Source organism: Pectobacterium araliae (genome assembly GCF_037076465.1).
Lineage (GTDB): Bacteria > Pseudomonadota > Gammaproteobacteria > Enterobacterales > Enterobacteriaceae > Pectobacterium > Pectobacterium araliae.
The window spans coordinates 749,730-807,400 of record NZ_AP028908.1; the positions used below are offsets into that span (position 1 = coordinate 749,730).

The 57,671-nt window shown below is 50.0% G+C and carries 51 protein-coding genes, 1 tRNA gene and 6 pseudogenes (2 of these 58 cut by a window edge); 49 read left to right on the forward strand and 9 right to left on the reverse strand.

Annotation, left to right across the window (positions count from 1 at the left end; all coding sequences use genetic code 11):
* Positions 1 to 197 carry the 5' end (the start) of an HD domain-containing protein gene (locus tag AACH44_RS03380; RefSeq protein ID WP_261847153.1) on the reverse strand. The gene continues 412 nt to the left of window position 1, outside the view, so the window shows 197 of its 609 coding nt (coding positions 1–197); its start codon is at positions 195 to 197; its stop codon lies beyond the left edge, outside the window.
* Positions 198 to 601: 404 nt separating this feature from the next.
* Here AACH44_RS03380 and trhA point away from each other — a divergent pair, with 404 nt between their 5' ends.
* Positions 602 to 1,249: a PAQR family membrane homeostasis protein TrhA gene (gene trhA / locus AACH44_RS03385; RefSeq protein WP_261847154.1), complete on the forward strand. Its 648-nt coding sequence runs from the start codon at positions 602 to 604 to the stop codon at positions 1,247 to 1,249.
* A gap of 54 nt (positions 1,250 to 1,303) precedes the next feature.
* Here trhA and ygfZ read toward each other — a convergent pair whose 3' ends face one another.
* A complete protein-coding gene (gene ygfZ, locus AACH44_RS03390; protein ID WP_261847155.1) occupies positions 1,304 to 2,305 on the reverse strand; it encodes a tRNA-modifying protein YgfZ in 1,002 nt (333 codons plus the stop codon).
* Positions 2,306 to 2,540: 235 nt separating this feature from the next.
* Between ygfZ and sdhE the strand changes: the two genes are divergently transcribed.
* The 3 genes from sdhE (at position 2,541) to rlmF (ending at position 4,361) form a co-directional block, all read left to right on the forward strand.
* Complete coding sequence (sdhE, locus tag AACH44_RS03395; protein ID WP_261847156.1) at positions 2,541 to 2,807, forward strand: FAD assembly factor SdhE; 267 nt, start codon at positions 2,541 to 2,543, stop codon at positions 2,805 to 2,807.
* Complete coding sequence (locus tag AACH44_RS03400) at positions 2,788 to 3,201, forward strand: protein YgfX (protein ID WP_137740960.1); 414 nt, start codon at positions 2,788 to 2,790, stop codon at positions 3,199 to 3,201. Before sdhE ends, AACH44_RS03400 begins: the two co-directional genes overlap by 20 nt.
* A 224-nt stretch (positions 3,202 to 3,425) precedes the next feature.
* Positions 3,426 to 4,361, forward strand: coding sequence for a 23S rRNA (adenine(1618)-N(6))-methyltransferase RlmF (gene rlmF / locus AACH44_RS03405; RefSeq protein ID WP_261847157.1), 936 nt, complete (start codon positions 3,426 to 3,428; stop codon positions 4,359 to 4,361).
* Positions 4,362 to 4,410: 49 nt separating this feature from the next.
* On the opposite strand, the gene AACH44_RS03410 is transcribed toward rlmF, so the two are convergent.
* Together AACH44_RS03410 and fldB are read right to left on the reverse strand one after the other, a co-directional pair.
* On the reverse strand, positions 4,411 to 4,734 hold the full coding sequence (locus AACH44_RS03410) for a hypothetical protein (RefSeq protein WP_261847158.1): 324 nt from the start codon (positions 4,732 to 4,734) through the stop codon (positions 4,411 to 4,413).
* 28 nt (positions 4,735 to 4,762) lie between these two features.
* Positions 4,763 to 5,281: a flavodoxin FldB gene (fldB, locus tag AACH44_RS03415; protein ID WP_261847159.1), complete on the reverse strand. Its 519-nt coding sequence runs from the start codon at positions 5,279 to 5,281 to the stop codon at positions 4,763 to 4,765.
* 328 nt (positions 5,282 to 5,609) lie between these two features.
* Between fldB and AACH44_RS03420 the strand changes: the two genes are divergently transcribed.
* The 3 genes from AACH44_RS03420 to AACH44_RS03430 are packed head-to-tail and all read left to right on the forward strand — an operon-like array spanning position 5,610 to position 8,132.
* On the forward strand, positions 5,610 to 6,635 hold the full coding sequence (locus tag AACH44_RS03420; protein ID WP_261847160.1) for a methionine ABC transporter ATP-binding protein: 1,026 nt from the start codon (positions 5,610 to 5,612) through the stop codon (positions 6,633 to 6,635).
* The gene (locus tag AACH44_RS03425) at positions 6,628 to 7,296 is read left to right on the forward strand and encodes a methionine ABC transporter permease (protein ID WP_261847161.1); all 669 of its coding nucleotides are present in this window, start codon (positions 6,628 to 6,630) and stop codon (positions 7,294 to 7,296) included. The genes AACH44_RS03420 and AACH44_RS03425 overlap by 8 nt, the downstream gene beginning before the upstream one ends.
* 17 nt (positions 7,297 to 7,313) lie before the next feature.
* Complete coding sequence (locus tag AACH44_RS03430) at positions 7,314 to 8,132, forward strand: MetQ/NlpA family ABC transporter substrate-binding protein (RefSeq protein ID WP_261847162.1); 819 nt, start codon at positions 7,314 to 7,316, stop codon at positions 8,130 to 8,132.
* Positions 8,133 to 8,200: 68 nt separating this feature from the next.
* Here AACH44_RS03430 and AACH44_RS03435 read toward each other — a convergent pair whose 3' ends face one another.
* A complete protein-coding gene (locus AACH44_RS03435; RefSeq protein ID WP_261847163.1) occupies positions 8,201 to 9,526 on the reverse strand; it encodes an MFS transporter in 1,326 nt (441 codons plus the stop codon).
* A gap of 311 nt (positions 9,527 to 9,837) precedes the next feature.
* On the opposite strand from AACH44_RS03435, the gene xerD reads away from it, so the two are divergent.
* The 13 genes and pseudogenes from xerD to AACH44_RS03500 all read left to right on the forward strand — a co-directional run bounded on the left by xerD (position 9,838) and on the right by AACH44_RS03500 (position 23,242).
* Positions 9,838 to 10,737 carry a site-specific tyrosine recombinase XerD gene (gene xerD, locus AACH44_RS03440; RefSeq protein WP_261847164.1) on the forward strand — a complete coding sequence of 300 codons (900 nt, stop codon included), beginning with the start codon at positions 9,838 to 9,840 and terminating at the stop codon, positions 10,735 to 10,737.
* A 139-nt stretch (positions 10,738 to 10,876) separates the two neighbouring features.
* Positions 10,877 to 11,593, forward strand: a complete 717-nt coding sequence (gene dsbC / locus AACH44_RS03445) for a bifunctional protein-disulfide isomerase/oxidoreductase DsbC (protein WP_261847165.1) — start codon at positions 10,877 to 10,879, stop codon at positions 11,591 to 11,593.
* A 6-nt stretch (positions 11,594 to 11,599) separates the two neighbouring features.
* Complete coding sequence (gene recJ, locus AACH44_RS03450) at positions 11,600 to 13,360, forward strand: single-stranded-DNA-specific exonuclease RecJ (protein WP_261847166.1); 1,761 nt, start codon at positions 11,600 to 11,602, stop codon at positions 13,358 to 13,360.
* A gap of 116 nt (positions 13,361 to 13,476) precedes the next feature.
* Positions 13,477 to 14,575, forward strand: a protein-coding gene (gene prfB, locus AACH44_RS03455; RefSeq protein ID WP_261847167.1) for a peptide chain release factor 2 whose coding sequence is annotated in 2 segments (ribosomal slippage) — positions 13,477 to 13,551 and positions 13,553 to 14,575 — 1,098 coding nt in all. Because the reading frame shifts where the segments join, the coding sequence is not laid out codon by codon here.
* Positions 14,576 to 14,584: 9 nt separating this feature from the next.
* Positions 14,585 to 16,102: a lysine--tRNA ligase gene (lysS, locus tag AACH44_RS03460; protein WP_261847168.1), complete on the forward strand. Its 1,518-nt coding sequence runs from the start codon at positions 14,585 to 14,587 to the stop codon at positions 16,100 to 16,102.
* 281 nt (positions 16,103 to 16,383) lie between these two features.
* A complete protein-coding gene (locus AACH44_RS03465; RefSeq protein ID WP_261847169.1) occupies positions 16,384 to 17,139 on the forward strand; it encodes an AraC family transcriptional regulator in 756 nt (251 codons plus the stop codon).
* Positions 17,140 to 17,201: 62 nt separating this feature from the next.
* On the forward strand, positions 17,202 to 17,885 hold the full coding sequence (locus tag AACH44_RS03470) for a LysE family translocator (RefSeq protein ID WP_261847170.1): 684 nt from the start codon (positions 17,202 to 17,204) through the stop codon (positions 17,883 to 17,885).
* A gap of 81 nt (positions 17,886 to 17,966) precedes the next feature.
* Positions 17,967 to 18,040, forward strand: a tRNA-Gly gene (locus tag AACH44_RS03475).
* 196 nt (positions 18,041 to 18,236) lie between these two features.
* The gene (locus AACH44_RS03480; protein WP_261847171.1) at positions 18,237 to 19,457 is read left to right on the forward strand and encodes a tyrosine-type recombinase/integrase; all 1,221 of its coding nucleotides are present in this window, start codon (positions 18,237 to 18,239) and stop codon (positions 19,455 to 19,457) included.
* Between the two features lie 448 nt (positions 19,458 to 19,905).
* A pseudogene (locus AACH44_RS03485) lies at positions 19,906 to 21,112 on the forward strand (tyrosine-type recombinase/integrase).
* A gap of 1 nt (position 21,113) precedes the next feature.
* Positions 21,114 to 22,425: pseudogene (locus AACH44_RS03490) on the forward strand (tyrosine-type recombinase/integrase).
* 41 nt (positions 22,426 to 22,466) lie between these two features.
* Positions 22,467 to 22,841 (forward strand): annotated as a pseudogene (locus AACH44_RS03495) (DNA-binding protein); the annotation flags it as partial.
* Between the two features lie 3 nt (positions 22,842 to 22,844).
* Positions 22,845 to 23,242 (forward strand): annotated as a pseudogene (locus AACH44_RS03500) (hypothetical protein).
* 93 nt (positions 23,243 to 23,335) lie between these two features.
* Here the strand turns inward: AACH44_RS03500 and AACH44_RS03505 are convergent.
* The 3 genes and pseudogenes from AACH44_RS03505 to AACH44_RS03515 all read right to left on the reverse strand — a co-directional run.
* Positions 23,336 to 23,545, reverse strand: a complete 210-nt coding sequence (locus AACH44_RS03505; protein WP_261847172.1) for a DUF4926 domain-containing protein — start codon at positions 23,543 to 23,545, stop codon at positions 23,336 to 23,338.
* Complete coding sequence (locus AACH44_RS03510) at positions 23,545 to 23,934, reverse strand: DUF6883 domain-containing protein (RefSeq protein ID WP_338659598.1); 390 nt, start codon at positions 23,932 to 23,934, stop codon at positions 23,545 to 23,547. Before AACH44_RS03510 ends, AACH44_RS03505 begins: the two co-directional genes overlap by 1 nt.
* Positions 23,914 to 25,323: pseudogene (locus AACH44_RS03515) on the reverse strand (S-type pyocin domain-containing protein); the annotation flags it as partial. The gene AACH44_RS03510 and the pseudogene AACH44_RS03515, both read right to left, overlap by 21 nt.
* 461 nt (positions 25,324 to 25,784) lie before the next feature.
* Between AACH44_RS03515 and AACH44_RS03520 the strand changes: the two are divergent.
* The 4 genes and pseudogenes from AACH44_RS03520 (at position 25,785) to AACH44_RS03535 (ending at position 28,411) form a co-directional block, all read left to right on the forward strand.
* A complete protein-coding gene (locus tag AACH44_RS03520; RefSeq protein WP_261847174.1) occupies positions 25,785 to 26,180 on the forward strand; it encodes a hypothetical protein in 396 nt (131 codons plus the stop codon).
* Positions 26,181 to 26,242: 62 nt separating this feature from the next.
* Positions 26,243 to 27,233, forward strand: a pseudogene (locus tag AACH44_RS03525) (IS3 family transposase).
* A 203-nt stretch (positions 27,234 to 27,436) separates the two neighbouring features.
* Positions 27,437 to 27,631, forward strand: coding sequence for a hypothetical protein (locus AACH44_RS03530; RefSeq protein ID WP_039550811.1), 195 nt, complete (start codon positions 27,437 to 27,439; stop codon positions 27,629 to 27,631).
* Positions 27,632 to 28,018: 387 nt separating this feature from the next.
* The gene (locus tag AACH44_RS03535) at positions 28,019 to 28,411 is read left to right on the forward strand and encodes a YybH family protein (protein WP_261847175.1); all 393 of its coding nucleotides are present in this window, start codon (positions 28,019 to 28,021) and stop codon (positions 28,409 to 28,411) included.
* A gap of 90 nt (positions 28,412 to 28,501) precedes the next feature.
* Here AACH44_RS03535 and AACH44_RS03540 read toward each other — a convergent pair whose 3' ends face one another.
* Positions 28,502 to 29,572 (reverse strand): DUF1176 domain-containing protein, encoded by a 1,071-nt coding sequence (locus AACH44_RS03540; RefSeq protein WP_261847321.1) that lies wholly within the window; start codon positions 29,570 to 29,572, stop codon positions 28,502 to 28,504.
* Between the two features lie 376 nt (positions 29,573 to 29,948).
* Between AACH44_RS03540 and lpxP the strand changes: the two genes are divergently transcribed.
* From lpxP to AACH44_RS03665, 25 genes are all read left to right on the forward strand, one after another.
* Positions 29,949 to 30,872 (forward strand): kdo(2)-lipid IV(A) palmitoleoyltransferase, encoded by a 924-nt coding sequence (gene lpxP / locus AACH44_RS03545; protein WP_261847176.1) that lies wholly within the window; start codon positions 29,949 to 29,951, stop codon positions 30,870 to 30,872.
* 903 nt (positions 30,873 to 31,775) lie between these two features.
* Positions 31,776 to 33,143 (forward strand): NCS2 family permease, encoded by a 1,368-nt coding sequence (locus AACH44_RS03550; RefSeq protein ID WP_261847177.1) that lies wholly within the window; start codon positions 31,776 to 31,778, stop codon positions 33,141 to 33,143.
* Positions 33,144 to 33,496: 353 nt separating this feature from the next.
* On the forward strand, positions 33,497 to 34,489 hold the full coding sequence (locus tag AACH44_RS03555; protein ID WP_261847178.1) for a uroporphyrinogen decarboxylase family protein: 993 nt from the start codon (positions 33,497 to 33,499) through the stop codon (positions 34,487 to 34,489).
* A 146-nt stretch (positions 34,490 to 34,635) separates the two neighbouring features.
* Positions 34,636 to 34,863 (forward strand): hypothetical protein, encoded by a 228-nt coding sequence (locus tag AACH44_RS03560; protein WP_261847179.1) that lies wholly within the window; start codon positions 34,636 to 34,638, stop codon positions 34,861 to 34,863.
* 23 nt (positions 34,864 to 34,886) lie between these two features.
* Positions 34,887 to 35,588, forward strand: coding sequence for an ABC transporter ATP-binding protein (locus AACH44_RS03565; RefSeq protein ID WP_261847180.1), 702 nt, complete (start codon positions 34,887 to 34,889; stop codon positions 35,586 to 35,588).
* Complete coding sequence (locus tag AACH44_RS03570; protein ID WP_261847181.1) at positions 35,589 to 35,735, forward strand: hypothetical protein; 147 nt, start codon at positions 35,589 to 35,591, stop codon at positions 35,733 to 35,735.
* 156 nt (positions 35,736 to 35,891) lie between these two features.
* Positions 35,892 to 36,419, forward strand: a complete 528-nt coding sequence (locus AACH44_RS03575) for an ABC transporter permease (RefSeq protein ID WP_261847182.1) — start codon at positions 35,892 to 35,894, stop codon at positions 36,417 to 36,419.
* 38 nt (positions 36,420 to 36,457) lie between these two features.
* On the forward strand, positions 36,458 to 36,796 hold the full coding sequence (locus AACH44_RS03580; RefSeq protein ID WP_261847183.1) for a carboxylesterase family protein: 339 nt from the start codon (positions 36,458 to 36,460) through the stop codon (positions 36,794 to 36,796).
* A gap of 235 nt (positions 36,797 to 37,031) precedes the next feature.
* The gene (locus tag AACH44_RS03585) at positions 37,032 to 38,678 is read left to right on the forward strand and encodes a Na+/H+ antiporter (protein WP_261847184.1); all 1,647 of its coding nucleotides are present in this window, start codon (positions 37,032 to 37,034) and stop codon (positions 38,676 to 38,678) included.
* Between the two features lie 373 nt (positions 38,679 to 39,051).
* Positions 39,052 to 39,762: a response regulator transcription factor gene (locus tag AACH44_RS03590; protein WP_261847185.1), complete on the forward strand. Its 711-nt coding sequence runs from the start codon at positions 39,052 to 39,054 to the stop codon at positions 39,760 to 39,762.
* Positions 39,740 to 41,254: a sensor histidine kinase gene (locus tag AACH44_RS03595; RefSeq protein WP_261847186.1), complete on the forward strand. Its 1,515-nt coding sequence runs from the start codon at positions 39,740 to 39,742 to the stop codon at positions 41,252 to 41,254. The genes AACH44_RS03590 and AACH44_RS03595 overlap by 23 nt, the downstream gene beginning before the upstream one ends.
* Positions 41,255 to 41,561: 307 nt before the next feature.
* The gene (locus AACH44_RS03600) at positions 41,562 to 41,786 is read left to right on the forward strand and encodes a Flp family type IVb pilin (protein WP_338659506.1); all 225 of its coding nucleotides are present in this window, start codon (positions 41,562 to 41,564) and stop codon (positions 41,784 to 41,786) included.
* A gap of 10 nt (positions 41,787 to 41,796) precedes the next feature.
* Positions 41,797 to 42,348 carry an A24 family peptidase gene (locus AACH44_RS03605; protein WP_338659599.1) on the forward strand — a complete coding sequence of 184 codons (552 nt, stop codon included), beginning with the start codon at positions 41,797 to 41,799 and terminating at the stop codon, positions 42,346 to 42,348.
* 46 nt (positions 42,349 to 42,394) lie between these two features.
* Entirely contained in the window at positions 42,395 to 43,330 is a 936-nt protein-coding gene (gene cpaB, locus AACH44_RS03610; protein ID WP_261847189.1) for a Flp pilus assembly protein CpaB, read from the forward strand.
* An 80-nt stretch (positions 43,331 to 43,410) separates the two neighbouring features.
* A complete protein-coding gene (locus tag AACH44_RS03615) occupies positions 43,411 to 44,832 on the forward strand; it encodes a type II and III secretion system protein family protein (RefSeq protein WP_261847190.1) in 1,422 nt (473 codons plus the stop codon).
* Between the two features lie 20 nt (positions 44,833 to 44,852).
* Entirely contained in the window at positions 44,853 to 45,539 is a 687-nt protein-coding gene (locus tag AACH44_RS03620) for a CpaD family pilus assembly protein (protein ID WP_261847191.1), read from the forward strand.
* A gap of 14 nt (positions 45,540 to 45,553) precedes the next feature.
* Positions 45,554 to 46,753: a hypothetical protein gene (locus AACH44_RS03625; protein WP_261847192.1), complete on the forward strand. Its 1,200-nt coding sequence runs from the start codon at positions 45,554 to 45,556 to the stop codon at positions 46,751 to 46,753.
* Positions 46,754 to 46,830: 77 nt separating this feature from the next.
* The gene (locus AACH44_RS03630; RefSeq protein ID WP_261847193.1) at positions 46,831 to 48,237 is read left to right on the forward strand and encodes a CpaF family protein; all 1,407 of its coding nucleotides are present in this window, start codon (positions 46,831 to 46,833) and stop codon (positions 48,235 to 48,237) included.
* An 18-nt stretch (positions 48,238 to 48,255) separates the two neighbouring features.
* Entirely contained in the window at positions 48,256 to 49,236 is a 981-nt protein-coding gene (locus AACH44_RS03635) for a type II secretion system F family protein (protein WP_261847194.1), read from the forward strand.
* Positions 49,237 to 49,250: 14 nt separating this feature from the next.
* A complete protein-coding gene (locus AACH44_RS03640; protein ID WP_261847195.1) occupies positions 49,251 to 50,210 on the forward strand; it encodes a type II secretion system F family protein in 960 nt (319 codons plus the stop codon).
* A gap of 89 nt (positions 50,211 to 50,299) precedes the next feature.
* Positions 50,300 to 51,151, forward strand: coding sequence for a tetratricopeptide repeat protein (locus AACH44_RS03645; RefSeq protein ID WP_261847322.1), 852 nt, complete (start codon positions 50,300 to 50,302; stop codon positions 51,149 to 51,151).
* Positions 51,151 to 51,699, forward strand: coding sequence for a hypothetical protein (locus AACH44_RS03650; protein ID WP_261847196.1), 549 nt, complete (start codon positions 51,151 to 51,153; stop codon positions 51,697 to 51,699). The genes AACH44_RS03645 and AACH44_RS03650 overlap by 1 nt, the downstream gene beginning before the upstream one ends.
* On the forward strand, positions 51,692 to 52,330 hold the full coding sequence (locus tag AACH44_RS03655; protein ID WP_261847197.1) for a TadE/TadG family type IV pilus assembly protein: 639 nt from the start codon (positions 51,692 to 51,694) through the stop codon (positions 52,328 to 52,330). The genes AACH44_RS03650 and AACH44_RS03655 overlap by 8 nt, the downstream gene beginning before the upstream one ends.
* 109 nt (positions 52,331 to 52,439) lie before the next feature.
* On the forward strand, positions 52,440 to 54,059 hold the full coding sequence (locus AACH44_RS03660; RefSeq protein ID WP_261847198.1) for a Tad domain-containing protein: 1,620 nt from the start codon (positions 52,440 to 52,442) through the stop codon (positions 54,057 to 54,059).
* Positions 54,060 to 54,117: 58 nt separating this feature from the next.
* On the forward strand, positions 54,118 to 57,671 hold the 5' portion of the coding sequence (locus AACH44_RS03665) for a beta-propeller fold lactonase family protein (protein WP_338659507.1). 1,753 nt of this gene lie beyond the right edge of the window; only the first 3,554 of its 5,307 coding nucleotides appear in the window; it begins with the start codon at positions 54,118 to 54,120; the stop codon falls past the right edge of the window.

The window sequence follows — 57,671 nt, forward strand, 5'->3', positions numbered from 1 at the left end:
ACGCCTTCACCCGCGTAAGGCGCCAACGCCATCGCAGCGACGGCAAAATGCCAGCTGTGTTCGGCAGAATCTTCGTGGCGCTCGCTGGCGATAATCTTGGTGCGGCGCTGTACGCTTTTTAATTTATCGATTTCTATCAGAAAGCCGAACACATCGGTCATGGAACCGAAATTCAGAGTAGATGGGGAAGATGACATGAAAAGCGTACCTCTTGCAGTGAAAATGATGCGTGACAACATCGTGCATGACAATGTTATGCAATAAGACCAGAGGAAGGCACTGCGGGCGTTAGAACCGGATGACCGTTAACGCGAATAACCGATAAGAACGGCAGAGCCCTTCAAAATACAGGGAGATATCGAAGTCGGTCATTGTAGGGGATGTTGCCTGAGATTGACATGTATGATTGCACGTTAAGTCAGAGAAAACGGGAAGAAGGCGTGAGGATAATTATTTTAGCTTACACGTGTACACTGAAACTATTCTCAGTTAATCTGCTCAAAGGTTAAACACCTACGCCCGTGCCATCCGCTCAAAAGCGCGAAAGGCGGGGCAGATAACGTCAGAACACTCTTTTTGCGAAATACTGCGGAATTTATTGATGTCAAACAGTGTACATAAGCCGGAGTACTCTCTGGCAGAGGAAATTGCGAATAGCATCAGCCATGGAATCGGCGTGATTTTCGGGATTGTTGGCCTGGTTTTGCTGCTGGTACAGGCGGTCAATAACGATGCCGGGAGCGTAGCGATTGCTAGCTACAGCCTCTATGGCGGCAGCATTATCCTGCTATTTTTGGCCTCGACGCTGTATCACGCCATCCCTTCTCAGCGAATTAAACCGTGGTTGAAAAAATTCGACCACTGCGCCATCTATCTGTTAATTGCCGGAACCTACACGCCATTTTTACTGGTAGGGCTGGATTCACCGCTCGCGCACGGCTTGATGGTCGTCATCTGGAGCATGGCGCTGTTGGGCGTGCTTTTCAAACTGGCGTTTGCCCATCGTTTTGAAGTGCTGTCGTTGATTACCTATCTGGTGATGGGCTGGCTGTCGTTAGTGGTGATTTATCAGATGGTGATGAAACTGTCTGCGGGGAGTGTGACGCTGTTAGCGGTGGGCGGCGTGGTGTATACGCTGGGGGTGATTTTCTACGCTAGCAAGCGTATTCCCTACAATCATGCGATTTGGCACGGGTTTGTTTTAGGCGGCAGCGTTTGCCACTTTCTGGCGATTTATCTTTATATTTAATCCAGCATAACGCGCATGAGCTTAACTGGCTCATGCGCGATGTTACTCGTCAGATTAATCCGTTATTTCATACGGCAGAGGCTGAACTGTGAGTTGGCTTTCGGCATCTTCACGTACGCGCAGAAGGTTCTCTGCGTTCAGATCGTTATTCAATACCGCCTGAACCCAAACATCGCCGTTCTGCAATTGGCTAGCGGCCAACACTGTACCGGTACGACGCCAGTTCTCGCCGAGTTGCAGTTCGAGATCGTCCCCCGCTTGAGGCACCTGATTTGCTTTACCCGCCAGCCAGTAGAGTGCTCGCTTGTTCGCACCGCGATATTTTGCCCGGGCAACCATTTCCTGACCGGTATAGCACCCTTTGCTGAAGCTAATTCCATTTAATGCCTGTAAATTAGTCGCTTGCGGGATGAACTGCGCACTGTTTGCGCTGTCAATGATGGGCTGACCGGCCTCAATATCTAACGTTAGCCATTGGCGGCTGTCATTCAGGCTGACTTTATCGCCGAGCTGTTCAAGCAGCGCAGCGCTTTGCTCTGGAGACAGCACCAGCAAGAAACGCTCTGCGGGATGCGTGAAATGCAGTAAGGTGACCCCTTCGAGTTGCACGACAGGGTGTTCGGCATCGGGGAGTTGGTTAAATACTGAAGCCAGCAGCTCGCGGATACCCGCTCCTGCCGCGCCCAGCAGTACAGCGTTGTCGTCTGGTGCGATGGTGGTTTTCGAAAAAACGGCGTATTTTTTCAGTTCGCTAAGCTGGGCATCGCGTAGATTACGGCGCTCAATGAAAGCAAACCCCTCGCCGTGATGGAACAGACGCAGGTTGCTCCACATTTTTCCTTTCGCGTCGCAGTGGGCGCAAAGGATGTGCCGATCGTCAGCCAGGGCGCTGACATCCGCGGTGACCTGTCCCTGAAGATATTTGACGGTATCCGGCCCGATCAGCGTGGCTAGCGCCCAGTCATCCAGTGAGATGAGTGTGGCGGCGAGCTGGGCAGAAGCAAAGGGGGGCTGTGAGGCAAAAGGGCGTTGATGAGCCGTATGTTGATTAACCATATAGTACAATCCTGCGCTAAGGGCGATACCCGAATGGCCTAATGGTAAAAGAGCGCTCAGGGTTTGCAAGTGGTTATTCGCGCGGCGTTATGACATAGCACATCCTGACGCTGATGAGCGCACTGGGCGCGGTGCATGTCAGTAAGTTATGTCAAAATGTTACTATTAGTTGATGTCCGCTACCGGAATCGGAGTACACTAGCGGCAAGCAGCGATAACAAGGTGGACATGAAATATGGAAATCGATAATAAATCACGTATTCATTGGGCATGCCGCCGTGGTATGCGCGAACTGGATATCGCCATCATGCCGTTTTTTGAGCATGACTATGACACACTTAATGACGGTGATAAGCACACGTTTGTACGTTTGTTACAAAGCGACGACCCTGATTTATTCAACTGGCTGATGAACCACGGTGAGCCGGAAGACGGAGAGCTGAAACGCATGATTTCCCTTATTCAGACGCGAAATAAAGATCGTGGCCCAGTGGCAATGTGACCTTCGCGTCTCCTGGCGCATGCAACTGCTGTCGTTAGTGGTGCATGGCCTGCTCGTATTGCTCATTCTGCTGGCACCGTGGCCGGACGGCTATGCGTGGCTGTGGCTCTGTCTTGTTACCATGGTGATGTTTGGTTTTATTCGCAGCCAAAGGAATATCAAATCGCGGCAAGGGTGTATTACTCTGCTCAGCGAAACGACCCTGAACTGGCGGCAGCAGGAGTGGCAAATCGTTAAGCGACCGTGGCTGCTGAAGAATGGCGTGTTGCTGTCATTGCAGGCGGTTAACGCTAAAGACAAGCAGCAGCTGTGGCTGGCATCAGACAGCATGGGCGATGACGAATGGCGCCATTTGCGCCAACTTCTCTTACAGCAGAAACATTGGGCGAGATAACGGCGCGTTTTGGCGTGGGTATCACGCCCAGTGTGTAGAAACATCACCACGGTGATTTACGGAAATAATCGCAGCAGGTATCTTACGCCGCTTCGTGAGGATGGATATCGGCTGTTCCCGTCACGGGAATGTCGGCTTTCCTTTCTTTTTCTCCGCGTTATTTGGGGAAACGTTCTTATTCGGCCATCGACTGGCCGTGCCTTGAAATTTATTGGGTATAACTGATGACTAAGCCCGCAGTGCAAAAAAGTGGTCTGCATCCTCGTAATCGCCATCGCGACCGTTATGATTTTCCCGCGCTCAAACAGAGCTATCCTGCCCTGATCCCGTTTGTGAAGGTGAATGCCTACGGCGACGAGTCAGTGGACTTTGCCAATCCCGAGGCGGTGAAAACGCTGAATCAGGCGTTGTTGCAGCATTTTTATCAGATTGAACACTGGACGATTCCTGACGGTTTTCTGTGCCCACCGATCCCCGGTCGTGCTGATTATATCCACCATCTGGCCGATTTACTGGCGGAAGATAACCGCTCGGTGGTGCCGCGTGATGCATCCGTACTGGATGTCGGTTGCGGTGCTAACTGCGTCTATCCGCTGATTGGACACCGTGAGTACGGCTGGCGTTTTACCGGCAGCGAGATTAACCCGCTGGCGATGAAAGCGGCCAATGAAACGATTGAAGCGAATCCCGGTTTGAATCGGTCGATTCGCCTGCGTCGTCAGAAAAATAGCAAAGCGATACTGGCAGGCATTATTCACAAGAACGATACGTTTGATGCCGTGATGTGTAATCCGCCGTTCCATGCCTCCGCTGAAGATGCCCGCCAGGGATCGCAGCGTAAATTGCATAATTTGGGGCTAGATAAACGCTCACCGCTGAATTTTGGCGGCCAGCAGGATGAGCTGTGGTGTGAGGGCGGCGAGTCAGCTTTCATTGGCCAGATGATCAAAGAGAGCGCCGGTTTTGCCCGTCAGTGCCTGTGGTTTACGTCGCTGGTATCGCGCAAAGAGAACCTGCCGGAGATTTATCGTGCGCTGGAAGCGGTTGACGCGGAAAAGGTCAGAACGATAGATATGGCACAAGGCCAGAAGCAAAGCCGCTTTGTGGCGTGGAGTTTTCTGGATACCGCTGCGCGAACCCGCTGGTTACAAAAGCGCTAAGCCACGTCAATCTTCACGGATACCTGTTGCAAAGGTATCCGTGGGCGTTTTATTCAACGGTAACCGTATCCGGTTCCTGTTTGGTCACCTTCAGCGACGTCCCCTGAATTGCCATAAACACCGCTTCCCGCCTTGTCAGATAGCCTTTAACGGGATGTGGTTTAATCGCACCGATCAGCGAGGTATCGCCGATAATGCCACAGCCTGTCGCGTGGGCGATTTGCTGCGCGGTCTCATCAAACCTTGGGAAATCGATGTCGTAATATTGCGGCACATCGCATTTCCCACCCAAATTTCTGGCGTATTCCTCTGTGCCTGTTTGCGCGCAACCCGCAAGCAACAAGCCTGTGACCGCTATGAGTAACCTTTTCATCGTGTTGACTCCTGTTGACGCGTACCGTTTACAGCAGTGATGCCATCTCTTGCAGGATCTGTTCGCACCACTGTTCCAGTCGTTCATCGCTGAGGTCGTATTGGTTCACTTCGTCTAGCGCCAGCCCGACAAAATGTTTGCCATCGGCGGTCAGTGGTTTCGGGCTGGTGAAGTCGTAGCCCTCTATTGGCCAGTAGCCAATAAATGTGACACCGAGCGGCAGCAGTTGTTCGTGCAGCATGCCCAGCGCATCCAGGAACCATTCACTATAGCCAAGCTGGTCGCCCATACCGTAGAGCGCGACCACTTTGCCTTTGAGATTCAGCGTCGCTAGTTGACCCCAGATGTTCTCCCAGTCTTCCTGAATCTCACCGAAATCCCAGGTTGGGATGCCAAGAATCAGCGTACTGTAGTCTTCCATACGTTGAGGGGCGACATCTTTAATGTTGTGCAGATCCACCAGTTCTTCGCCCAACATGTCGCGAATTTTTTCTGCTGCCATTTCGGTGTAACAGGTGCTTGAGCCGTAAAACAGACCGATTTTCATATGTCGTAAGCGAATTTTTGTGACTAATGTTGGCGAGGATACCACAAGTCACGTGTCGTGCAGAGGGTGAGACAGGTGCGGATACGTAAGCGATGTTGTCAGCATGGAATCTTGCTTACGGCGGCGTGATGGTTATGGGCAAGCGTCAAATTTTTATATATAATCAAATTGAATATCTAATGTGTTATGCATTCTTCCTGCCTATATAAAGTCCCGCTAGGATACAGTCGTATAGCCATAAATAGCTGCGCTGACGATCTCGAATTGTTTCCTAAACCGAGTGAGATCATCGGAAAAAGCAGCAAGATGTATAAGGATTCGTTTCGTTATGATCGTTCTTTCGAACGTAGGCAAGACTTTCGATAGTACACACGGGCGTATTGTCGCTGTGGATGATGTGAACCTCACCGTCGAACAGGGGCAAATTTACGGCATTATCGGCTACAGCGGGGCGGGGAAAAGTACGCTGATTCGCTTACTGAATGGGTTGGAAACGCCAACCAGCGGCAGCATCGTGGTTAATGGATTTGATATCGCCCGTGCCAGCGGTGAAGCGCTGCGCCGTGCGCGGTTGAAAATTAGCATGATCTTCCAGCACTTCAATCTGCTGTGGTCGCGTACGGTCAGCCAGAATATCGCCTTTGCTCTACAAATTGCGGGCGCGCCAAAAGCTGAAGTCACACAACGCGTGGCCGACTTGATCACGCTGGTGGGGCTGGAAGGGCGGGAACACGCTTATCCTTCGCAACTCAGCGGTGGTCAGAAGCAACGGGTTGGGATTGCCCGTGCGCTGGCGAACAACCCTAGCGTACTGTTGTGTGATGAAGCGACCTCGGCGCTGGATCCGCAAACGACAGACGCGATCCTCGAATTACTGTTGGATATCAATCGTAAGCTGAACCTTACCATTGTGCTCATTACGCACGAAATGTATGTGGTGCGTAAAATCTGTCATCGGGTGGCCGTGATGGAAAGCGGTCGGATTGTTGAAGAGGGGTCGGTACTGGATGTGTTTGTTCGCCCACAGCAGGCGATTACTCGCCAGTTTGTGAAGCAGGTAGGGCAGTATCAGGCAACAACCGAAAGCTTTAATCCACAGTTGACGGAACATCTGTCAGGAGCCGTGCTTAAACTGACGTTCATCGGTCAGCAAACCCAACAGGCGGTTATTTCTGAGGTGATTCAAACCTATAACCTGACGATCAATATTTTGCACGGTCAAATCAGCCACACGCTGAACGGAACGTTTGGCGAATTGTATATCCATGTTGACGGCAATGAACAGGAAACAACGCGCGTGCTGGCTTTCCTACAAGAGCGTGCCATCGCCGTTGAGGTGATTAAACATGCTTGAGTCTTTATTCCCTCACCTGAACATTGAACAACTGCTGGATGCCACGTGGGAAACGCTATACATGACCGGCGTTGCTGGCGTAGCGACGCTGATTCTGGGGATCATTTTGGGTGTTCTGCTCTTCCTGACGTCCAAAGGGCAGTTGCTTCAGAATCGGCCGGTTTATCTGCTGATTTCCGCGTTGGTGAATATCTTCCGTTCTATCCCGTTCATTATTTTGATTGTGTTGCTGATTCCGTTTACCAAAACGCTGGTCGGCACCATTTTGGGCGCGAATGCAGCACTGCCTGCGTTGATCGTCGGTGCTGCACCGTTTTACGCGCGTCTGGTCGAAATTGGCCTGCGTGAAGTGGATAAAGGCGTGATTGAAGCGGCGCGTTCAATGGGGGCAAAAACCCACACGCTAATCTTTCGTGTTTTATTACCGGAATCCTCCCCTGCATTGGTTTCTGGTATTACCGTCACGCTGATTGCGCTGGTCAGCTATACCGCGATGGCTGGTGTGATCGGTGCGGGCGGGTTGGGGAATTTGGCCTATCTGGAAGGCTTTCAACGAAACCACGGCGACGTGACGCTGGTTGCGACACTGACGATCCTTGTGATTGTGTTTGTCATCCAGTTTATCGGCGACCTCATTACTACCACACTCGATAAACGTTAATAACAGGAAGAATGATGATGAAAAAGCAGCTTATGATGATGGCTTTCGCCTCGCTGACCGCGCTGGCGTCGTTCGGTGCCGCAGCGGATACCAAGCTGGTGGTTGGGGCATCCAATGTACCTCACGCCGAGATTCTGGAAGTGGCGAAGCCGATTCTGAAAAAAGAAGGGATCGATTTGGAAATCAAACGATTCCAAGACTACATCCTGCCGAATACCGCGCTTGCCAGCAAGGATATCGATGCTAACTACTTCCAGCACATCCCGTATCTGGAATCAGTATTGAAAGATCACGCGAAAGATAAGAGCTATAATTTTGTCAGCGCGGGGGCCATTCACATTGAGCCAATCGGCATCTACTCCAAAAAATACAAAAGCCTGAAAGATCTGCCCGAAGGCGGCCGCATTATCATGCGTGATGCCGTGGCGGAAGAAGGGCGTATTCTTTCCATTTTTGAACGTGAAGGCGTGATTAAGCTAAAACCCGGTATCAACAAGGTTAATGCGCGTATCTCTGACGTCGTGGAAAACCCGAAAAAACTGAAATTCCTGGCTAACGTCGAAGGTGCGCTGCTGCCGCAGATGTACAATAACGACGAAGGCGATGCGGTGGTGATTAATGCCAACTACGCCATCGATGCGGGTCTGAACCCGACCCAAGATCCTATCGCGGTAGAAAGCGGTAAAAATAACCCGTATGCCAATATCATCACTGTGCGTAAAGGCGATGAAAACAAGCCTGATATTGTGGCTCTGGTGAAGGTACTGCACTCTAAACCGATTCAGGATTTCATCCGTGAGAAATACAAAGGCGCGGTCATTCCTGTTGATAAGTAAGATATGCCGTGATGTGAGATAAAAAAGAACCGCCGGAAATGTTGGCGGTTCTTTTTTTGTGCGGTGACTTAACCCAGAGATTGGTGGCGCGTTTCTTTTGTCGCCAGCAGTGCAATCAGCGTCAGCGACGCCATGGCCGCCAGATAAACACCGACGTAGAACAGGCCATAGTTAGCCGTCAGCCACGCTGCGATATAGGGAGCGACTGATGCGCCCAGAATCGACGAGACGTTATAGGAGAATGACGCACCAGTGTAGCGCACTTCCGTCGGGAACAGTTCTGGCAGCAATGCACCCATCGGGCCGAACGTCAGCCCCATAAGGCTCAGACCTAGTACCAGAAAGCCCATCACCAACGCCTGATTACCTGAGCCGAGCATATAAGGGAACAGCATCGCGAAGACGATCATGAGACAGGTGATAGTAATCATGGTTTTACGGCGACCAAAGGCATCCGCCAAATAGCCTGCTATCGGCACCATCAGACCAAAGCCGATCACTGCGATCATCAGCATCAACAGGAAGCTGTTGCGCGAGAAACCAAGCCCTTTCGGCACGGGCGCTGTGCCATACGTCATGGAATATACGGTCATGATGTAGAACAGCGTGTAGGTCGCCAGCATGATAAAGGTGCCAAGAATTGTCACTTTCATATGTTTGCTGAGCAGCGTGCCTAGCGGCATGCGTACCTGCTTACCGGCTTTGACCGCTTTGGTAAAGACGGGGGCTTCATGCAGAGAGATACGAACATACAGGCCAACCAGCACCAGCACAGCGGACGCGATGAACGGCACGCGCCAGCCCCAGTTCATGAACTGTTCTTCCGTCAGCAGCCAGGACAATAGCAGGAAGGTGCCGTTAGCGAAGAAGAAGCCAATTGGTGCGCCGAGCTGGGGGAACGACCCATACAGTGCACGTTTATTGGACGGGGCATTTTCGGTCGCCAGCAGTGCCGCGCCGCCCCATTCGCCGCCCAGCCCCAGCCCCTGGCCGAAGCGTGCCAGTGCCAGCAGAATCGGTGCAAAAATACCAATGGTTTCGTAGGTCGGTAACAGCCCAATCAGAACGGTTGAAATCCCCATGGTCAGCAGAGAGGCGACCAGGGTGACTTTACGCCCGACGCGGTCGCCAAAGTGACCGAATACCGCAGAACCAATAGGGCGAGCCACAAAGGCAATCGCAAAGGTTGCCAGTGACTGTAGCGTCGCGGCAGTCGGATCGCCTTGCGGGAAGAAAATGTGCGGGAAAATCAGCACCGCGGCGGTGGCATAGATATAAAAATCGAAAAATTCGATCGCGGTGCCAATGAGTGACGCAACAATGACCTTATTGCGTGAGTTTACGGGTGGCGCTTCCGCTTCGGCATCGAGAGTGGGAGTGATGGTGGCTTGCATAATGTTTCTTTATTTTAACAACACGGGCGGCCATTCTACGCATAGAAAAATCGGCTTTTCAACGTTGATTAAGTAAGGTCAATACCCGTAGGCGCAAGGCTTCAAGGCACCTGTTCCAGTATACTGACGATACATAAAATATAATGTTATGTGATCTTGTTTTTGCCGGAGAATGTTATGGTGATGTTGATGTTCACGGAATATGTGAGATCGCACACAATTCTGTCTGTGAGAGAATACCGCGTTGATGAAGGTGTAAAGTCGTCGCTTCATCGGCATAATATTGCCAATCAGTGAAGAAGGGCACGGCGATGCAAGAACACGATCAGGCGCTTATCGAACCGTTTCTCGATGCGCTGTGGCTGGAAAGAAACCTGGCCGAGAATACGCTGGCCTCTTATCGGCTGGATCTGCGCACGCTGGCGGAATGGCTTGCACATCATGATAACGATCTGCTACAGGCGCAGTCGCTCGATCTTCAGGCGTTTCTCGCTGACAGGGTTGAGGGGGGCTACAAGGCGACCAGTTCAGCGCGTTTGCTGAGCGCGATGCGTCGCTTCTTTCAGTATCTTTATCGGGAAAAGCTGCGTAGCGACGATCCCAGCGCTGTTCTATCGTCCCCGAAGTTGCCACAGCGTTTACCCAAAGATCTGAGTGAGGCGCAGGTTGATGCACTACTCAACGCCCCAAGCATTGAACAACCGCTGGAATTACGCGATAAGGCCATGCTTGAGGTATTGTATGCGACGGGGCTGCGTGTTTCCGAGCTGGTCGGTTTGACGATGAGCGATGTCAGCCTGCGGCAGGGCGTGGTACGCGTGCTGGGGAAAGGCAATAAAGAACGGCTGGTGCCGCTCGGTGAAGAAGCGGTGTATTGGATCGAGTATTATCTGGAGCATGGTCGCCCGTGGCTGCTGAATGGGCAAACGCTGGATGTGCTGTTTCCCAGCAATCGCGCACGGCAAATGACGCGCCAGACGTTCTGGCACCGCATCAAGCATTATGCGGTACTGGCGTCCATCGACAGCGAAAAGCTCTCGCCACACGTCTTGCGCCACGCGTTTGCGACCCATTTATTGAACCACGGCGCGGACTTACGGGTTGTACAGATGCTTTTAGGGCACAGCGATCTTTCCACGACACAGATTTACACCCATGTGGCGACGGAGCGGTTGAAACAGCTTCATCAGCAGCACCATCCGCGTGCATAGGGATCGCGCAACCAATCGAGTCATTATACAGAGTAACAGGATGTTATCTGGCTGGCGGGTTACCCCGTCTATTATCACAGCGCATTGGTACGATGCTATTTTGCTATGAGCCATGTTGCGAAAACACAGGATTGATGAAATGAAAAAAGGGTTATTACTGCTTTCTTTACTGGTGGCGACGGCGACTAACTTTGCGCACGCCGACGATGCCGCGATCAAGCAGACGTTGACGCGTCTGGATATGCAGGGGGCGGAAATTCTGCCTTCGCCGATGGCAGGCATGAAAACTGTGATTACCGAGAGCGGCGTGCTGTACATCAGCGAAGACGGCAAACATTTGCTGCAAGGCCCGCTTTATGATGTGAGCGGCACTATGCCGGTCAATACCACCAATCAAATCCTGATCGGCAAGTTGAATGCGCTACAGGAGCAGATGATTGTTTATAAAGCCGCGCAGGAAAAACACGTGATTACCGTTTTCACCGACATCACCTGCGGTTATTGCCACAAACTGCATGAGCAGATGAAAGACTACAATGCGCTGGGCATTACCGTGCGCTATCTGGCATTCCCGCGTCAGGGCATGAAATCGCCAGCAGCGAAAGATATGCAGTCCATCTGGTGCGTGGCCGATCGTAATAAAGCGTTTGATAGCGCGATGAAGGGCGACGCGATCTCAGCTGCAACATGCAAAACCGATATCGCTGCGCATTACCAACTGGGCATCCAGTTTGGCGTGCAGGGGACTCCTGCCATCGTGCTGCAAGACGGTATGGTTGTACCGGGATATCAAGGGCCGAAAGAGATGTTGGCAATGCTGGAAGCACACAAAGCTTCGAAGAAAACCGGCGGTTAATACTACGTGGATATGATTACCCAACTCCGTCGGCGTCCTCTGGTGGAGGATAGTGACTTACCTGATACCGTTCCGCCTTTGCTACGTCGTCTCTATGCGCAGCGCGGCGTGAAAGGTGCGCAGGAGCTGGAACGTAACCTGAGTGGTTTACTCAATTACCGTTTACTCAGCGGCATTGATAAAGCGATCGACCTGCTGCAACTGGCGCTGGCAGAGAAGCGCTGCATCGTCATCGTTGGCGATTTTGATACCGATGGTGCCACCAGCACCGCGCTTACCGTATTAGCGCTGCGCAGTATGGGTGGCGTGAACGTGAAATATCTGGTGCCGAACCGTTTTGAAAACGGCTACGGGCTAAGCCCGGAAGTGGTGGCACAGGCTGCCGCGCTGGGTGCGGAAGTGATTGTGACCGTTGATAACGGGATCTCTTCTCACTCGGGAGTCGACGACGCGCATCGGCGCGGTATCGCGGTACTGGTGACCGATCACCACCTGCCGGGCGAAATCCTGCCTGACGCCGATGCGATGATTAACCCCAATCTGCCAGATTGTGCCTTCCCTTCCAAAGCGCTGGCTGGCGTGGGGGTGGCATTTTATCTGATGATGGCGCTATTTGTGCGCCTGCGTGACAGTGACTGGTTTACGCAACCCTTTTTTACGCAGCAGGGTCTGGCGAAGCCGAATCTCACCGAATTACTGGATCTGGTGGCGCTGGGCACGGTGGCTGACGTCGTGCCGCTGGATGCCAACAACCGGATTCTGGTGGCTCAGGGGCTGAATCGTATTCGCGCAGGTGAGTGCCGTCCAGGTATTCGCGCGCTGCTGGAAGTGGCTAACCGTGATGCCAGCCAACTGGTCGCCAGCGATTTAGGCTTTGCCATCGGACCGCGCCTCAATGCAGCCGGACGGCTGGACGATATGACGGTCGGGGTCGAACTGCTATTGAGTAACGATATTACTCAGGCGCGCATGTTGGCTAACGATTTAGATGCGTTGAATCAGGACAGGCGCGAAATCGAGCAGGGAATGCAGGTCGAAGCCTTGCACCTGTGCGAATCGCTGGAGCGTACCCGAACTGAATTGCCCTACGGTCTGGCGATGTATCACCCTGAATGGCATCAGGGCGTTGTTGGTATCCTGGCTTCGCGTATTAAAGAGCGCTTTCATCGCCCAGTGATTGCCTTTGCACCCGCAGGCAACGGTATGCTGAAAGGATCGGGACGTTCCATTGCTGGTCTGCATCTTCGTGATGCGCTGGAACGACTGGATACGCTATACCCCGGAATGATGGACAAGTTTGGCGGACACGCGATGGCGGCAGGGTTATCGCTGCATGAAACGCAGTTTGAGGATTTCCGTCAGCGCTTCGGCGAACTGGTGGGGGAGTGGCTTGAACCCTCTCAGCTCGAAGGTGTCGTCTGGTCTGATGGCGAACTGGCATTGCCTGAACTGAATTTGCTCTCGACGGCAGAAATGCTGCGTTATGCAGGGCCGTGGGGACAGGCGTTTCCTGAACCGACATTTGATGGCTGCTTCCGTATTCTGCAACCCCGCTTGCTCAAAGAACGCCATTTGAAAGCAATGTTTGAACCGATCGGTGCAACAGGGCAGGTGCCGCTGTTAGATGGCATCGCGTTTAATGTCGATACCACCATCTGGCCCGATCCGAGCATTAAAGAAGTGGAAATGGTGTATCGGCTGGATATTAACGAGTTTCGCGGTAAACGCTCGGTGCAATTGATGATCCAACATCTGTGGCCGCGCTGATATACCCGAACCACATATGGTGGGCAGAAAGTCTATAAACTGGGCGTTTTATTCGCTAGAATGGCGGGTTACATCATTCCGTTGTCAACGACTTAACGTAAGAATATAAAAAAATCATGTTTGAAATTAATCCGGTAAAAAACCGCATTCAGGATCTGTCTGAACGTAGCGCCGTTCTTCGGGGGTATCTTTGACTATGATGCCAAGAAAGAACGCCTTGAAGAAGTAAACGCTGAACTGGAACAACCTGATGTCTGGAATGAGCCTGAACGCGCTCAGGCATTAGGAAAAGAACGTTCCTCGCTGGAAGCTATCGTCGATACCATCGATCAACTGGCTCAAGGGCTGGAAGATGTAAATGGTCTGCTTGAGCTCGCGGTGGAAGAAGACGATGAAGATACCTTTAATGAAACCTCGTTAGAACTGGACGCACTGGAAAATAAATTAGCCCAGCTTGAGTTCCGTCGCATGTTCTCCGGTCAGTACGACAGCGCAGACTGCTATCTGGATATCCAGGCGGGTTCTGGTGGTACGGAAGCGCAGGACTGGGCCAGCATGCTGGTGCGTATGTACCTGCGTTGGGCGGAAGCGAAAGGGTTTAAAACCGAAATTATTGAAGAGTCAGACGGTGACGTGGCCGGTACGAAATCCGCCACTATTAAGATCATCGGTGACTATGCGTTTGGCTGGCTGCGCACTGAAACCGGCGTGCATCGTCTGGTGCGTAAGAGCCCATTCGACTCTGGTGGCCGCCGTCACACTTCATTCAGCTCGGCGTTTGTCTACCCGGAAGTGGATGACGATATTGATATCGAAATCAATCCAGCCGACCTGCGTATTGACGTGTACCGCGCATCTGGTGCGGGTGGTCAGCACGTTAACCGGACAGAATCCGCCGTGCGTATTACCCACATTCCGACCAACATTGTCACACAGTGTCAGAATGACCGTTCCCAGCATAAAAACAAAGATCAGGCGATGAAACAGCTGAAAGCCAAGCTGTACGAGTTTGAGATGCAAAAGAAAAATGCTGAGAAGCAGGTGATGGAAGACAACAAATCTGATATCGGCTGGGGTAGTCAAATTCGTTCTTATGTTCTGGATGATTCGCGCATCAAAGATTTACGTACCGGAGTGGAAACACGTAACACTCAGGCGGTACTGGATGGCGATCTGGACAAATTTATTGAAGCAAGTTTAAAAGCGGGGTTATAAGAAATTCACATGGCTGAATCACAATCACAGGGTGCCGATCAGGCGCAAGATCTGAATAATGAATTAAAAACGCGTCGGGAAAAGCTGGTGGCGCTGCGTGAAAACGGGATCGCCTTCCCGAATGATTTCCGCCGTGACAGCACCTCCGATCGTCTGCACGCTGAGTTCGATGGTAAAGAGAACGAAGAGCTGGAAGAACTGGGCATCGAAGTGACCGTTGCAGGCCGTATGATGACCCGTCGCATCATGGGTAAAGCCTCTTTCGTGACCTTGCAGGACGTGGGTGGCCGCATTCAACTGTATGTTTCCCGCGACGATCTGGCGGAAGGCATCTATAACGAGCAGTTCAAGAAATGGGATCTGGGCGATATCCTGGGCGCACGCGGCAAGCTGTTCAAAACCAAAACAGGCGAGCTGTCCATTCACTGTACCGAACTGCGTCTGCTGACCAAAGCGCTGCGTCCGCTGCCGGATAAATTCCACGGTTTGGCCGATCAGGAAACGCGTTACCGCCAGCGCTATTTGGATCTGATCGCTAACGACGAATCCCGCAATACCTTCCGCATCCGCTCTAACGTGATGGCGGCTATCCGCCGCTTCATGGTAGATAACGGTTTCATGGAAGTCGAAACGCCGATGATGCAGGTGATCCCCGGCGGTGCGTCTGCCCGTCCGTTCATCACGCACCATAACGCGCTGGACATCGACATGTACCTGCGCATCGCGCCGGAACTGTACCTGAAGCGTCTGGTTGTGGGGGGGTTTGAGCGTGTGTTCGAGATCAACCGTAACTTCCGTAACGAAGGTGTTTCCCCGCGTCACAACCCTGAATTCACCATGATGGAACTTTATATGGCGTATGCCGATTATAAAGACCTGATTGTGTTGACGGAAAACCTGTTCCGCACGCTGACGCAGGACGTGCTGGGCTCGACGACGGTGGAATATGGCGACCAGACATTCGACTTCGGCAAGCCGTTCGAGAAGCTGACGATGCGCGAAGCGATCTGCAAATACCGTCCTGAAACCAACGCTGCCGATCTGGACGATCTAGAGAAAGCGACCGCGATCGCCCAGTCTCTGGGCATCAAGATCGAGAAAAGTTGGGGCTTGGGCCGCATTGTTACCGAGATCTTCGAAGAGACGGCAGAAAGCAGCCTGATCCAACCGACCTTCATCACCGAATATCCGGCTGAAGTGTCGCCGCTGGCGCGTCGTAACGATCAGAACCCGGAAATCACCGATCGCTTTGAATTCTTCATCGGCGGCCGTGAAATCGGTAACGGTTTCTCCGAGCTGAATGATGCCGAAGATCAGGCAGAGCGTTTTGCGCAGCAGGTGAATGCTAAAGATGCAGGTGATGACGAAGCGATGTTCTACGACGAAGACTACGTGACGGCGCTGGAACACGGTCTGCCGCCAACTGCGGGTCTGGGTATCGGTATCGACCGCATGGTGATGTTGTTCACGAACAGCCACACTATCCGCGACGTTATTCTGTTCCCAGCGATGCGTCCGCAGAAGTAAAAAGCAGGGCGTAAAAATAAGCCTGACGTTGTTGTCAAATTTCATCAAACCGGTGCAACTGCATCGGTTTTTTATTATCGACAATGCCAAATTTTAGGGTAAACACGGGGATGAGGTTCCCGTAGGACACCTCGCACCGTGGTGTCCCCGTGTATTTCGATCTTACCTCGATAGTATTATTACCTCGTTTTATCTCCGCATCCTTGCCGTCATTTCGTGATTGTCGCCTGATGATGGAAGATGCTATTTTCAGGCATTCGTTCACTGCCGGAACACCCATTATGATGACGTACCGCGATGCCTGGTTCGAGCTGGCGCTGTTAACCAACGGCCGCAGTTTTCCACGACATACGCACGATGAGTTCGTCATCAGCGCCAATCTTAGCGGGGTGGAAACGGTCTGGCTCGATGGGGAGACCTTTGTTGCCACCAACGATATGGTGACGACCTACAATCCTAATCAGCTACAGGGCAGCGACAACGCGTTTGATCGCTGGCAGTGCGCATCGCTGTACGTTCACCCGCTGGCATTCGAGCATTATTTCCATCAAACCTTTTTGTTCTCCCAGGGTTGGAATCCGTCGGCGCAACTGGCATCTGAGTTAAAACAGTTAGTCACCGCTGATTTGGACGACAGCACCCGTCAGGAGCGCATTATCCTGCTGCTGGCAGGATTGATGGAGGGGCAGCACCGAATGCCGCCTCAAAACCACGTCAAAGAGGCTGAGCGGATCACGCGGATCAAAGATGGGCTGTTGAACGATCTCAGCGATGTCCCCACGCTTGATCAGCTCGCGCAGCAGGAAACGTTGTCGGTCGCGCATCTGGTACGTTCGTTTAATCAGGCGGTCGGGCTGCCACCACTGGCGTGGCTAATGCAGCGGCGTATGTGTAAAGCACGAGAGCTGCTGCGGCAAGGCACAGCAATCAGTCAGGTCGCAGGCGATGTCGGGTTTGCCGATCAGGCGCATTTCACTAAAGCTTTCAATCGCTATAACGCCATGACACCGGGACAGTTCCGCCGTATCAATTTTTGACAATACAGCGTTTCCATTGAGTTTTACACTCGCCTTATTGCTTAACGCTCTAAGGGAATATCATGCTGTTAGTTGTTTTTACGGGGATGCTGCTTTCCCTGTCACTGTGTCTCGATCTGGGAATGGTCAATACTGCGATTATTAACCGTGGGCTGCGGCACGGGGCGCGTTCGGCATTTTATATCGGGCTGGGTTCCTGCTTTGGCGATCTGTTTTATGCCACGCTGTCGGTGCTGGGGTTGGCGGTGGTCTTTAACCTGACGCCAGTACGTTGGGTGTTATGGATTGGTGGTGGGCTGGTTCTGATCTGGATGACATTCAGCATGGCGCGTGCGGCATGGCGTGATTATCAGGTTAAGCGCTTTGCCGATTTATCTACGACAGAGAATGCGATGGGTTCCACTGCGTCACCTGCTCGGTACACTGAATTTTTCAGTGGCGTCGGCATGGCATTAGCGTCACCAACGGCGTTACTGTGGTTTGCGGCGATTGGCGGTACCATTATCGCGCAGTCTACCGATGGTTCTGCCTTCATGGTCGGCCTGTTTCTGCTGGGATTTTTCGTCGGCGGCGTACTATGGACGTTCTTCCTTGCCGCGCTGGTGAAATACGGCCAGCGCCTGCTGAAAGAACGGATCTCATTCTATTGCAGCCTGATCTCTGCGCTGCTATTTGCCTATTTTGCCTGGCACGTCATTTCCAATGGTTATGAAACGTTGCTCCTACCGCTAGCCACGGCGGCATGACCGGTCAAAACAACAGCACTTTGCCGGGTTTTTTACTTGCTCGGCAACGGCATAGCGCTATAATGCCACTCGCCTCTCTGTGCGAGTGTAGTTCAATGGTAGAACGGCAGCTTCCCAAGCTGCATACGAGGGTTCGATTCCCTTCACTCGCTCCAAAATCTCTTCTTTCAACGTCTATCCAAGTCCAATAAATCCAGTCACCACAAGGCTTAGCGCTACTTCTCAGTCGTTCAGGGAAAACCCGCGTCTATCTAAATCTACCGGTCAATGTGTATAGTAATGTGTATAGGACAGGATGGAATCTAAAATCCTATACACATTCGCTCTCAACACAGGTAGGAAACTATACACATGCCGCTGACAGACCTTGAGATACGCCGCGCCAAGCCAGAAGACAAGTCCTACACCAAAAACGATGGTCATGGTCTTTCACTACTGATTGAACCTAACGGATCGAAGGGATGGCGTTATCGTTACCGTTTCGATGGCAAAGCAAAATTGTTGTCACTTGGGACTTACCCCACCATTTCTTTAGCTGAAGCCAGACAGAAACGCGACGAGGCCAAAAAACTGGTTGCCGCAGGCATCAATCCCAGCGAAGTGCGTAAAGAGGTAAAACTGGCTAAGGAGGGACGCCTTGGTAATACCTTTGAGGTGATCACCAGAGAATGGTATCAAAAACGGGTAGATCGCTGGTCTGATTCCTATGGTGCAGAAATGATGAAAACTTTTGAGGCAGATGTTTTCCCGTTTATTGGACACCGACCGATTGCAGATATTCAGGCAATGGAATTAATGTCAGTGCTGGAAAAACTGGATGAGCGTGGTGCTACCGAGAAGCTTCGCAAAGTGCGTCAGCGCTGTGGGGAAGTCTGGAAATATGCCATTGTGACGGGAAGAACGAAAGATAACCCTGCCATGAATCTCGACAGTGCTTTTGCCCCACATAAAAAAGAGCACTATGCATTTCTGACCGTCGATGAATTACCGGAGTTTTTCCGCACCCTCAATACCTATAGTGGCAGTATCATCGTAAAGATGGCGATGCGTTTGCAGGCATACACCGGATTGCGTCCGGGTGAATTAAGGCAAGGGCGCTGGTCAGAAATTGATTTTGATAAGCGCTTATGGGAGATCCCCGCAGAGCGGATGAAAAAACGGCGGCCTCACTGTGTCCCATTGTCAGATCAGATTTTATCGATTTTTGAACAGTTAAAACAAATCACAGGGAATTATCCGTTTATTTTCCCCGGCAGAGTCCAAAATAGTAAACCGATGAGTGATATGGCGATGAACGTGTTGATCCGCCGACTTGGTTACGGCGGTCGAGTTACAGGGCATGGATTCCGTCATACCATGAGCACTATCTTGTATGAACAAGGTTATCCCTCTGAATGGATTGAAACCCAGCTTGCGCATGTTGATAAGAATGCTATCCGTGGCACCTACAACCATGCGCAATATCTCGATGGCAGACGTGAGATGCTGCAATGGTATGCCGATTATATGGATAGCCTTGAAAACGGTGGTGACGTAGTGCATGGGACATTTAATCGGAGTAGTGGGAAATAATAAATAAAATAGGGTTACTTTGGTTGGTCATAACCGTTTATTCATGTTCATATTAGTTTACACTGGTTTATCAATCTGGTGTTATTCTCTATTTATATGAGTATATCGAGAGACATAAATTCATATTTCTATATTAAATGGACATTGATAACGGAATTATTCTGAAAGTGTAAAGTTTATCTGTGATAGTTGAATTATTCTTTACGAAATATTTTACATATTATAAGTGAAGCCTTTATTTAAAGGCGTTGTAGCGGTTTTTTATAGGTATCCGGTGTGCATAAATTTTATTATCCGTACCTGTTTATTTTATGTCAAATAAATTTAATTAAGGCATTAATAATTAAGTGAATTAGTTCCTTTTTTTTTGTAAAAAATTTGATTTATTTAACATTGAAATATATTAGATAAGTCGGAGTGATATTAAAACGTAAAGATTGAGGGAATAATGGGATACAAGATAAAAAAACTTATCATGCGTAGTGGGGAGCGAGGACACCTTATCCTTGATAAAGAAACTGAACTGCCAGTTTACTATCAAAATCTTTTTCTTACTGAGAATGTCAGGAATAGAAATGCTACAGCTTCAACTGTAGAGGTAGTGGCAACTAACCTGCTAATTTTCAGCAATTTTTTAGATAGCAGGAAAATAAATATAGTAGAAAGAATTGAGGCTAAAAAAATACCTTAGTATTGCTGAAATCAATGACCTTATAACATATGCAAAACAGAGGTTTGACAAACAGAAGATAACAAATATAAGGCAGATGAATAAGATGTTTATTGCCAAAAGAACCTTTAGTTACAGGATCCATGTCTTTTCGAGTTATCTAAAGTGGTTGTGTATATTAGTTCACTCCACAAAAGGAATTCATGACAGATATGAAGTAGATAATTTTATCGAAAGCATCAAAGCACATATTCCGAGAAAGAGTTCATTAAATATGAATGATAGATCTGACAAATCATTAGATGAAGGAGAGATAAGAATACTGTTCAATCTGTTAAAAATTGACGGAAATAATAATCCTTTTCAAAAGGATGTTCAGATAAGAAACAGGCTCATATTCTCTTTACTTTTTAATTTGGGTTTAATGGCAGGCGAGTTACTCAATCTTAAAATAGATGATTTTGACCTCAGAGACAACACGCTGAGTATTATTAGAAGACATGATTCAAAGGAGGACAGAAGATCTTATCAGCCATTAGTCAAGACGGGTGAGAGAGTTATTCCATTATTCGACGAATTAGCCAGTGACATTTTCAGATATATAAGTGATAGCAGGGAGAAGATGACTAAGAGAAAAAAACATAATTTCTTATTAGTCGCACACTACGCTGGAAAAACTGCTGGAGAACCTTTAAGTATTTCAGCTTATGAGAAAATCATATCAACCCTGAAGAGAGCAAGTCCAGAATTATCCAAACTATCGGGTCATAGATTAAGGCATTCCTGGAATTATATATATTCAAAAGAAATGGATGTGTCTAATTTGGAATTTAGAAGAAAGAAAGAACTAAGAAATTATCTTCAGGGTTGGTCAAAAGGATCAAAAATGTCTGATAATTATAATTTCAAATACATATCACAACAAGAAAAAGAAGTTGTCCTGAGAATTTATGGTTCAATTAACAAAATAATTAGTGGGGCTTAGCGTGGAAATCAAATGTATTGAAAGTGAAGATATCTTTTTATCAAAAATGTCAGGCTACAGTTTCAAAATTTCAGACAGGAAATGGCAATTAGATAAAGACATCTGTGTATATCCGCATAAAGTAGCAGAAAGAATGCCAGAATTAATGAAGATGAGCTACCTAAAGACGTTGGCTTACTATGCTTCTGAATATAGTCCAGGTCATATTAAAAATATTAATAGCCTGTTCAATGAGTGGTTTGAGGTAATGACCATTAAGACGATTGATGATAAGGCAGTATATCAATTGAATGTTCACTTAGGCCATGCGAGAAACTATAAACTAAACATCATTAAGGCTTTTATCACCAAATGGAAAAAATTCAATTATCCTGGGGTAGAAACAAGTGCTCTTAGAGTGATGGAGAAAATAAAAATAACTCCGAGCCAAACAGGGGAAGCTGTCAAAAGACGAGATCCGAATAAGGGGCCATTGACTGAAACTGAACTCAGCACCATGCTAAGACGTGTTGGCGATATCTATCGAGAGAAGAAAATTGATGGTTACTTATATTGCTATATTATTCTGTTGGTAACAACAGGAAGAAGGCCATTACAATTAACATCTCTTAAAGCTAAAGACCTCATTGAAAATGAGGAAGGGTATTTCCTTAATATACCAAAAGTAAAACAACAAAAAAATTTCAGACAAGAATTTAATATGAAAATGATAGACAATTCCTTGTTTGAAAATCTATTAATGCTGATTAATGAAAACCAGACCTTTGTTGAATCTCAACTAGGTGTCGGGGTTTCTCAACTGAGAGACGAATTACCAATTTTTATAGATATTAAAAAAGTGACTGAAATAAGAGATGTTGAAAATTTTTCATCTTATTTAAAAACGGATTTTCTTCACATGAAAAATTCATTTATCTCAAAGAAATTGAAAAAAATCCCTGTGGAATTTAATATTATATCAGAAAGGACTGAGCGTTACTTAGAGCTCAATGCCAGAAGATTCAGGTATACACTAGGAAGTCGTTTGGCTAATGAAGGTGCATCAATTGAGGTCATTGCTAAAGCATTAGATCATAAATCAGTAAATTCATCAGGGATATATATATAAAATAGTCCTGACAATGTTCATGATATCGACAACAGGCTAAATTCATTTTTTGATCCTTTAGCTAAGATATTTATGGGGGAAGAGATCGCAGAAAACAAGGAATCTTTCATTAACCATATTTTTGAATTCTTATGGATTAATTGACGATAAGAATGATGGGATTAAATGTTTAACCTGTAAAAAACTTATACCCTGGAGTGTATAATGAACAATATTCTCATATTTGAACCAATTAATACAAATAACTCCGTAAGGAAGTTTATTTCTCAAAATGTGTCTTATGACCACAGAACGCATCTTCAAATGTCTAAATTGATAAGAGAGGGAAAATCATCAGAGGTTATTAATAACCATAGAATAAAACAAATACCCGTTGTTGATCTAAATGAATTCGATTCACTAAACAGTGGTGCCATTCTCATTACTCAGTATGGGTGTTGTAAGCATGCATATGCATTTGAGCCTTGTCGTTCTTACCCTTTTAAAGAGTCTGGTATGGGTAATGAAAGTTTATCTAAAATACACAATAAAATTATAGAAAGAACACGTTATGATAAAAATGATGGAAATCTCAATGCTGAGAAATGGTATGAATTTCAAGAGAAAATAATAAAAGGATAATAAATGGCTAAGCATATAAATGGTTATCATGAAAAGAATATAATAGACATCATTAACACATGGCCTATAGATAACAAACTAACCTGGGATGCTTTATGTGACAGGTTAATTGGAGTCATTGAGAAAAGACCATCAAGGCAATCTTTAAGCAGTCATGTTAGGATCTCAGAAAGCTTCAATGCAAAAAAAACCACTATAAAATCTGGTGAAATCCACACTGTAAAACCTGCTAATTTAAAGATAGCATCTCAACGGATCAAAAGCTTGAAGCAGAGAATGAAAATTTGAAGGCAATTAATAACAGATATTTAGAGCAGTTTGAAATATGGTTGTATAATTCCCACATTAAAAAAATAACGATTGAAGAACTTAATAATCCCTTGCCTAAAAAATACGTTTAATGTCAATTGGCAGCCTTCATCATCTCAGGGCCAGGGCTGCCAACCGCATGAAAATAATTACTTTATTATAATAATATAGCTAAAATTATGGCTCTATTTTCTAAAATCAATCTTATTGAAACAGTCTGATGTTAATGTGATCCAAGCCAGTGTCTCACCATTATCATCACAAAATTCTATGTCATATGCAGGGGATGGCTCGTCATAAATGTGAACAATAGTCCCTAACATTCCTTTTTTTAACCCTTCATCTGGAAGATCATTTTTTAAAGAAATAACATCAAATAAAGAATAGCCCATCATTACTTACCCTTCACATAAATTGTTGCTAACCGAGGAACATCGGAACCATTGTCAAAAAACCAACCTGTCCTAACAATAGCTGAACTCCCATTTATACCTTCAATCGGCATATCAACAATAACCTGCTGTCCATAGTTAGTTGCATTACCTAATGCAGCAGGACTTGATCCTGCGCCAAGTCTAACTTGCTCAATCAGCTCGTCAACATTGGATTGATTATAACCTAACGCAGATTCAAAAACTTTAGCTTTATGTCCTCCGACTGGATGTTCAGGATTTAATGCATAACCTGTCAGTTTATTTTTATCAATGGTTGCTTTATCTGAATTTTGAAGAACACCGTCTTTAGTAATATAGGGTGAACTATCCTCGCTTAAATAAATATAAATCGGTGGAAACGCATTCTCAGGGAACACCAGAATATAATCCCGAAAGCTCTTTTCGTCCGGGATAGGTGTGGCAAGAATGCTGACATCATCCATTTCTGGAATTTCAAATCCCGGCACCGCTGACGGAATAACAGGCTGTTTACCGTGTGCCGTATCTGTGGGTAATTCTACCCCCGGATTATCCGGTGTCCATAGAATGGTTGGCCCTGTTGCGCCTTCTTCCCAGAACTCATAGCGGTTGTTGGGGAAATCATGTTTTAGCAATCTGACGCGCACCTGATCACGCCCGCTTTCCATACTGGTGTGGTAGCCAACAGCCTTTAACTTACCTGTCTCTTCATCTTCCACCCACTGATAACGCACACGACTGGGGACGGTTCCCTGCTTGTTAGCCACCTCAAGCAATTTTTTCGGCGTCAGCAGATCATCTTTTTCACCTTTCAGTTGCTGCTGAATCAGTGCACCCAGCAGCAAGAAACTTTGCGCCATCTGCAACTGGCCTTGCCAGATAGACGGGCCGGTGAGATGTTTCATCTGGTGTGTCAGTGCTTTTGCTGCATCCTGATTGGCTTGGGCTATAGCACCACCCGCAGCCGCAGCCGCCGCCCCTGTCTGTGCTGCCGTCCCCGCCATGACCAGTTGTTGAGGTGGCGGCAACATGGCCGCATCGGCTTTACCCACTAACAGGTCAAATATCGTTTTATACCACGGCTCCATCTGTGGTATTTGAGGCTTGTTAATCGCACCGGGCGGGGGCTGGGGTAATGGTTTGGTTTTTCCGGTAAATGATTGAGGTGAAACAGCAGAAGACGTGTTTTTCTTTTTCGCTGACTGCGCATACTGTTTCACTTCACCCTGTTTATCAACCGGAGCGATGGATTCACCAACAGGCGCGGAGAAATAGACACTCATTTCCCCGATGTTGCCCTGTGGCTCATCTTTCGTTCCCGCATCCGTACAACCTGGACCGCGTAAACAGGATTTGGCAAAAACAGGCTCGACTGCCAGCATCGGAGTTAATGCCAATAATGGCGCACGAGTCAACGCGGCCTGTTTAGCGCATTCCTGAACCGGAGAACGATGGGGTGTATCACCAATGATGACGTTGCCACTGCCAGAGATAACCACCCCTCCACAATTGATACCATCCCCAATACGCGCAGCAGACTTACCATTAATGATAACGGTCGATGAACCTTCGGCGATTTTTCGGGGATGAACACCATGTGGAACATTGGGACAGGGGCAACCGTGAAGCAGAACGGTATCGCCTTTACGAGCGGCTGGCTGACCATTGATAATAACGTCGGGGCTGCCTTCGGTTATTGGGGTCTCAGGGAAGCAGTCGTGACCACTTCCTATATCATTAAGACGGGCCGCACCTGGCATCGTCATTCTCCTTTGACAGTAAAATATTCCTTTTGATGACCGAATGTTGAGTGCTTTTTATGGGTGATTCAATACCGAAATCGCTATCGGTTCAAGAAATAGCGATAAATTGTGATAATTTTACTTATACCAGTGTTTTATTTGAACCATCCTTCAAATTCCACCTTTAATATAAAGCAAAATATAGACGATTTTCGTTAGAAAAAACAGAGTCCTGGCTAAATTTAATTACCCATCATTCAGAACGATGAGGTTAACTTTATTAATGTTTAATATATGAGCTGCGGGAGTCGGATTAGTCATTATTTTAATGATGACTTACTCAAAAGTATGGTTATTGAAAATGTCACATGTCAAATTAAATATATATTCATCGACCTCTTGTTTTTTAATTTAATAATGGTATTTGTTGGTTGTCAGGGCGACAATTAATAATAATTTAAATGCAAGGATGCATAGTTATGAAAAAAATAAATATGAGTTTAATGGAAAGGTATCTTCTGTTGCTGGACAGGTTCGTTAATAAGTTCGATGAATCGGGCTTTTCAGAAGCGGAAATCACCGAGCAGTCTTATCTTTTTTGTGCAGGATTTTATATTAAATACCAGCAGGACATAGAAAATCTGACGTTTTCAAACAGAGAAGTGGTGCTAAACTTTTTACTTCTCTCTTATTACAGCCATATCGAGAAAATCAGTGATGATTTGATTGATAAAGCCCGTCTGAATAAAGTCTTTCTTTCCATCATCAGTTTCATCATCAACAACGGTGGAAGAACCGAACGAATCTATGTGCATGAGAAAAAGAAGTATGACACCAACAAGCTGATAAGAGCTTCAGCGAGTGTCAGGAAGTGATCCTACCCAGCAATAGTGGACACGTGACTAAGTGAGTAAACTCAGTAACAGAGGAGACTCACATGACAAAATCAGCATCAACCAGCAAAAAACCACGTAAACAATACACTTCTGAATTTCGTCAGGAAGCCCTGAAACTTGCCGAACGTATCGGTGTTCCTGCGGCCGCCCGTCAACGCTGTGTATATGAATCCCCGCTCTATAACTGGCGAACCAAACTGCAACAACAACTCACATCATCCGAACGTGAAAATGAACTCGCCACCGAAAACGCCCGCCTCAAACGGCAACTGGCTTACCCGGCGTCATCTGAGCTCGTCACGACAACAGTTCCGGGTGTGCTGTGATGACGCGGTTCGTGAGGCTTTTTTTAAAGCAAAACAGTATGATGGCGCACCACGTCTGGCTGATGAGTTACCGATGTACAACGTAAAAAGCATCGCGTCCAGTCTGCGGCGCCAGGGGTTACGGGCAAAAGCGTCGCGAAAATATCGTCCGGTGAATTACCGTGAGCATCACCTTCCTGTATCAGAAAATGAGTTACAGCAGGACTTTAGTGCCAGTGGTCCGAATCAGAAGTGGGCTGGCGATATCACCTACTTACGAACCGATGAAGGCTGGCTGTATCTGGCGGTGGTTATCGATTTATGGTCACGGGCGGTTATCAGCTGGTCGATGTCATCGAGGATGACGGCGCAACTGGCCTGCGATGCACTTCAGATGGCGCTGTGGCGGAGAAAACACCCCAGGCAGGTTATCGTGCATACAGACAGAGGGTGCCAGTATTGCTCAGGGGATTATCAGGCATTACTGAAGCGGCATAAGTTGCGTGGCAGCATGAGTGCAAAAGGGTGCTGCCACGATAATGCGTGTGTGGAAAGCTTTTTCCACTCACTGAAAATGGAATGCATCCACGGAGAACGGTTTAGTGACCGGGAAATAATGAGAGCAACGGTGTTTAATTATATCGAGTGCGATTACAATCGCTGGCGGCGTCACCGTGCCTGTGGTGGTCTCAGTTCGGAACAATTTGAAAACCAGAATCTCGCTTAGAACTGTGTCCACTTTACGTGGGTAGGATCAGCTTATCAATAAGGGAATTGCTAGACTTGCTGATAGCCATTTCGTTAGTTTCCTTAGCGGTGTGGTTAGTCTCTGTCTGATATGTCCGTATCAGGCAGAGACGATTGGTGACGATATGTTTTTGTGATAGTGTACGTACCTATTAAGCTCAGCATAGTTAAAAAGGTACGTACATGTCAACGATTAAACGTGATACGAAAAAATCTTCATCAGTGGGGAAATCACCCACTTTTCAGATCCGGATCTCACCTGAACTCCGTGAACAGTTAGATGAAGTTGTGGCGAAAGAAGGGGTCAGCCTTGGCAACTGGTTCAAAGAGCTTGCCCGTCAGGAATTGAGAAAGCAGGGGATTGAGCCGAAGGGGTAAGATTATCTTCTCTGGTAGTGACGTTTCATCCAGATAAACCGCACTGGTTAGTAGTGATAAGGTGCTACCAGACAACGTTTATACCTATTAATGAATGCTATTTTCTACGTTTTTACTCTTCACACCAAAATTAAGTTTTCGCTGTTGGTAAAATTCAAGTGAGAGTGAATGTGTATAGTTAACAGAGGGTGTGGATAAATAATATATTTTAATATCAATACATTATGATTTTTATTCGATTCCCTTCACGTGCCAAAACATTTCGAATGCCTTGATTCTAAAAGTGTATATCTGCGTAATTCTCGAGAGTCGTGATTTCTCAGCCATTGGTGAATAAATTGAACAAATCACTCGCTATTCCGTTGCCATTTTATTGAGGCCATGTTTATGAAACCACATCCGATACGCGAAATCATTGAAGCCTGTGATAAAGCAATATCTGAACGAAATTTTGATGCCTTGATGAATTATTATGCCGAGGATGCCGCACTTGTTATCAAACCAGGAATGGTTGCAAGAGGGAAAGGTGATATAAGAAAAGCGTTTATCGCTATTGCCGATTACTTTAAAAACCAACTTGTTGTTAAACAAGAAAATATGCAGGTCATAGAAGGTGGTAGAGACGCTTTAGTTATTATGGAGACGGTGCTTCATTACCCAGACGATCAGGGGAATCGTGTCACCACAACCCGACGAGCGACCTACGTGTTCAGGAAAGACGCTGATGGACGCTGGCTTTGCACGATTGATAACTCCTATGGAACAACACTTCTTGACTGATTATGTCTAGTCAATTCAGGCGCGTTTTTCTTCTTTCTCGATAGTTTTCCCATGTTTGGATATGAGGCCAACGAGTGACCTCAATCTCTTTTATTTCCCTGCTTTAATGACGGTTGCCGTCCAGTAGGGTAAATCCCAGGTGCCGCCGAGGCGGATCATACGGCATGAGCCTGTGATTGATGCTCGGCTTTGCTGAAATGTTTTGCCATCCCATATCCAGGCACTATCGCTCATGCAGTCCGCGAGTCCGCGCCCTTTCTGTACTGCGGTAATTTCACCGTTTTCGTAGCCGACTCCCATTGTGGTTACGAGCTGAGGCTGAGTTTGCATTGCGTTGTCGATGACCCAGTAAGCGTAGCCTTCATTGTAGGCTGCACGCCAGCAAAGAGTACTGAGCAACGACATGCTGCCATTGAGCGGCGTGAGCATCATTGGTTCCTCTACTCTGCCATCTTGTTGCGGGAAGTCATAGCAGTCATCTTTCTCCAGTGTCTTGAGCAGCTTATTCTGGATAGCCGCTTGTTCCACATTCGTCAGATTTCGTGAGGGTTCCTGTTGGGTTGCTGCCGCGTAAATAATCGGGGCTGCTAAGGCTGGTAGATCACTGCTTTTGTTGCCTTTTTGGGTTATGGCGTCCGTTGTACCAATGCGACCCTGTCTTTCATCCATTTTTAGCAAGACCGCGTAGGCACCTGCTCCAGATAGTTCGGAGACGATATCATCGTGCAGAAAAGCCACTTTTCCGCTTCCTTTTAGGGCCTGTAATACGACGAGAATTTGCGCCTCATTGAGCTGCCAGAGATTGTCTCCTGCTGAGGTGAGAGAGCCTTTATTCACACCGTCAACGGTTAGCGTGAGTTTGGTGCCTGTAGGAATCTCTTTGTCCACCTCAGCGAGCGTGATCTCAGCCGTTATTGGCGTATTCTTCCCGGCATGACGCGTTATGAGCAATGAGACGTCTTGAGCTTCTTCATCTTCTCCTATGCCTTTCTCTTCTGGTGAGTAGCCTGCTGCCCGGCACGTTAGTGTGTTATCGCAGACCAGTTCCCAATCTTTATGAAAGAAAGTGCTATCGGCGAATGTTGTGGCACATGCCAGAGTAGGGAGCGCCGCGATGAGGGCTGTTAGCACAGAGAGGCTGGTAGGGAGAGAAAAAATCATTTCCATCAATTCCTTGATTGTATTGTTGCTTTTCATTGGCTTGTTCTTCGTATCAGGAAGTTAGCCACTTTTTTAACATATGTCAGGATGTTAGCTTTATACTGCGTGATATTGCGAATATTTCTTGTTCGGCCACTCCTCTATTAAGAGCGAATCGGGTATGATGGCGTCACCGTCGACCGTTCATCGGTTGCTCAAAATCCCCTCTGCGTTATCAGCATGTTTATCCTGCTTTTTAACCTCATGCGTGATAACGGTCAGAAATCAGTTTCCCACACAGCTGAAACGATCCCTATAAATAAGTGTCATGATAGATGTAGCGCGATGAGAACGACTCTTTATGCGGTACGCTGTTAATCACTTAAAGATGAGTATCATGAAAATTAAGCAAACATTTACCAGGGCATTACTCCACCCGCGCTATTGGGCGACTTGGTTCGGTCTTGGCGTGCTGTTTTTATTAGTCCAACTTCCTTACCCGCTATTGATGAGGCTTGGGAGCAGCGCAGGTCGTTTATCTCGGGTCTTTCTTAAGCGTCGGGTGTCGATTGCCCGGCGCAATCTTGAGCTGTGCTTCCCTGCAATCTCCGACGATGAGCGAGAGGCCATGATCGATAGCAACTTTGCGTCGCTCGGCATGGCCTTAGTCGAAACCGGCATGGCCTGGTTCTGGTCCGATCGTCGTGTGCGCCAATGGTTTGATGTCTCGGGGCTGGAGCATTTGGAGCGTGCTACGGAAAAAAGGCAGGGCGTGATGGTGATTGGTATTCACTTCATGTCGCTGGAACTGGGAGGCAGGGCGATGGGGTTGTGTCGGCCAATGATGGCGATGTACCGCCCGCACAATAATAAAGCGATGGAAATGGTGCAAACCTGGGGACGTTCTCGTTCAAACAAGGCAATGATTGACCGTAAAGATCTGCGCGGTATGGTTCAGGCGCTAAAGCGTGGTGAAGCGGTGTGGTTCGCTCCCGATCAGGATTACGGCCCAAAAGGCAGCGTCTTTGCACCATTCTTTGCGGTGAAAAATGCGGCCACCACCAGCGGCACGTTCACCATCAGTCGCTTGGCAAAACCTGCAATGATGACGACGGTGCTGATTCGTAAACCGAATGCGTTGGGTTACCAACTGGTGATTCAGCCTGAATTACAGGATTATCCTTATCACGATGAACAGGCTGCTGCGTGTTACATGAATAAGGTGATTGAGAAAGAAATCATGCGTGCGCCTGAACAGTACCTTTGGCTGCACCGCCGCTTTAAAACGCGTCCGGCAGGGGAAATATCACTCTATGCCTGAGGTGAGATGACGTAAGCATGTGCGAAATGGGATGGCGCTTCCGCGCCATCCTGCTGTCAGGAAGACTGCGGTTATCGTTGATGCACAAACAAAAATGGCCGCCGGATGGCAGCCATTTTGGGGGTTAACGTACCGAGTACGATTAACGGAAGATAGCGTGGGGGTTAACACCGCGATAGGTTTTGCCCAACGCTTTTAATATTTGATTGATTTTGCGGACAACGCGCATTTTTTTATCCCCACGATTCTTAAATAATTATTGGTTAAAAGTACCAAAGTTGATGTTGATGTTTTCAAACATAGCGATGATTTTGTTCAGCAGTTTCATGGTCATTTCCTCATTGTTAGTTAATTTGTTTTTCTGTGATGCTGTTCACGTTTTTAAGAGTACTCGCACTGATACAGGTGGTCAACTTTTTTGTGATGGAAATCACAAAAAAATGAACGATCAGTTTGTGAGAAGTAAACCGTGGTTTTGATTTTCGTCTAAGAACCCTTTCTGCTTTTTCTTCATACTGGCGCGTTTTCAGCGAGTTGCCTGGTTGCACAGTATTTGTACCGATTGCAGATTTCCTTAGCGGAAAGATGGAATAGAGATAGGTAAATTGTCTCGATTAGCAGTTGAAATAAGCGCGGAGGAAGCGGGATAATCGTGCGCTTCACATTACCTGACACTGTTTATCCGGTGATGTTTTACTTCCGCTTGTTTTTATACCGCTCGTTTTGATCGAGCAACATTTTCCGGTTCTGCATCCAGCGAGTTAATCGTTTGCGTGCGGGGTTATAGGGTTCATGGCGCGTTATGTTCATTGTTAATTAGTGTGCTGATGCGTTCGCGGGCAAGGCTGCGAGAACCGTTCAGAATTGATCGTAAATAATAATGGCATTTCAGGGGATACCACTATGTCAAACACCACCCGTCAGGCAGAGAATGCGGCGCGTCCGCAAGGCGCGCTTGATGCTTTTTTCAAAATTACACAGCGTGGCAGTAACACGCGTCAGGAAGTGTTAGCAGGCCTGACAACGTTCCTGGCTATGGTTTATTCGGTGATAGTCGTACCGAATATGCTGGGCAAAGCTGGGTTCCCGCCAACTGCCGTGTTCGTTGCAACTTGTTTGGTCGCTGGACTGGGATCGCTGCTGATGGGATTGTGGGCTAATCTGCCGATGGCCATTGGTTGCGCGATTTCTCTGACGGCGTTCACTGCGTTTAGTCTGGTGCTGGGGCAACAAATCAGTATTCCCGTAGCGCTGGGGGCGATCTTCCTGATGGGGGTGCTGTTTACCATTATTTCCGTTACCGGCATCCGTTCTTGGATCTTGCGTAATCTGCCGCTAGGCGTGGCGCACGGTACAGGTATTGGCATTGGTTTGTTCCTGCTGATTATTGCTGCCAACGGTGTGGGACTGGTAGTAAAAAACCCGATTGACGGCCTGCCTGTCGCGTTGGGTGATTTCACCTCTTTCCCTGTTGTGATGTCCCTGCTGGGGTTAGCGGCGACCATTGGTTTAGAAAAACGTCGCGTACCAGGCGGCATTTTGCTGGTTATTGTCGTGATCTCTATTCTGGGGCTGATTTTTGATCCGAATGTAAAATATGCCGGTTTCTTCGCACTGCCGAGTCTGACGGCGGCTGACGGTTCGTCGCTGATCTTCAGTCTGGATATCATGGGCGCGTTGCAGCCTTTGGTTCTGCCGAGCGTACTGGCGTTGGTAATGACGGCGGTGTTTGATGCGACGGGGACGATTCGTGCGGTAGCGGGGCAGGCGAACCTGTTGGATAAAGACGGGCAAATCATCAACGGCGGTAAAGCGTTGACAGCAGACTCCGTGAGCAGCATTTTTTCCAGTCTGGTTGGGACGTCTCCGGCGGCGGTCTACATCGAGTCCGCCGCAGGTACAGCGGCTGGTGGTAAAACTGGCTTAACCGCGACTGTCGTCGGTGTGCTGTTCCTGCTGCTGCTGTTCGTGTCTCCGTTAGCGTATTTGGTTCCCGGTTATGCTACCGCCCCTGCGCTGATGTACGTCGGTCTGCTCATGCTGGGCAACGTATCCAAACTGAATTTTGATGACTTCGTGGATGCCATGTCTGGTCTGGTCTGTGCGGTATTTATCGTACTGACCTGTAACATCGTGACCGGTATTATGCTGGGCTTTGGTGCGCTGGTATTAGGCCGCCTCTGTTCCGGTGAATGGCGTAAACTGAACATCGGTACAGTGGTTATCGCGGTGGCTCTGGTCGTGTTCTACGCTGGCGGCTGGGCACTGTAATCCTGTTTGATTTGAGGGGCGTAGGCCCCTCTCTCGTTTCCTTAACTCTTCGTCTATTTCCTCTTCCCTTATTTTATCTTTTTTCATGTTTCTGAATATTTATTATCCACGCAATAGCGCTATGCATCGTTATGATATTTTCCATTTAACGCATAAGCTAAACTGAATTTATGATTAACAAAACGCATAAATAGTCACTTACAATGCGAATAGTGAATGGTTAATAATAATTTTTTTGATGTTGATTTAATAATATATTTTCGTATTAGAACCAGGGATTAAATAAAACATATCGTCATGTCGAGAATGTTTTATTGCTGAGTAAAAATAACTAAAAAAGAGAATTTCATAATATGAAGCCGAATGAACGCTTGCAGGTAGCACTTGCTAATGGCGTTCCTGATTCTGTCCCAGTCGGTGCATGGGGGCACTTCTATATTCAGGAAATTAACACGGTTGATTTTGCCGCCACAATGGTTGAATTTTATCACCGCTACCAGTGGGATTTTATTAAAGTACATTCACGAGCCAGTTATCATGTTGAAGGTTGGGGATATACCTATCGTCCTTCGACAGATCCTTCCACGTTACATCACTGTTTATCTTCTCCGATTTCACAACCTGAGGATTGGGCAACGTTACGTCCATTGGATGTGACCTGCCCACCGCTGGCTGAGCAACTGGCGATATTGCGTTTGATTCGCCGACAGATTGGCCCGCATGTGCCGATTATCATGACCGTTTTTTTACCTCTGGATGTCGCTGATAAACTGGTTGACCGTAATACGGAATTGCTTCGCCAGCATCTTGCCATCGCACCGGAGTTTGTTTGCGGCGCTCTGGATGCGATTGCTACCACGTTTGCCAACCTTGTTCGCGCGCTGGTGAATGAAGGCGTGGACGGGATTTATTTTTCCAGTAAATGGGCTAATAGCCGTCATCTGTCTTCATCTGATTACCTTCGGTGGATAAAACCTTATGATCTTCGGGTAATGAATGAAGCCAAAAATTTATGGTGTAATTTTTTACACTTATGTGAGAGCGATATTTATCTGAATGACTGTCTGGATTATCCGGCACAGGTGATGCATTGGGATACGATGTCCGGAAATAACCCTTCATTTGCTCAGGTTCGCCAGAAAATGCCTTCGCTTGTCGTTAGCGGGGGAATATCTCCTTCACTGCTGGCCTACGGTAGCGCCGATGATGTACGCCGGAGTGTAAGAGACGCTATTGAGCAAACTCAGGGGCGCGGTTTTATTCTGGCTCCCGGCTGCTCTGTCCCTATTGGAAAAACGCCGCAGGAAAATCTTGATGCGTTACGGCAGGCAGCTCAATGCCGCTAATTCTACGCCGGAAAATGAATATTATATTCAGGGGATTTATATTATGAGCGCCAGACAATTACACGATCGGGCGATGGCTTACAGACCAGTGAATGGACGCGGGAAAATTTTATTGAAATGCGTGCAGCGGGTCTGACGGCCGTCAATTGTTCATTGATTATGCTATTGGCGTGGAAGCGCAAACCGTCTTTGCTGAAAAGAGCTTCTATGCGCCGGTAAATCAGTCGGTGAAGTTGGAAGATACCGTTGCGGCGCGTATCTACGGCAGTAAAGAAGCGCAGGCGGCACAGTCGTCGCTGGACTGGCCTTGGATCGCGGAACAGTACGCGCCGTGGATACAACGCATTCGTCGTGAAGTTATTGCGGTTCATTAATCACTGATGCAGGCAAGGGTTGTATGTCTGATTTTCATGTTGTGGTAGAGGATTTGGTAAAGACGTATCCAGGTGCTGCAACGCCGTCCGTCGATCGTGTCAGCTTTTCGCTGCCGCAGGGGGAGATGCTGGCGTTGCTGGGGCCTTCTGGCTGCGGTAAGACAACAATGTTACGCATGATAGCCGGGCTGATAGCGCCAGATGCCGGCACGATCAGCCTGAACGGTCGTGATATTTCGGCTATTCCCGTTTATCAGCGCAATATCGGCATGGTTTTCCAGTCATATGCCTTGTTCCCGCATATGACGATTGCGCAGAATGTCGCTTTTGGTCTGGACGTGCGTAAGGTTGGAAAATCTGAACGGGATAGCCGTGTCAGGAAAGCGCTGGATCTGGTCAAGCTAACCGGCCTGGGCGATCGTCGCGTCAGCCAGCTTTCAGGCGGGCAACAGCAGCGTGCGGCTATCGCGCGTTCGTTGCTCATCGAACCGGCTCTATTGCTGTTCGATGAGCCGCTCTCCAATCTTGACGCTAAACTGCGTGATGAAATGCGCGATGAGATCCGCGATATTCAGCGTCGTACCGGCGTTACCGCAATCTTTGTCACGCACGATCAGGATGAAGCGCTGTCGATGGCGGATCGTCTGGTGCCGGTGTTATCTGGCAAGCGCGATGGCGTTAATCATTTTAGCGGCGTAGTTGAACGCATTGTGTATCGAGGGTAAGTGCAGGCGCTAACGGTACAGTGCGGCCAACATCGGCTACAGGCCGAAATCTTTACCCATATTGGCTATGTGCCGAAAGTCGGGGAATTGATTACTTTTGCCGTTGATCCCGGTGACGTCACCCTGATCGGGCAGGATGCGGTATGAAAAAGCGTCAGCAATCACGCGTTCTGCTATTAATGTTCCTGTTTCCGGGGCTGCTGGTGCTGGGCGTTACCTTTTTGGCGCCGCTGATTTGGCTGATGAAAACGTCGCTTTCTTCATCAGCGAGCATTACGCTCTCTGGAAGGGTAGGGGCTCAGCATGAAATATTCCCGCATCGCGACGGCCAAGCTTGCCTGGCGTACCTTGATTTCACTTATTTATCTTTTCTTACTGGCGCCGATTATCGTCGTGTTGATCATTTCGTTCGATACCCGACAGTATCTCTCTTTTCCGCCAGAAAGCTTTTCTTTCGGGTCATACATTAAGGTGTTCAATAACGCCGAGTTTATTGCCGCCTTTTGGCGTAGCCTGGCTATTGGGATTGTTGTCGGAATGATTGCGGTTATCTCTGGAATTTTGCTCTCGCTGGCGCTGACTCGTTTTCGCTTCCGCAGGCGGCAGACGATCACATTTCTGGTCGCCGCGCCGTTTCTGGTTCCGCATATCGTACTGGCGGTCGGATTGATGTTGGTATTTGCCCCGTTGGGGCTACTCGATAGCTATGGCGGGATCATTCTGGCGCATTTAGGGATCACCATTCCTTATACCGTCCGCACGATCGCCATGAGCCTGTCGGCTGTGTCGCTACGTCGCATTTACAGACTGGCTGTGATTTTCTTACGGTGAATGTCCGAACTCCTGGGCTGACGGGAAACGCGCTGGTATTGGTTTGGATCCATGGTGGAGGCTATGCCGTCGGCTCGGCCAATGAACCGCTGCTACAAACCGGCGCGTTTGCGGCCAGCGGCGTGGTTGAAGTGAGTGTAAATTACCGGCTGGGCGCGTTGGAGAGTGAGGCGGATGATTTATCGACGCTACCAATAGAACGTCTGCTACTGGCGCAGCAAGCCGTTTGCGATGAATCCTATCACCACCATGATTATGAACGTGACGGTGGGGTAACCGCGCTTGGCGTGCCTTTCGTGCCAGTCATTGGTGGTCAGCGACGTCAAATTACCATTGATTTCTCTCGCCCTTTCTGTTTATCCCTTTCTTTTGTTTGATTTTTATTCTTTTTGCGATCCTTCATACCGATCTGCCTCCCGATCGCGAGGGGGCGGAGTGGTTTCATCCTGGCGTTCTGCGAAAATCTCGCTGGCAAAAAAAAGTAGCGGCGCAACTGTAAATTCTTCACTCAAAAAAACATTTTAATGCCAGAATAAAGACGTTAAATATAAGAGCGTTGTTCACGCGCTAACTGGCAGAATTTTTTGATTTAGGAGTACGTCTAAGGAAAGCATGGAAATATTTTTTACGATTCTTATTTTGACCCTGGTTGTCTCCCTGTCTGGGGTGGTTACCCGTATTTTACCTTTTCAAATTCCTCTGCCTTTAATGCAAATTGCGCTGGGTGCCATTCTTGCCTGGCCCCAGTTCGGTTTGCATGTTGATTTCAATCCTGAGCTGTTCATGGTGCTTTTCATTCCGCCGCTGCTGTTTGCCGACGGCTGGAAAACGCCCACGCGTGAGTTCCTGAAGCACGGTCGAGAAATTATCGGTCTGGCGCTAGTTCTTGTTCTGATTACTGTGGTGGGCATCGGCTATTTTATCTACTGGATGGTGCCGGGGATGCCGCTGATTGCCGCTTTCGCGTTGGCTGCAGTGCTGTCGCCGACCGATGCTGTCGCGCTGTCTGGCATTGTGGGAGAAGATCGCATTCCGAAAAAGCTGATGGGCATTTTGCAGGGCGAAGCGTTGATGAACGATGCGTCAGGTCTGGTGTCGTTGAAGTTTGCCGTCGCGATTGCGATGGGCACCATGGTATTTACGGTGTCTGGTGCGACGCTGGAATTTATGCAGGTCGCGCTAGGTGGATTGCTGGCGGGCGTCGGCGTGACCTGGATATTCGGTAAATCGCTGCGCGTTATTAGTCGTTGGAGCGGTGATGATGCAGCAACGCAGATTGTGTTGCTGCTGCTGCTGCCTTTCGCGTCGTATCTGATTGCAGAACATATCGGCGTGTCGGGTATCCTGGCGGCAGTAGCGGCGGGGATGACCATCGGCCAGTCTGGTGTAATTCGTAGTGCGCCGTTAACGATGCGGATGCGTGCTAATGGCGTGTGGTCGATGCTGGAGTTTGTGTTCAACGGTATGGTGTTCATTATGCTGGGCTTGCAATTGCCGGACATTCTGGAAACCTCGGTTACGCAGGCGGAACTGGACCCAACGGTTGAAACCTGGATGCTGTTCACCGATATCGCGATCATCTATGGTGCCTTGCTGCTGCTACGTTTCAGTTGGCTGTGGGTGATGAAAACCTACAGTACGCATATCCAAAAGAAGCGCCCTATGGTCTTCGCCGAATTTTCCACGCGTGAATTGTGGATCGCGTCCTTTGCTGGCGTTCGAGGAGCGATTACGCTGGCGGGTGTATTGTCTATTCCGCTGTTGCTCACTGACGGCACGGCGTTCCCGTCACGCTATCAGTTAGTGTTTATCGCTACGGGTGTCATTTTGTTTTCTCTGCTCTGTGGCGTATTGGCGCTACCGTTTCTGCTGCGTGGCGTTGTGGTGGCGGACAAAGCGGCGCATGCCAAAGAAATCCGCATGGCGCGTATGGCCGTGGCGGAAGTGGCGATCAAAAGCATGCACAAAATGGAGGAGCGTCTGGCAGCCGATCGAGAGGAAAATATTGATGAGCAGGTGCTGAAAGAAGTCAGCGCACGTGTCATCGGTAATCTACGTCGGCGGCTAATTAATAAAGACGATCCTGAAAACGGTATGTTGATTGAGGATCTGGAGCGGCGTTTTCGCCTTACTGCACTGAATTCCGAGCGTGCGGAGCTGTATCACCTGCGTGCCACACAGCAGATCAGCAATGAAACATTGCAAAAAATGCTGCGCGATCTCGATCTGATGGAAGCACTTCTGATCGAAAATGAATAATACGTAGTGAGGCGATCCCAGCTACTACGTTGATTTCTTTCTCTTCTCTTTCCTTTCTTTACATCCCCCTTGCGTAAGCGATGGGGATGTTTTTTATACGCCGATGCTAAGAACGCCGTCATGCGATTGTAAACTGCTTGTCATCAAATGATAATGATTGTTATTATCTGTAGGATGATTCTCATAAATAGAAAGTTTAGACGTAGAGAAGTCATAAATAGGACGTTTAGAAACAAAAATCTCTGAAGTAAAAAACGGCCCGCGTGGTAGCAGAACCGTGTGGGGTGAATGGCTGTTTGAAGGACCAGATAAAAAATAAAGGCGTATTAACCCTAAATTAATGAGGGAAAAGTCGCATTTATAGGGGAACATTATGCGTGTATTAGTGGTTGATGATGATTCTGTGCTGTGCCATTGGCTGGGGTCTAAATTACATTCCCACGGCCATTCCTGTCGGATGGTGCACGATGGCGCACACGCATTAAAAGCGATCAAGGATGAGGTTTATGATGTCGTCCTGTTGGACAGAATGCTACCCATCATGGATGGATTTACGGTATTACGTGAACTACAAGGATCTCGTCATCCACCTATTATGTTGCTCTCGGCTCTGGATCGTGATGTTGATCGTGTCATGGGATTAGAGCTTGGCGCGGAAGACTACCTCGGTAAACCTTTTAACTTTAATGAGCTTAGATTACGTCTGGATATTATGGCGCGGCGTAGTAAACGTCATACTGATAATCCTTCGATGCTAACGTTTGAAGATCTGCAACTTGATCGTATGCAACGTGTCGCATGGCGCGGTAGCAAACGTATCGATTTGACTGATAAAGAGATCAAATTACTGATTATATTGATGGAAAATCCAGGGCAGGCTATTACGCGTACAATGTTGCTAGAGCGAGTCTGGGGCTACAATTTTGATCCGCAGACTAATCTTATCGATGTTCATATGTCAAAGCTGCGGGCGAAAATTGATAAAGGGTTCCCTCGTCCATTAATTAAAACGCTGAGAGCGATGGGCTATGCATTAGGCGCGGTAGATAAGGGTAAAATCGATGTTGGCAGCCACGCTGAATAAAATAAAAATAAAGAGGCTGGGGCAGCGCTGGCAGATAAAAATAAAACATTGGCAATTACTTGGGGCAAGCCAATATCCTGGCTTCTTATGCACCTCTAATTTTCGTCAGGCAATAACCATTGTTTTTCTGTTCTTATTAATGATGCTGATGTGTATTGTTGGCTTCAGCTCATTAAGTGAAACATTGATTAGAACGCATGTTCGCGAAGTTATTCTGGGTAATATTTACGATTACTCAATGCAGTCGCATTTAACAAATGCCGATAGCCTGATTACGCAATTGCGGCAGGATAATCGCGCGAATGGGGATGAATTACCGCTGTTTCTGGTGATGAATAAAGACGGTGATATTCTGTATCATAATCATCCTCTAAGGGCGCATCCTCTAAGAACGTCTTCTTTAAAGGCTCTTCCTCTCAACATGCATCCTCTGGAAATGCGACAACATACCGATTGCCAGATGGACGTCATCTGTCTCAAGGCCGAAATTTCCAGCCCGGACGATCCTAATCTGATTGGTTTGTCTGTCATGTTAGTTGACGGAGGCGTGCTGTTTACCGCGTACAACATTCGACCTATGTTAGAGCGGGTGAGAACGATTCCGCTGGTCGCAGGGGCTGGACTGTTTATTGTGCTGCTTTTCTGCCTGTTCGTCAGTCGCCATTTCAGCTTACGTAGCTTACGTAGTGTGGAGAAAATCCGCACGGCCTTACATCGCTACAGCAGTGGTGAGCAGCAGGTGCGTATGCCGCTGTCGCCTTACGATGATGATTTTGACAGCCTGAGCGCTGATATTAACCAGAATCTGGAGCGTATTGAGCGCCTGATGGAGCAGGTGCGCAACACATCGAGCCATGTTGCACACGAACTGCGAACGCCGTTGACGCATTTACAAAACCGCCTGTTCAACCTGACGGAGCGCACAGGGTTGGATAACGATATTCGTGACGAATTGAATCTGGCGGTGGACGAGGTGCATAAAATCCTCGGGCTGTTCCGCACCGTGATGCGTATCGGTGAAATTGAAAGCGGGCGCTGCGTGCACCAGTTTGAAAATATTGAAGCGCGCCAACTGCTGGAAGAAATTGCCGAATATTATCAACCGCTGGCGGAAGCGCGGGGTTGCCAACTGAAAATTGAAATCAAGTCAGGCATCCAACTCTTCGGCGATCGGGCGCTACTGTTTCAGGCTCTGGCGAATCTGGTGGAGAACGCGCTGAAATACGCGGCTCAGGGAAAATACATCACCTTGAGCGTGACGCTTTACCGCGGTTGGATTGCGCTGAGCGTCGCTGACCGAGGACCGGGCATTCCGCCTGCACTTCATGCTAAAGCGTTACAGCGTTTTCAACGACTGGATACCTGGTTTCAGTCCGGTTATGGACTGGGACTCTCTTTGGTTCAGGCGATTACTGACCTACATGGTGGAAAACTTTATCTGGATTCCTCCGAGCCGGGTTTGAACGTCTACCTCTGCCTTAACCGCTGTTAATCCATTTGTTGGCTAATACCCTGTGCAGTAAGCGATCACATCCTGCTTGGAATGATGCATCTCTCCCGATTTTTTATGAATATCCCTGCAAAAAACATGAATATTTATTAGTTTTTTCGGTAAGTGAATGGTGTGTTAGTTATTGATTTATATTGATAATTTATTAAATTGAAAGATTAACGAATATTAATGTTCTGCTGCTTGCGGTGCTTGATAATAAGTCTCATTATTAATCTTATTATCATCATGGCTCCCCCGATTTCCAAGTAGGCCATGATTTCTTTGGCGGCTGATAGAGAATCTTTCCATGAAAAACATGAAAACAACATTACGTTCTTTCCTGCGTGACGAAAGCGGTGTAACGGCAATCGAATACGGCATCCTCGCGGCGGCAATGGCGGCGGCCATCGGCGCTATTTTCGGCGGCGACGGCATCTTCGTGAAAGCGCTGAATGAAAAATTCACCCAAATCGCCGATCAGATTACTGGCACGGGTACGACGGGCAGTGGTTCATCCGGCGCAGCGAAATAACTCACGCGAGATGACGGATTACACGCACTGGTTGCAGATCGCACTATTGGTTGGGTGCTTGCTGTGGTGCATCAGCACCGATCTGTTAGTACGAAAAATTACCAATCAGGCGGTATTGATTTTATTGCTGGGCTGGCTGTTCTTCAGCGCTTTACATGTCCTGCAATCCGGTGCGTTAGATATGACGGCATTACGGAAAATGCTGTGGGCGTTGCCCGGAGCGACAGTCGTTCTGGTTGTGGGATTTTTACTTTTCCTCACAGGCAGATTAGGTGCCGGGGATGTGAAGTTGATGAGTGTGCTGTGCCTGTGGGTTGGGCAAGGGCACCAGATCGTTTTCGTCATGGTAACGGCACTGGCTGGCGGTGTTTTGGCACTAAGTCTACCGCTGCTGAATACCGTCCCGACAGCGGTGGCGTTGGGCATCCAAACCACTAACCGGATATTCAAGAGTCGGTTGCCTATGCCACCCGCGTTGCCCGCCGATCTTTCTCAAGGCATACCTTACGGTGTCGCGATTGCATTTGGCGCGATATATGTCCTGATTTTTCCTTTGTTTTAATTCCGTCGCAGCTTTAAGACACACACGCTAGGGTAGGCCAGTTGAAATGAAAGTGAACTCTACATACGTACTGTCAGGCGCGCTCGTTCTGGCAGGTATTGTTGCGTTGATGGTACGCAGCCACCTCTCTTCTGCACCCCCACCGCCACCTCCGGTCGTTGTTAAAGCACCAGAAAAAACAGCTGTTTTGGTGGCGGCGAAAGATCTGCATCCCGGTGATTTTATCAGTGCTGAGTCACTGCGCTGGGAAGAAACGGATAAACCAGTTTCCCGCACATTCAACTTTGTTCGCGGTAAAGACAGCCAATCACTGCTACTTGGTGCAACGCTGCGTGAAACCGTGACAGAAGGTTCCGCACTGACGAGTAACGTGCTGGTGAAGCCGAATGAACCAGGTTTTGTTGCCGCCGTACTGAGTAAAGGGATGCGCGCTATTTCTGTTCCCACCAGCGCGCTTGCCAGCAATGCCGGTTTAGTGACGCCAAATGATCGTGTTGATGTGATCCTCAGCATGAAACGAGACGATCAGTCCGAGTTACCACCAAGCCGTACTCAACCCGTGGTCATGCCGCTGCTGGCATCACAAACCATTGTGCGTGATATACGCGTGTTGGCGCTGAACGATAAAACCATTTCTCCTATTTACCCGCGAGCAGACGATGCGGTGATTGATGCCGCAGCCAAAAGCCGTGAGTCTGCCGCAGGCTCTCGTTCGCGTTCCGCTACCTACCAAACCGTTACGCTGGAAGTGACGCCGCAGCAGGCTGAAGCGCTGGCCGTTGCCAAAGAACTGGGCATTCTGCATTTGGCGTTGCGCAGTGCCGAGCAGGGTGATGCAGTCGATCCAGCGACAGGGCGACCGCATGTGACCACTGTGCCAGTAGCGACCGATATCTACGGGGTGTTATCAGCAGGTTCTGGTCACAAGGTAAAAGTCTATCGCGGTGAACAAAAAGACGTGGTGACGTTCCCCTCCCGATAGGACGAACACGTAATCTGACAGCCTGCGGAAAGCCGTGCGCTGATCATGGAAAAATAAAGCCCATTACGGAAATTAAGTAAATGACGATGTTTTCGCTGTTTTTGAAATCAGATGCTCGGGGAACGTGCAAACGGTTGCTGGTTGCCAGCCTGTTAAGTACAGCCTTGCCTGTTATGCTGATGTTGCCTGCCGCCACGCAGGCTGCCGGGGTGTCTGAAGTGGCTGAAACCAATGTGGTGCACCTGACCGTGCATCAGGGGCGGTTACTCCAGCTCGATGCGCTGCCGGACAGCGTGCTGGTGGCCGATCCGAATATTGCCAGTTTTGAACTGCCTTCACCGGGTAATCTGTTTGTCTACGCTAAAAGCGTCGGCACCACTACGCTCTATGCAATGGATGAAAATGGCAATGTTATCAACGCCATTCGTCTGGTGTCCGAGCATGATTTGAAAGCATTGGGTGAACGCATGAAGCGTGAATTCCCCGGTGCGGATATCCAACTGGAAGCCTCGATTCCCAGCGGCGTGATTGTGCGCGGTAGCGTTGATACTCCGCAGGACGCCAAGCGCGTTATCGACAGTATACAGGCGTACATCAGCGCGTCGTCAAACGGTGCACAGGGTGGCGGTGGCGAGAAATTGCCGGGTTCCAGTGAATCCTCCGGCAAAGTGATCAACCAGCTCAAAATCAAAACGCCTTCGCAAATCAACATTCAGGTGCGCGTGGTGGAAGTGTCTCGCAAGTTAACCAGCGAACTGGGCTTCAACTGGGCGGCTTCCCTGAGCACCGGTAGCGGCAACATGACCGCAGGCAGTGGCTCGCGCCTTAACCTGTTCAATGCCACGACGGGGAGATTTGCTAACCCAACGGATGCGGGCTTCCTGAACTTTGGTCGCTCCAGACTGAGTGGGTTGTTAACCGCCATGAACCAACAGGGCATGGCAACGGTATTGGCCGAGCCAAACCTGACGGCGATGTCAGGGGAAACCGCGGCATTTGCCGCGGGCGGTGAAGTGCCGATCGTCTTGATCACCAATAACAGCGTCAGCATCGATTATAAATCTTACGGTGTCATTCTGCGCATGACGCCGACGCTGCTGTCTGCCAACCGCATCAGTCTGCACATTGCGCCCGAAGTCAGTGAGCTAACCGAAGTGGGTTCTGTACAGTTGGAAGGCGGATCGCGTATTCCGGCCTTAACGGTACGTCGTGCGGATACCACAGTAGAACTGGCCAGCGGACAAAGTTTCGCCCTGGCAGGGATGCTGCGTAGTGCGGGGAGCCAGACGATCAATGGCGTTCCTGGGTTGAGCAGTGTTCCGATGTTTGGTCGCCTGTTTGAAAGCGAGGCCACCAGTCAGGAAGAAACGGAGCTGGTGATTATCGCGACCGCTTATGTGGTTGAACCCGTCAATGCTGGCGATCTTCAGACGCCGGGACAAGGCGTAAAAATGCTGGATTCGTCCATGCCACGTTCTGCATCTGTCGGCTATCTCTACTGAGTCCACGAGGGGCAATAAACATGAACACGATTAACAACAATCAGCCTCCGTTCCGCCCGCTGCACATACGTGTCGCAGTGCTTACCGCCGTTTTTCTGCTGGCAGGATGCGGATGGAATAAGCCGATTAATGATGTACGTATGCAGCGTTTTGACCAGCCTGGACTTCAACCGATCGCCGTGCAGCCTTCATCGGTGTCGGTGCCGCTATTGGTTGCACCAAACGGGCGAGGCTTCCTCCCTGAATCCCTAAAACAGCTCAATATCATGTTGAAGGATCAGGGGCGGCTTTCCGCACAGACGCTGACGCTGATCCCGCACAGCGCGAGCGGCGAGCAGATGGCCGGGCGACTGGCGACCGTGCTGAAAAACGCCGGTGCTAATGCACAGAATGTGAAGCAGATGCACCGTTCTACGGCGAGTGGACAGAATGGCGATGTGGAAGTGATCTCCGAAGCACTGGTAGTCAAAACCACTCGCTGCGCGATCAATGACCCAAATCAACTGATGGTGAAGCCCTATGAGGCGATTGGTTCTCTCGGCTGCGCCACGCAAAACAATCTGGCGATGATGGTCGCCGAACCTCGCGATCTGATTCAGGCGAAAGCGCTGGATGCTGCGGATGGCGTGGCGGCGGTCAATAGCATTGAACGCTATCACAAAGATGAAGTGAAAGAGCTCATCGACATTAACTTTGAAGAAGATTAAGGGCGTGACATTCCATGAGTGAAATTACCCCTAACGATGGTGAAGAACTGTCGCTGCCGCTGGTCGCGTTCGCCAATGACGTACGTGATGTAGCCGATATCAGCGATCTCTTCACGCGCCTGAAACAACCGGATGTTCCGGTAATGCCCGGCGGTATCGCCGCTGCTCGGCAGTGGTGTGAGTTGAATGTACCGCCACACATTTTACTGGTGGATCTGGAAGAGACGCACTGGCCGCTTCCGGCACTGGAAGAGTTGCTGAGCGTCTGCGGCCCTACCAGCCAGGTGATTGCGACGGGCAAAGAGCAGGATGTTGGCTTGTATCGCGCACTGCTCCAGGCGGGCGTGGTGGATTATCTGGTGAAGCCATTCACGCTGGATCTGCTGGCGGCAACGCTGGCGAAGTGCGAAGGCCAGCAGGCCGGGCCGGAATATGCCCGTACTGGCAGGACGATTGCGGTCGTCAGCGCCAGCGGCGGAAGCGGCGGAAGTACGGTAGCGATGGGGCTGAGCCGTCTGCTGTCCGGTGAGCGTCATTTACCCGTGGCACTGGTGGATTTTGACCGCCGCAACGGTGACCAACTGCTGTTGCAGGGGCAAACCGATGATGCGGGGCTGGCTGCGGTATTGGGGACGCAGGAACTGGATACCCGACTGCTTCAGCGTGCCATGCTGCGTGTCGATACGCGCTTGCACCTGCTGGCACAGAAGCCGGAATTGGGTGAACTGAGCCCGGTTGACGTAGATAACGTACTGAATCTCGGCGGGGCGCTGTGCCGCATGTTCAATCAGGTCATTTGGGATCTGCCCAGCAGTTACCCGGATGGGGCGCTGGATGTGCTGACCTATGCAGATTTGCGCATCATCGTGACGGAATTGACGCTTCAGGATGCGCGTAATGTACGGCGCGTACTGAATGAGATCGGTGATGAAAGCGAAGGGCAGCGTTTGCTGTTGGTACATAACCAGAGCCGCTTTGCCACGACTGCGCCGCTCAGTCGCGATCAGTTCGAACAATTTGTTGGCCGGAAGATTGATGTCGTGCTGCCTAATGCCGGTCATGCGCTGGCGCAGAGCCTCGCTCTCGGCGCATTAAATTTCGCCGCCGCGCCTGCTTTCCAGCAAGGATTACGCCAACTGGTCGATTTAGCCTGCGGTGTACGCACCAGACAGGCGGAAAAACGCTGGTTCTCGCGGTGGTTAAAGCGAGCCTGATGATGTTCAGCGGTCGGTGTTTCCCACAGGGTTAACCGACTATTTTAGGGTTACGGACTGCCTTTGGGTTCAGGATTATGTTGATTCGCAAGAATAACCTGCAAAAAAGTGAAGCAGGAAAAAGCACGCCTCAGCCAGCGCCTGCTGCCAATGTGGCAGAACTGAAAACGCGTCCCGCTGCGGATAACCGCACGCAGCCAGCGGCGAATACGTCTTCAGGATCTGCTGCGCCAGCAGCCCGCCAGACGGACAACCGGACGAGCCAGCGCCGTATTATCCGCGCACAGCTTTACGATCAAATCGACGCCGGTAAAGCGGCGGTGATGGGGCGTGACAAGCTGCTGGTACAGATCGAAACGGTAATCCGCCGTATCTGTGATGAGCAGCGCTTGCAGCTTTCTCGACAGGAAGAGGAAGCCATCGCCACCGAAATGCTGGATGAGATGACGGGGATCGGGCCGATCCAGCCGTTGCTGGCAGATGACACGGTCAACGATATTCTGGTTAACGGTGCTGGTCAGGTGTTTGTCGAGCGCTTTGGCAAGCTGGAGCTGTCGCCGATTACCTTCATCGATGAAGAACATGTGTTTAACACCGCGCAGCGTATTGCCGCCGCAGTAGGGCGGCGTATTGATGAAGCCAGTCCAATGGTGGATGCGCGTCTGCCTGACGGCAGCCGCGTTAACGTCATCACCTATCCGTTGGCGATCGACGGCACCACGATCTCGATCCGTAAGTTCATGCGCCGCAACCTGTCGCTGGAAATGCTGGCGGAGCGCCGCTGTATGTCCTATGCGATGGCGGATGTGCTGAACAAAGCCATGCAGGCACGCGTTAACGTGATCGTCTCTGGTGGTACGGGGGCGGGTAAAACCACCCTGCTGAACGCGCTGTCGCAGAAAATCGGCAGTACCGATCGCATCATCACCATTGAAGATGCCGCCGAACTGCAATTGCAGCAAGAACATGTCGTGCGACTGGAAACCCGCCCTGTCAGCGCCGAAGGTACGGGGCGCATCGATCAGCGTGATCTCATGCGTAACGCGCTGCGTATGCGCCCAGACCGTATCATTTTGGGTGAGGTGCGCGGTGGCGAGAGCTTTGACATGTTGCAGGCGATGAACACCGGCCACGACGGTTCACTGTGTACGGTGCACGCCAATACCTCGCGTGATGCGATACAGCGTCTGGAAAACATGGTGATGATGGCGAACATGCAGCTGCCGCTGATGGCGATCCGTCGGCAGATCGCCAGCGCCGTTCACCTGATCGTGCAAATCGAGCGTATGCGTGATGGCATGCGCCGTGTCGTGTCCATTACCGAAGTATGTGGCATGGAGAATGAAGTGATCCAGCTTCAGGATCTGTTCAGCTTCAATATTCAGGGGATGGATGGACAGGGTCTGTTGACGGGTGAATATGTTCAGCACATACAGCGCCCGCAGTTCTACAGCGATAAAGCGCATTTGTTTGATGCGCAGTGATGGGCTGAGGAGACGCCGATGAGTGATTTACGCCTGAATCTGATTACGCTGCTGGTGTTTTGCAGCGTGCTGATGCTGCTTTTGGTGGTCAACGCCTGGAGAAAATCACGTCAGCAACGCATGCAGCGTGAACAACGCTGGCAACAGGTTTTGAATGAGGTTAGCCCATCGGTAGCCGCTGTGGCGTCTGATTCCATTCTACGTGACGAGATTAAAACGCCGCTGATGGGCATTCCTGTTGTCGGACGCTGGTTGGCGATCCTCTGGGCGCAGATGGCGTTTATTGGCTGGAAAAAGAACCTGCTTCAGCGTTCCCTTGCGCTGGCGGCAGCCAGCCTGATACTCGGCATGATTCTGGGGCAACGGACTCTGCTGCCACTGACGATGGGGCTGATATTTACACTGCTGCTGTTTGTCAGTATCGGTATGTTGATGTTCCGATCAACTTTGCAAAAGCACCTGAAAGCACTGCGTGAGAGCCTGCCTGAAGCGATTGATGCGATTACACGTAGCTGCCGTGCAGGTGTACCCGTCGCGAATACTTTCTCGATTGTCGCCGAGCACTTAACCGGGCCGCTGGCGAATGAATTCAAGACGATCGACCACTGGCTGCGGCTCGGTATCCCGCTGCGTCAGGTGATTCAGGCCTCGGCGACGCGAGTGCCGATGGCCGAGTACCGTTTCTTCGTGGTGATTCTGATCATCAATCAGGAGGCGGGTGGACGACTAGGAGAAACGCTGGAGCGTTTGTCCGCTACGTTGCGCGACCGTCGGGAACTGCAATTGAAAGTGCAATCCAAGACGTCTGAAGCGCGCGCGTCCGCCAAGATTGTCGCCGCACTGTTCCCCGGCTGTCTGGCCTATCTGTATATGAAATCGCCAGAGGATTTCAGCTTTTTGTTCTCCGATCCGGTGGGAACGACGGTACTGATTTACGCCTTATGCAGCGTTTCAATCGGCATGCTGGTGACACACGTTATGGTTAAACGGATAGGGTAAAGGGAGAGCCATTCATGACTGTTTTTGACGATCCCTTACTGCTGCTGGCGCTCGTGCTGATGGTGGCGGGTATTTATCTGGCCCGTATGCAGCATAAAACACAGCAATACAAGCAGTTGGAAATTCGCATGCGCGGGCACCTGCCCACGGCTTCTATAGAGGCGATCTCTCAGGAAAATATCCTGAGAGGTCAGGGAACAACCCTCTCTCCCTTGCTGGAAAAGCTATTGCAGCCCCTTGCCACACAGGGGGAACGTCTGTCGGGATCGGAACGCGATCGTCGTAACCTGCGCCGCCTGCTGGATCTGGCAGGTCTCCGCCGTAACGAAGCGGTGGGCTGGTTGGTCATGGGGAAATTTGCTTCTGGGGCGCTACTTGCTATCGCGCTGGTGTGGGGATGGCTGCCACCAGCCGACCGTGCTGGCCTGACGGGGATCGCCGCAGGGCTAATTGGTTTCTTTGTCAGCTCTATGGTGCCGGAGTGGTGGCTGAAGTGGCGTGCGGCAAGTCGGGGTGAAAAGCTGGCGCGTGCGGTGCCGGATGCGCTGGATCTGATGGTGGTCTGCGCCGAAGCAGGTTTGCCTATCGGACGCGTACTACAGGTGGTGTCAAAAGAGTTGGGGCTGTCGTCACCGGAAATGGCGGATGAACTGCACTACACCGCGGCCGAATTACAGATCCTGTCGGATCGCACGCTGGCGATGAAGCATTTGGCAGAGCGTACTCGCGTCAGCGAGATCGAAAGTATGGTTGCGACACTGATTCAGGCGGAGCGCTACGGTACGCCGCTGTCTCAAGCGCTGCGTACCATAGCGGATGAAAGCCGCAAGACGCTGATTTTAGTGCTGGAAGAGAAAGCGGGCAAATTGCCTGCGCAGTTGAGCGTGCCGTTGATGGCGCTGATCCTACCGCCGATTATCGCCATTATGGCATCGCCTGCACTGGTGCGAGTGGTCCGCCTGCTGGCGCAGTAGTTTTGATTGCCAAGGTATGGTTTTTAAAAACATCGATTTCCAATATGTGCCGGAAATCACCAGTATTACAACCGATGGAGTTAGCGAAAATGGTCGATCTGGTAGCAAAACTTAAGCGCGGCGCGCCCATGTTGGCACTGCTCATCGTCAGTACCGTGCTGGTGGGATGCGGCAGCTCGATGGCGATTAAAGGCAGTAAGGATGAGGGTCTGCGTCTGGCACGTCTGCTGCGCGATCAGGGACGTGTTGAAGCGGCGACGGAAGTGTATGCGCGTCTTGATAGCCGTGATGCGCTGAAAGGCGCAGAGATGCTGGAATATGCCAGCGTGGCTGCGCTGGTGCGCTCGCCACAACAAACGCTAGAACTGTACGGACGCGCACGTCAGGCATTAGGTGGTGATACCAATAAAATGACGCCGGAAGAAGCGCTTGCCGTGTGTCTGGGCATGGGACGTACGCAGCTAGCATTAGGACGTAATGCCATGGCACAAACTGACTTTACCTGTGCACTGAAAGCACAACCAAACGACGCTGGCGCACTCAATGGTATGGGCGTGGTAATGGATGCTTCAGGCAAGCACGCCGAGGCACGCCAGCTGTTTGAAAAAGCGCTACAGGTGAACCCGGCAGATGTCGCGGCACTCAACAATCTGGCGCTCTCCTGGCTGGCGAGTGGCAACGCAGACAAAGCGATTTCTCTGCTGCGCTCGGTGGATGAGAGTAACGCAACCGGCCGACTGAATCTGGCGCTGGCCTACCTTTCTGGCGGCAGAGACACTGACGCACGTGCGGCGCTGGCGACCATTGCCCAGCCACAGCGTATTGATGGCCTGATCGATGAGCTGAATCAGCGTTTACAGCAGATGCAACAGGATAAATCTCGTGGCGAAGCGCTGTTGTTATCCAGTCGCCAACGTCTGCAATTGAGTTCGCCTGAGTAATGGCGTGGTTTCGCAATCCCGGCTCGTGGCGTGATGAGGGCATCGTGCCGCGTCATGACCGCAACTGGCGTAGCACCTGCGGCGTCATCGCGACGGAAGTGGCGTTTCTGGTGCCCGTCGTGCTGGTTGGCGTGATGATGCTGTTTGAACTGGCGCGTATCGGGCTGGTGATCGCCATCGGCAGCGCCGCGCTGGATAAGGCCGTACAGACTTTTCGTCTTGATAACCTGGTATCGGACAGTGCGGAACAGATGGGAACCCGACTGAAGGCTCGCATGATTGAGGCGGGTTACGGCTACCTCAAGGAAGACGATTTAACCGTTAGCGTGTTGCACTTCGACAATCTGACTCAGCTTGGCGGGTTAACCAACGGAAATAGCAGTCAGGACGATCCCGATAGCGAGGCAACCACAACGCTGCCTGTGTGGTCCGTGACAGTACAGATCAAAAAGGCGTTTATTACGCCGTTGCCGGAAGTGTTAACGCTGGGTGACACCTTCCGTTACCAGTACAAACATGTGTTTGGGACGGAACTGCGTAATGACTGATCGTTTGTTGAAAAATAATCGATTGTTGAAAAAGAATCGTTTTCTGAGCGGGATACGCCGCTTCTGGTTTTCTCACCGAGCCTCCATTGCGGTAGAAACGGCGCTGGCGTTTCCGATTGTATTGGCGATTGGCTCGCTGTGTGCGGATATCTATACCGTTGGGCTGGAGCGGACGCGAATGGAACAGCGCGTGGGTGCCATTGCATCAATATTAGCGATGCAGCAGAAGCTGGATGAAAAAGGCTTACAGGGACTGCTTGATACGGTGCTGCCAACGGAAGGCGTTGGGAATTACCAACTGTTGATCAGCAACGTGCGCCAGACCGGCGAGCTGTATTGGCAATTGAGCCGAGGGACGGCGGCGGCACTCTGTGCCGAAAGCGAGACGCTGCCCGGTGAAGACTATACGCCTGAATTGCCGGAAAGAGACCGGGAAGAAGGCAGTAAGAATACCTCGATGATGGTGGTCGAAATCTGTCGTGAGGGGAAAGATGTCGGGTTGTTGGGAGGCCTGTCGCTGGGCGGCATGTTACATGCTTCATCCATCAACCGGGTGGCGATTGGCGTGGTGACGCTGGATGAGACACTCAGAAAAGAAGCCGGGCTAGAAGAGGACGAACGGAATCCGTAATCCCAAGCCGGAATAATAAATTTATCACGATGAGCCATGTCGTTTTTATTTTCCCGTTTTATGGGCGGGACGAGTACGCGCTGAATCCAGGTACACAGGATAGGAATTGATGAAAAAAACCTTACAGAACAGAAGAGCAAAAAAAGACGATACCGGAATCATTCTGTTCTGGCGTCAGCGCCTGTCTGCCTTTATTCATCAGGAAAAAGGGGCGGGTACAGGGTTTTATGTGCTAGGCGCTATGGCGCTGTTGGTGACGGCGGCTTTCATTGTGGATACCTCAACGTCAACGGGTGATGCGACGCAGATCAAGCGTGCGACGGATGCCGCTGCGTTGGCCGTCGGGCATCAGGCGACCATTAATGGCGAAGAATACAGTCAGGAAGAGACCAATAAGCTGGCGTATGACTACGTCAAAAACAATCTGGGAATGAATAAGGCGCTAAGTGAAAAACTGGTGGCGGGCGACGTGTCCGTCATTGAAGGGCGCAATAGCGCTACACGTAAAACCTATACCGTGACTGTAGCTTTTGAAACCAAGCCCAGCTTGCTGAGTCTGGGGGCGAGGGCGCAGGAAGTGTACTCGACCTCCGAAGTCATCAACCGCCCGACCGAAATTGCCTTTGTGATGCCGGTGACGGGGGATATGAGTGAGGGGGATATTCGCTCGCTGAAAAGTGTTAGCCGCAGCTTCGTTGAACGCATGCTGAGCAGCGCGGACGGTAAACGCGACAATTTGTGGCTATCGCTGGTGCCGTACAGCCAGGCGGTTAGCGTATACGATGCAGAAGATGCCAATCGCATTCGCCGCTGGTCTACACCGACGGCGCTGAATCCCCCAGAGCTGCGTTCGCTCTTTGCCAGCGGTGTGGTGAGTAGTCTGGCGGATCGCCGTTTCCCGGATCGTCGGGCTAACCTGCTGTGCATGTATCGCGGGTTGGGACGGGAAGAAAACTTCTTCTGGGATGAACCCCCTGTCGGCCAGTTCAAGATTTATTATCGCCACGATTTGCCGCAAAACGGCAGCCCTGGCGCACCGCCCATCTCCTGGCGTGGCCCCAATCCTGATTTTGACGATACCGATGCGGTGGATACCCGTTGGATCGTGGCAGATAAAGGATGCCCGAATGCCGCACTGCTGCCGCTGACTAACGAAGAAAGCAAGCTGAATCAGCGTATCGAACAGTTTTCTGCCCGTTTTAATACCAACTATGCCATCGCTATGGGATGGGCGGGAGCCGCGCTGTCACCAAGCATGCGCGGTTCAGACGGCTGGGGCGATGCCAAGCTGCCGCTGGATTTCAATCTGGACGGCAACGGTGACGGGCAAAAGGTGATCGTGATGATGGCAAACACGATTGGTAACTGGTTTGACACCGACAGCTACAACTTCAATCGCAATCAATTTTCTGGCAACAGCGGATCGGATGTCGCTGGCGAATTCGCACGACAGCGCTTTCGCGATCTGTGTTCCAGCTTCCGCGCGCGCAACATCAAATTCTACTTTATCGGCATTCGCCCCGGCGATCCGGAAGACTTTGGCCGCAACCTGTTCGACAAAGAAGCGACGCCGGGTTTGCTGGTCTGTACCGAGGGCGAAAAGCGCATGAGCTTTATCGATGGTGCAGGCTTTGGCGCAGAGGGCGTTGAGGATCAATTGATTCAACGGTTGGATCGTATCGCCGGCCAGATAGAAACCGAGGGCGGCTATGTTCGGCTGGTTGAATGACCGCTAAATGTAGCCAGGAATGACGCGATTTGCCCCTTTCATTACAGGACATGACACGATGACTTTTTCCCGCTCAAAATCTGGTTCAGCCTTCGCGCGTACGCCGCGTCAGGCGTGGGTATTGGAACCACGCATGATGTTTGATGCCGCCGCCGTGGTCACCGCAGTCGAGGTCGCCGAACAGGCGCAACCCGTGGAACTGGCCGAGGTTAAGACGCCCATTGACGGCGGCGATGTGGCTGAATCATCTGGCGCGCTTGCGGATACGGGGGAACACCCAATCCTGGATGCCGATATCGGCGCGCTCATTGATGCCGGTAAGATTGATATCAACGGTATTCAGGATGTGGCCAGCGCAGAGGATAAGGTCTATGTGATCAGCACAACTGAGTCGGGTGACGTCAGTACATTGTCTGTTTACCAGCGCGGAGCGGATGGGGAATTGGTCGAGCAGCATAGCGTTGATAGCAATACGCTGAGTGCACTCGCTGGCGCTACCGACATTCGGGTTTCGGATGACGGCAATACCGTTTATGTCGTCGGCTCCAAGGGCATTTCGCTGTTCAGCCATGACGCGGCGTCTGGCGAGTTGACATCGCAGGGGAGTGTTGGCGCCGATCTTGGAATGGTTTCGGACATTGTGGTGCAGGACGATCACATCTACGTGACGGCGGGCGGCAGCCTGACGGTATTTTCACGCGACGACAATGTCTGGGCTGTGAAGGACACCGAAACGACTCTAGATGTAGACACGCAGTTCACCGCGCTGTCTCTCTCCGCTGACAGCAAATATTTATATGTTGGCACTACGGGTGGCACGACATTGGTTAGCGTGTTTCACGTAGGCAACGATGGCTCGCTCGAATTTGTGGCATCGGCGCAGGGTAAGGACCCGAATGCGACGGAGCAGTTCTATTTTGCTTCGGCGCTCACGCTTTCTCCGGATGGTAAGACACTCTATGTGGCTGACGACGGTTTTCTGCATGTTCTGTCGGTGGCGGATGACGGAAAACTGTCCGCGCAGAGCGCTATTGAGCAGAGCGGGATCGCGAAGGGCGTCATTGTTTCAGCGGACGGTGCGATGTTGTTCCTCGTAGGTGAAAAGCAGATTGAACTCTATGCCCGCAGCGCCGATGGGTCGCTCACCAAGAGTGGGACGAAAAGTTTTGGTGATTTTTCTGACGAAGTGCGCAATATCACACTGAGCGCCGACGGCACGCGGCTCTATCTGGTCGGTCAGTTTAGCTGGAGCGATGCACTGCTGGCGTTAGAGCTGAAACCGACAAGTTCCACTTATGTTGAAGACGGTGACGCTATCGCTCTGTTGCCGGGCGGCAGGCTATCCGACCCGCAGTTAGATGCGCTGAACGGCGGGCTGGGAGATTATCGAGGTTCTAGTATCACGATTAGCCGACAGGATGGCGCGCTTTCGGAAGACACTTTTGGCTTTAAGGCGGATAACGGTTTAACGCTTGATGGCAACAATATCCTGAAAGATAGTGTCACGATTGCCACCTTTACGCCGCTGAATGGTTTGCTGACGGTGACGTTCACCACTGCGGTGACAAAAGCGGATGCGCAGAATGTATTGCGCCAGATGACCTATAGCAATACCAATAATGATCCACAGAATGTGGCGACATTCAACATTACACTGGATGACGGAGAGAATAACCGTAATACGCTGACGACTGAAATTATTGTAGAAAATCGTAATGATGCCGCCAAAGTGAGTACGGATGCTTTAACACCGATCTTTAATGTTGGAGGAGAAAGGGTAAAGCTGTTCGAAAACACGGACATTGATACCGTTGAGTCTGGGCAAAAGATTTCAAGGGTTGTTATTACGCTGGAACCTTCTGATGTGAATGATGTATTGGGGGTGGATCAAGGACGAATTCTACTTGATAACGCCACCAGCGGTACGGCAACAACGGCGACCGGAATGACTTATATGGTGACGATTGAAGAAGGTAAAACGGTTGTCACCCTCTATCTTGGCGAAACATCGGAACACACCGCTGGTGTGATTGATAGCCTGACATACGGCAATAGCGGTAATACGCAAAGTGGTACCCGGACGATTAGTTTGCAGGTAGTGGAAGATGTCGACTGGGAACATCCTGAACCCAAAAATGATGTAACGATTTTTAAGCAAAGCGCTGTAGTGACTTTCGCGCCGTCCAGTTCGCCGAATACGGCACCCACATTGGGCAATGATGTGGCACCAGAGCCATATACCGAGCAGGCCCCCCCGGTAGCGGTTGCTCCCGGCGCCACGGTGTCTGACGCGCAGATGGATGCGTTTAACGGTGGACGGGGCAACTACGATGGTGCGGTGATCACCGTGACGCTAGGGGAAGGCAAAAGCAGTGCCGACACGCTGGGCCTTGCGGCTGGTAATGACCTGAGCCTGAAGGGCGCGACCCTGCTCAAAGGTGACAACGCTATCGGTACTGTCAGCAATGTCAACGGCGTCTTGACTTTCACCTTCAGCGATGCGGCAGGTTCTATCCCTACCACTGCGGATGTACAGAATGTGTTACGGCAGATTACCTATGCCAGCAGTAGCGATGTTCCCCCGGAAAGCGTGGCGGTGAGTATTACTTTAGCCGACCAGCGCGGCCTGGCATCGGCGGCACTGGGCATTTCGATCATAATTAATGCCGTCAACGATGTGCCGACTGCCAGCGCCGACCCGGTATTATCACAGGGCGATCTTGAGCATCTACAGGCGCTGGATTTGGCCGAATCAGGCCTGACTACACCAACGGCCAGTGTGGCATCTGCCGATGGTAAGTGGGTCTACATTGCTGATGGGCATGGCGTCATCGCGTTATTCAGTCGGGATACCAGCAATGGCGAGCTGACCTTCCAGCACACGATATCCAGCGTAGCCAATATCACCCAATTGCAACTCACCAGCGATGGTGCAGGTCTGTATGCCCTGCAAACTGAAGGCAACAGCAACACTATCGTTTGGTTTGCCGTCGATGCGCAAGGGGGGCTGGAACAAAAAGGGACGCTCGGCGATCTTTGGGATCTTCAGGGGATGACCTTGTCGGAAGATGGTCGCAACCTCTATCTGATCGACCAGTTCACCGTGAAAATGTACAGCCGCGATACTACCAGCGGAGCACTGAACCATATCGACGATCTTGCTAACGATATGTCTACCCCTCCCTATCTGTGGGCACCGACCAATATCGTCAGCCAGGGCGATCGGGTATTTGTTGTCACCGATGCTGGTAATGGCTCAACGCTGATCGTTTACCAGCGCGATGGCAGCGGCGGACTGACCGCGCTGGCTAATATCCATTCAGGTAACATTGATGCAGCCGGCAATACCGTGAATCTGAGTGCGCTTCGGTATATTGCAGTTAGCGACGATGGCAGCACTATCTTTGTATCTAACAGCCGTAACACCTCGTTGAACGGCTGGACCGGCGAATTTGAGGTTACGGAAAACCCGCAGAAAATTGATGCTTTCCACCTCGATCCTCTGACAGGCGAACTGACGCACCTGAGTACCATTGATGGCGGATTGACGGTAGAAGATATCGCTCTCTCTGCCGATGCGCGGGTGTTGTATGTGACGCAAAGCGATGGTTC

What these genes read in the sequence shown, in the direction of transcription:
- AACH44_RS03605 (WP_338659599.1), top strand. Translation starts at nt 41,797, where the DNA reads ATGACGGATTACACGCACTGGTTGCAGATCGCACTATTGGTTGGGTGC.
- AACH44_RS03620 (WP_261847191.1), top strand. Translation starts at nt 44,853, where the DNA reads ATGAACACGATTAACAACAATCAGCCTCCGTTCCGCCCGCTGCACATA.
- AACH44_RS03465 (WP_261847169.1), top strand. Translation starts at nt 16,384, where the DNA reads ATGATGACGTACCGCGATGCCTGGTTCGAGCTGGCGCTGTTAACCAAC.
- AACH44_RS03435 (WP_261847163.1), bottom strand. Translation starts at nt 9,526, where the DNA reads ATGCAAGCCACCATCACTCCCACTCTCGATGCCGAAGCGGAAGCGCCA.
- cpaB (WP_261847189.1), top strand. Translation starts at nt 42,395, where the DNA reads ATGAAAGTGAACTCTACATACGTACTGTCAGGCGCGCTCGTTCTGGCA.
- sdhE (WP_261847156.1), top strand. Translation starts at nt 2,541, where the DNA reads ATGGAAATCGATAATAAATCACGTATTCATTGGGCATGCCGCCGTGGT.
- AACH44_RS03630 (WP_261847193.1), top strand. Translation starts at nt 46,831, where the DNA reads ATGTTGATTCGCAAGAATAACCTGCAAAAAAGTGAAGCAGGAAAAAGC.
- lysS (WP_261847168.1), top strand. Translation starts at nt 14,585, where the DNA reads ATGGCTGAATCACAATCACAGGGTGCCGATCAGGCGCAAGATCTGAAT.
- trhA (WP_261847154.1), top strand. Translation starts at nt 602, where the DNA reads ATGTCAAACAGTGTACATAAGCCGGAGTACTCTCTGGCAGAGGAAATT.
- AACH44_RS03530 (WP_039550811.1), top strand. Translation starts at nt 27,437, where the DNA reads ATGTCAACGATTAAACGTGATACGAAAAAATCTTCATCAGTGGGGAAA.
- lpxP (WP_261847176.1), top strand. Translation starts at nt 29,949, where the DNA reads ATGAAAATTAAGCAAACATTTACCAGGGCATTACTCCACCCGCGCTAT.
- fldB (WP_261847159.1), bottom strand. Translation starts at nt 5,281, where the DNA reads ATGAAAATCGGTCTGTTTTACGGCTCAAGCACCTGTTACACCGAAATG.
- AACH44_RS03505 (WP_261847172.1), bottom strand. Translation starts at nt 23,545, where the DNA reads ATGATGGGCTATTCTTTATTTGATGTTATTTCTTTAAAAAATGATCTT.
- AACH44_RS03615 (WP_261847190.1), top strand. Translation starts at nt 43,411, where the DNA reads ATGACGATGTTTTCGCTGTTTTTGAAATCAGATGCTCGGGGAACGTGC.
- ygfZ (WP_261847155.1), bottom strand. Translation starts at nt 2,305, where the DNA reads ATGGTTAATCAACATACGGCTCATCAACGCCCTTTTGCCTCACAGCCC.
- AACH44_RS03645 (WP_261847322.1), top strand. Translation starts at nt 50,300, where the DNA reads ATGGTCGATCTGGTAGCAAAACTTAAGCGCGGCGCGCCCATGTTGGCA.
- xerD (WP_261847164.1), top strand. Translation starts at nt 9,838, where the DNA reads ATGCAAGAACACGATCAGGCGCTTATCGAACCGTTTCTCGATGCGCTG.
- AACH44_RS03520 (WP_261847174.1), top strand. Translation starts at nt 25,785, where the DNA reads ATGAAAAAAATAAATATGAGTTTAATGGAAAGGTATCTTCTGTTGCTG.
- AACH44_RS03600 (WP_338659506.1), top strand. Translation starts at nt 41,562, where the DNA reads ATGAAAAACATGAAAACAACATTACGTTCTTTCCTGCGTGACGAAAGC.
- AACH44_RS03425 (WP_261847161.1), top strand. Translation starts at nt 6,628, where the DNA reads ATGCTTGAGTCTTTATTCCCTCACCTGAACATTGAACAACTGCTGGAT.
- AACH44_RS03550 (WP_261847177.1), top strand. Translation starts at nt 31,776, where the DNA reads ATGTCAAACACCACCCGTCAGGCAGAGAATGCGGCGCGTCCGCAAGGC.
- AACH44_RS03650 (WP_261847196.1), top strand. Translation starts at nt 51,151, where the DNA reads ATGGCGTGGTTTCGCAATCCCGGCTCGTGGCGTGATGAGGGCATCGTG.
- AACH44_RS03535 (WP_261847175.1), top strand. Translation starts at nt 28,019, where the DNA reads ATGAAACCACATCCGATACGCGAAATCATTGAAGCCTGTGATAAAGCA.
- AACH44_RS03575 (WP_261847182.1), top strand. Translation starts at nt 35,892, where the DNA reads ATGAAATATTCCCGCATCGCGACGGCCAAGCTTGCCTGGCGTACCTTG.
- AACH44_RS03470 (WP_261847170.1), top strand. Translation starts at nt 17,202, where the DNA reads ATGCTGTTAGTTGTTTTTACGGGGATGCTGCTTTCCCTGTCACTGTGT.
- AACH44_RS03635 (WP_261847194.1), top strand. Translation starts at nt 48,256, where the DNA reads ATGAGTGATTTACGCCTGAATCTGATTACGCTGCTGGTGTTTTGCAGC.
- AACH44_RS03590 (WP_261847185.1), top strand. Translation starts at nt 39,052, where the DNA reads ATGCGTGTATTAGTGGTTGATGATGATTCTGTGCTGTGCCATTGGCTG.
- AACH44_RS03555 (WP_261847178.1), top strand. Translation starts at nt 33,497, where the DNA reads ATGAAGCCGAATGAACGCTTGCAGGTAGCACTTGCTAATGGCGTTCCT.
- AACH44_RS03480 (WP_261847171.1), top strand. Translation starts at nt 18,237, where the DNA reads ATGCCGCTGACAGACCTTGAGATACGCCGCGCCAAGCCAGAAGACAAG.
- AACH44_RS03625 (WP_261847192.1), top strand. Translation starts at nt 45,554, where the DNA reads ATGAGTGAAATTACCCCTAACGATGGTGAAGAACTGTCGCTGCCGCTG.
- AACH44_RS03585 (WP_261847184.1), top strand. Translation starts at nt 37,032, where the DNA reads ATGGAAATATTTTTTACGATTCTTATTTTGACCCTGGTTGTCTCCCTG.
- AACH44_RS03655 (WP_261847197.1), top strand. Translation starts at nt 51,692, where the DNA reads ATGACTGATCGTTTGTTGAAAAATAATCGATTGTTGAAAAAGAATCGT.
- rlmF (WP_261847157.1), top strand. Translation starts at nt 3,426, where the DNA reads ATGACTAAGCCCGCAGTGCAAAAAAGTGGTCTGCATCCTCGTAATCGC.
- AACH44_RS03595 (WP_261847186.1), top strand. Translation starts at nt 39,740, where the DNA reads ATGTTGGCAGCCACGCTGAATAAAATAAAAATAAAGAGGCTGGGGCAG.
- AACH44_RS03420 (WP_261847160.1), top strand. Translation starts at nt 5,610, where the DNA reads ATGATCGTTCTTTCGAACGTAGGCAAGACTTTCGATAGTACACACGGG.
- AACH44_RS03410 (WP_261847158.1), bottom strand. Translation starts at nt 4,734, where the DNA reads ATGAAAAGGTTACTCATAGCGGTCACAGGCTTGTTGCTTGCGGGTTGC.
- AACH44_RS03660 (WP_261847198.1), top strand. Translation starts at nt 52,440, where the DNA reads ATGAAAAAAACCTTACAGAACAGAAGAGCAAAAAAAGACGATACCGGA.
- dsbC (WP_261847165.1), top strand. Translation starts at nt 10,877, where the DNA reads ATGAAAAAAGGGTTATTACTGCTTTCTTTACTGGTGGCGACGGCGACT.
- AACH44_RS03430 (WP_261847162.1), top strand. Translation starts at nt 7,314, where the DNA reads ATGAAAAAGCAGCTTATGATGATGGCTTTCGCCTCGCTGACCGCGCTG.
- AACH44_RS03640 (WP_261847195.1), top strand. Translation starts at nt 49,251, where the DNA reads ATGACTGTTTTTGACGATCCCTTACTGCTGCTGGCGCTCGTGCTGATG.
- AACH44_RS03565 (WP_261847180.1), top strand. Translation starts at nt 34,887, where the DNA reads ATGTCTGATTTTCATGTTGTGGTAGAGGATTTGGTAAAGACGTATCCA.
- AACH44_RS03540 (WP_261847321.1), bottom strand. Translation starts at nt 29,572, where the DNA reads ATGATTTTTTCTCTCCCTACCAGCCTCTCTGTGCTAACAGCCCTCATC.